We start from the raw sequence: 56,305 nt of genomic DNA, 5'->3' as shown, positions 1-56,305 counted from the left end.
TCGCGCCCTCACCCTGGGCTTTACGGGCAAGCTGCCGCTGCGCCTCGGCGAGACGGATGCGGTCGCGCCGTTCATGCCGGGGGTTCGCGACCTTCTCGCCGGTCGAGAGCGTCAGGAGGTGGTGGAGTCCGACGTCGATACCGACAGCGGTCTCGGGGGCGGGCAGCGGCTGGAGGACCGGCTCCTCGCAGAGCAGGGACACGTGCCAGCGTCCGGCCGCCTCCTGGGACGCGGTCACCGTGGACGGCACCGACCCTTCGGGCAGGGGGCGGGACCACACGATGTCAAGCGGCTCCGCCATCTTCACCAGTGTCAGCCGACCGTCCCGGAACCGGAACGCGCTGGTGGTGTACTCCGCCGACTTCCGCGACTTCTTACGCGACTTGAAGCGCGGGTACTGGGCCCGCTTGCCGAAGAAGCCGGCGAATGCCGCCTGAAGATGCGCCCACGCTTCCGTACGCGCCGCGAGGGCCAGGTCGTAGACCTTCCGCACACAGCCGAACGTACGCGGCGGCGGATCCGCTTTCCCCGCCCTGCTCAGCAGGAGTTCGATTCCTCCCCCGGCCGAGGCCCGGGGGGATCCACGAAGGAGCCCTGATGAGCTTCATACGCCCGCCCGCCGACGGCCCCGTCGGCACGCCCCGCCCAGCCGAAGGCGCCGCGCCGGCGCCCGGGGAGCACGGTGTCCGGCCCGCCCGGGTGGTCGCCCTGCCGTCGGCCACGGGTGCGGCGCGTGCCCTGGCCGTGGTGGGTCTGCTGACGCTCGGCGCGCTGATCCCGCTGCTCGGGCCTGGTCCGGCGCTGGAGGGGACCGGAGAGGCCCTCGCGCCGGCGGCGCGGCCGGTGGGGGTGTTGCGGACGGTGCTCTTCGCCGCCCTCTGTGTCCAGGCGGGCGAGATCTGGGTGGCGCGGATGGTCCCGGCGGTCCGGGGTGCCCCGGCCGGGCTGCTGCCGCGCGTCTGGTCGCCGGCGGCCGCCTGCTGCGGCCTTCTCGCGGCGGTGGCGCTCTCCGCCATCGTCGCCAACGGCAACATCTGGCCGCGCAACCTGTCCGAGCTGCGCTTCGGCGAGCTGTACGGCACCGGGGACGGGGTGCTCGCCCTGCTGGAGATCAACGCCTTCGCGGCGGCCTGGCTGCTGGCGCTCTCCAAGCGGCCGGGCCTCGCCGCACTGCCGCTGGCGGTGCTGGTGGTGGCCGAGGCGGTGCGCGCCCATCCCGAGATCGAGACACCGCTGCTCGGCTCGGCCCTGACCCTGGTCCACCTGACGTGCGGCGCCCTGTGGGCCGGCGGTCTCCTCCAGGTGCTGCGCGTGCTGCGCCTCTGGCAGGGCCACGGCCTGCGCGCACAGGGTGCGGCCCTGCTGGCCCGCTACGCCCGCGCCGCCGCCTGGCTCTTCGCGGCGGTCACCGTCACCGGCACCCTCTCCACGCTGCGCCGGATGGCGCCGCACACCGTGCTGGAGCAGCTCACGACGACCGGTTACGGGCGGACCCTGCTGGCCAAGCTGCTGCTGCTCGCCGTCGTCGCGGTGCTGGCGCTGCGCGCCCGGCGCCGCGCGGTGGCCGCCGGCGACCCGGGAGCGGTGTTCGCCCCGGGCCGCGCGGAGGTGGCGCTGCTCGGCCTGATGGTGGCGGTGTCGGCGCTGCTCACCGCCCTGCCCGTACCGATCCGCTGGTGAGCCCTCAGGCGTCCACCGCCGGCCGGCTCTCCTCGGGCACCGCCCCGGCGCCCGGGGTTCCGGCGGCCCGGAGCACGCCCGTCACCAGCAGGTACTGCGCGGCCAGGTAGGTCGACATCACCCAGAAGTCGTGCGGGGCCGGGGTGTTCCACTCGGCGATGTTCATGGCGATCAGGGCGTCGGAGAGCAGGAAGAGCAGCCCGCCGGCGGCGGTGGCGGCGCCGAGCCTGAGCGCGCCGAAGGCCATCGCGGTGAGCAGCAGGCTGTACGCGGCGACCGGTATCCGCAGTCCGGCGGGGAGGTCGGGCCAGAGCAGCGCCACGAGCAGGACGAGGACGGCGGCGTAGACGGCTCCGAGGGGAAGCACGTGGCGGGGCGTGGTGCCGTACCGGCGGAAGAGGAGCAGGTAGCAGACGTGGCCGAGGGCGAAGGAGCCCATGCCGAGGAGGAAGGCGGTGTCGTCCTCGAAGCGGAGCAGGGTGTCGCCGCCCCAGCCGAAGACGGCGGCGGCGATGAGCAGCGGGGGGCCGCCGCGCACGGCGACCCAGGCGGCGAGGACGGAGAGCAGCAGCGGTTTGACCGTCAGATGCAGCTCCGGGTACCCGGCGAGCAGCCCCCCGAGGTCCAGGGCGACGACCACCGGGAAGGTGGCGAGCAGCAGGCGCGCGGCCAGGGTGCGGCGCGGGGTCAGCGGGGTGATGGTGCTCATCGGGTGGCCTCCGGGGCGGGGGTCGCGGTGGCCGGGGCGGTCCCGGCGGGCGGCTCGGGTGACCAGCCGGGTCCCCGGAAGATGCGGCCGGCCCGTTCGCGCCAGGTGGTGGCGGCGCGGACGTCCCGGGCGATGGCGGCGTACTCGTGGGTGGCGACGCGCAGCGGGTTGTAGGTCTCGATGTTCTTGGTGAGACCGTAGACGGGGCGGACGGTCTCGGCGGCGAAGGAGCCGAAGAGGCGGTCCCAGACGATGAGGATGCCGCCGAAGTTGCGGTCCAGGTAGCCGCCCTGGGAGGCGTGGTGGACCCGGTGGTGGGAGGGGGTGTTGAAGAGGAACTCGACCGGGCGCGGCAGCCGGCCGATCCGCTCGGTGTGGATGCCGAACTGGTAGACGAGGTTGACCGAGGAGCAGAAGGCGAGCACCGCCGGGTGGACGCCGAGCAGGATCAGCGGCATGTAGAAGGGCCAGGAGGTGAGGCTGGTCCAGGGCTGGCGGAGCGCGGTGGTGAGGTTGAACCGGCGGCTGGAGTGGTGCACGACGTGGCAGGCCCACAGGATGCGGATGACGTGGTGTCCCCGGTGCGACCAGTAGTAGAAGAAGTCCTGGGCGAGCAGGACCAGCGGCACCGTCCACCAGAGGGCGGGGACGCGCAGCGGGGTCAGCTCGTAGGCCAGGGTGTAGACGGCGACGATCGGGATCTTCCAGAGGAGGTCGAAGCCGAGGCTGCCGATCCCCATCGTGACGCTGGTGGCGGCGTCCTTGGTCTCGTACCCGGCCTGTTCCTCGTCGGGATGGAGCCGTACGGTCACGATCTCGACGACGGTGAGCAGGACGAAGGCGGGTATGGACCAGAGCACCACGTCGGGCAGGTTCGGCATGACCGCACGGTAAGACGGCGCGTCGTCCGGCGGGAGGGGTCCGGCACGACAAGTCTTACCCGAGGTAAGGGCGCTCCGGTTGGCGGATTCCACCAAGTGCCCGCCCCCGCATGCGCCCGCCTGACGCTCCGTCCGCTCCGGCCTGTCGGCCGTACCCCGTATTCTCTACGACCATGCTCGAAGACCACACGCCCGCATCCGCCTGGCCGGCCACCTACCCGACGGGTTACGCCGTGGTCGACGTCGAGACCACCGGTCTGGCCAGGGACGACCGCATCGTCTCGGCCGGTGTCTACCAACTCGACGCGCTGGGGCGGGTGGAGGACCACTGGTACACGCTGGTCAATCCGGAGCGCGACCCCGGCCCGGTGTGGATTCACGGGCTGACCACCAGCGTGCTGAAGGACGCCCCGCTCTTCAAGGACATCTCGGACGAACTGTCGGCGCGCCTCGCCGACCGCGTCCTGGTCGCCCACAACGCCGCCTTCGACTGGTCGATGCTGGCGCGCGAGTACGCGCGGGCCGAGCGGGTCGCCCCGGTCCGGCAGCGGCTGTGCACCATCGCCCTCTCCAAGGAGCTGGGGCTGCCGCTGCCCAACCACAAGCTGGAGTCGCTCGCCGCGCACTTCGGGGTCGTCCAGGAGCGCGCCCACCACGCGCTGGACGACGCCCGGGTGCTGGCCGAGGCGTTCCGCCCGAGCCTCGCGGCGGCGGCCGGCGGCGGGGTGCGGCTGCCCCTGCTGGAGTGCCGCCCGCTCACCGAGTGGTCCGAGCCGCCCGCCACCCCGAGGATCGGCCGCCAGCCCTCGTACGGCGGCCCGTCCTCCTGGCGCCCCGCCCGCAAGCGGCCTGCCTGCCCCTACCCGAACCCGGGGCGGTACGAGCCCGGCGGGCGGCTGGTGCAGGGGATGCGGATCGCCTTCTCCGGGGACACCTCGACCGAGCGGGACCTCCTGGAGGACCGGGCCACCGAGGCGGGGCTGCACGTGGCGACCAGCCTCTCGCGGCTGACCAGCCTGCTGGTGACCAACGACCCGGAGTCGGGGACGTCCAAGACGGTCAAGGCCCGCCAGTTCGGCACGCCGGTGGTGGACGAGGCCGCCTTCGGCCAGCTGCTCCAGGACGTGGCGCCCGCGCCGGGCGGCTGAACCGCCCGCCGGGGCACGGGACGAAAGGGGCGGGCCCGCCCTGAGGGGCCCGGGGGCCGCCAGGTACCGTCAAGGCGTGTACCGCTTCCTGTTGTCCCGGCAGTGGGTGATCGTGACGCTGCTGTTCGTGCTCCTGATCCCCGTCATGATCGAGCTGGGTTTCTGGCAACTGCACCGCCACGAGCACCGCGTCGAGCAGAACGCGCGCATCGAGCGGTCGGTCAAGGCCGACCCCGTACCGGTGCGGGAGCTGACCGAGCCGGGCGGCTCGGTGGCCGAGGGCGACCGGTGGCGGCGGGTCACCGCCGAGGGCACCTTCGACCCGGAGCACGAGGTGGTGGTGCGCCGCCGCACCAACTCCGACGACAAGGTCGGCGTCCACGTGCTGACCCCGTTCAGGCTCGGCGACGGCACGGTCCTGCTCGTCAACCGGGGCTGGGTCCCCGCCGACGGACCGCAGACCTCGCTGCCCAAGATCCCCGCCCCGCCCTCCGGCGAGATCACCCTGACCGGCCGGCTGATGCCGGACGAGACCACCGCCGCCAGCGGCATCAAGGACCTCGAGGGGCTGCCCGACCGGCAGATCATGCTGATCAGCAGCGGACAGCAGGCCGACGCCCTGGGCGTACCGGTCCTCGGCGGCTACGTCGAGCAGGTCGACCCCGATCCGGGCGCGGACGGCCCCGAGCTGATCAAGGGCCCGGACTACGGCGGGATCGGCCCGCACATGGCGTACGCCGTGCAGTGGTGGCTCTTCGCGGCGGCGGTCCCGGTCGGCTGGGTGGTCCTGGTCCGCCGCGACGTCCGCGACCGGCGCGAGGCCGATGCCGAGGAGGCCGGAAGCGGTGCGGGCGACGGCGGCTCGCCCGAGCCGGAGCCCGCCACCCTCGGCGGCTGAGCGAACCGGAATCCGCGCCACACCCCACCTCGCCCCGCGCCGCCCCCGCACGGCAGGATGTGCGCCATGGATCTTGGACTGAAGGACCGCGTCTACGTCGTCACCGGTGCCACCCGTGGCCTCGGCAACGCCACCGCCCGCGCGCTGGCCGCCGACGGCGCGAAGGTCGTCGTCAGCGGGCGTGACCAGGCCACCGCCGAGCAGGCCGCCGAGGCGATCGGCCCGAACGCCGTCGGCATCGGCGCCGACAACGCCGACCCGGAGGCGGCCGCCCGCCTGCTCGCCACCGCCAGGGAGCGCTTCGGCCGTCTCGACGGCATCCTCATCAGCGTCGGCGGGCCGCCGCCCGGCTCCGCCGCCTCCACCACCGACGAGCAGTGGGAGGCCGGGTTCGCCTCGGTCTTCCTCGGCGCGGTGCGCCTGGCCCGGGCGGCCGCCGCCGAGCTGGGCGAGGGCGGCGTCATCGGTTTCGTGCTCTCCGGCTCCGTCCACGAGCCGATCACCGGCCTGACCGTCTCCAACGGCCTGCGCCCGGGCCTCGCCGGCTTCGCCAAGTCGCTGGCGAACGAGGTCGGCCCGCGCGGCATCCGGGTGGTCGGCGTACTGCCCGGCAAGATCGACACCGACCGCATCCGGGAGATCGACGGCTTCGCCGAGGACCCGGCCGCCGCCCGCGCCGCCGCCGAGGCGTCCATCCCGCTGAAGCGGTACGGCCGCCCGGAGGAGTTCGGCCGCACCGCCGCCTTCCTCCTCTCCCCCGCCGCCTCCTACCTCACCGGCATCATGGTCCCGGTCGACGGCGGCGTACGGCACGGGTTCTGACCGGCCGTACGGAAGAGGAAGGGGCCCGGCAGTCTGCCGGGCCCCTTCCCTCTTCCGTACGCCGGGTCAGGAGACCCGTTCCGCCTTGTGGCGGGCGGCCTTGAGGACCACCTCGGCGGGGAGCTCGTCCCGGCCCAGCGAGCCCCGGGCGTTGCGCAGGCCCTGTCCCACCAGGTGCTCCAGCGTCTCGCGCGGCCCGGCGTTGGGCTCCAGCCGCAGCCCGGCCTTCACCTCGGGAGAGTCCCGTCGGCCGCGCAGCAGCACGCGGGCGCGGTCCACGCCGGGCAGCCGCTCGGCCTCGTCGCCGAGAGCGTCCTCCACCGCACGACCGCGCACCTCGGCGCCGTCCCCGTCGCCGGTGTCGACGGCGAGCGCGGCGAGGCGGTGGCGGCGCAGTTCGGCCGAGAGCCACCACAGGGCGAGCAGCAGGAGCACCGCGAGGACGGCGATCACCACCGGCCACCACCAGCCCTCGTCACGCCAGCGGGTGCGGTTGGCCTCGGTGAGCAGCACCTCGTGGCGGTCGTCGTAGATCCACCAGGAGGGCGGCTTCACGCCCAGGCCGACGGCGAGGGTGGCGCCGCCCGCGACGACCAGCAGGAGGCCGGCGAGGGTGAGCAGGACACGGTTGACCTTGGTTCGCACGCCGGTCACTCCTTACGCCGAGGACGGACGACCTTGACCGAGACCTTCGGCGGGCGGGCGAGGCCGAGGTCCTCGACGGCCCGCCCGGAGGCGGAGCGCAGATCGGCGCGCACCTCGTCCACGTCACGGAAGTGCGCCACCGCCCGCACCTTGGCCTTACGCCGCTTCAGCCGCACCTTGGCGCTCTGTACCCCGGGCACCTGCATCGCCCGGTCCCGCAGGACGAGAGCGGCGGCCTTGCGGTGCAGCACGGCGCGGACGTCCGGGTGGACCTTTTTCATCTGCAGCAGGCGGCGCCGGCCAGGGGTGAGGGCGAGCAGCAGCAGCCACAGGCCGAGCGCGGCGGCGACCCCGGCGCCGACCAGCGTCCAGGTGTCGTCCAGCGGGCGTTCGGCCAGCTCCCGGGCGAGGGTGCGGCGCCAGGCCATCGCCCGGTGTCCCGCCCGGACCGCGACCACGTCGTACAGCAGCAGGCCGCTGGCGCCGAGGAGGACCAGGGCGGTGAGGGCGGCGGGGACGCGGCGGGCCGACCAGAAGCGGTGGGCGCGGCCGCCGGGGGCCAGTCCCGGTCCCCGCTCGGGCGGGGTGGGGTCGAGCACGCGCGGGTCCTTCTCCAGCACCCCGCCGCTGCCGGCGCGGGTGGCGCCGTTCTGCTCGGGGGTCTCGCTCATCGGGCCCTCCCTTGCTTGCCGGCCACGCGCAACTTCTCGACCTGGACGGCGACCTCGGGCACGGTCATGCCGGTGAGCCCCTCGACGCGTTCGGTGACCCGGCGGCGTACGGCGCCGCACTGGCGGCCGATGTCGGTGGGATAGCCGAGTTCGACGCTGACCCGGACCCGGGCGCGGTCCTGGTGGATGCTGACGGTGGCGCGGGGCGGGTCGGCGTCACGCTGGTTGCCGCGCAGGGCCTCCCGCGCGGCCTGCCCGGCGATCTTGGCGACGACCTGGTCCGCGATGCGGGTCTCGCCGCGCTCCGCGGGGGCGACCGGTCCGCTGGTCACCGGCGTCACCGGCGCCCGGAGTCACGTCCGCGCGGGCGGAAGAAGTCGCCGGGTTCCAGATCCCCGTCGGCGATCCGGCCGGCCAGGAAACCGGCCGCGCCGAGCGCCGCCACCAGGACGAAGGCACCGAACCCGCCGAAGTATCCGGCGAAGCCCAGGGCCAGACCGGCCACCAGGCCGATCAGGGCCATGCTCATCTCGTACTCCTTCTGGCCGGCCGGGGCCGGCCGCTTCGGCCCAGGTGCGCGGGCCGGGGCGGGCGGGTCACTGGAGGTTGCGGCCGTCGCCGCCGTCGTCCTCGTCGTCGTCCTCGTCGGGCAGCTTGACGTCGCTGACGGCGATGTTGACCTCGACGACCTCCAGGCCCGTCATCCGCTCGACCGCGTTCACCACGTTCTCCCGCACGGAGCGGGCCACGTCGGCGATCGACACGCCGTAGTCGACGACGATCTCCAGGTCGAGGGCGGTCTGCACCTCGCCGACCTCGGCGCTCACCCCGCGGGTGACGGACTTGCCGCCGCCGGGCACCCGGTCGCGCATCGCGCCGAGGGTCCGGGAGATCCCGCTGCCCATGGCGTGCACGCCGTCGACGTCGCGGGCCGCGAGGCCCGCGATCTTCTCCACCACGCCGTCGGCGATGGTGGTCTTCCCCCGGGTTCCCGGGGCGCCGTGGCTCCGGCGGCCTCCCAGGTCGCCCTGGCTCTCGCGCTGTGTGGGCTCGGTCATCGCGGCACTTCCCTTCCGCACGGTGATCCACTCGTGGCGCCCACGTTATGCCGGGTTGCCCCGGTTCGCGCCCTGGATACGGCAGTCTGGGGTCATGAGTACGGACGGGTGGACCGAAGCGGTACGGCATCAACTGGGTCTCGGCAGGCTGTTGCCGATGGGAGGGGCGCAGGACGGTGCGTGGTTGACGGAGGCGGCGGCACGCACGGTGCTGCGCCGTGCGGCGGACGAGGTGACCGGGGCGCGCCTGGGAGCGCTGCGGATCGGCCCCGTGGACGGCGCCCCGGCCGAGGAGCCCGGGGTGCCACCACCCCCGAGCGCCCTGTGGCCGGGCCCGCTACGGATCGGCGCGGAGTTCGCGGCGACCCGCCTGGAGCCCTTCCCGACCCTCGCCGACCGGCTCCGCGCGACCCTCTCCGGGACGGCCACGCACCACCTGGGCCTGCACGTCACCGAGGTGGACCTGCGCATCACCGGCGTGGACCAGCCCGGCGAGACACCCGAGCGGAACTCCCCCGCCGAGCCCGCCGGCTCCGCCACCTCCCCCGCCGAGAGCCGGCCGCCCCACGAGGACACCCCCGAGGCACGCGCCGCCACGGCCACCCTCGCGGTCCCCGGAGTGGCCCGCCTCAACGGCGCCTTCGGCGGCCGCACCGGCGCGGTACGCATGGACCACCCCGCCCCGGGCCACCCCGCCCACGTCCGCGTGGAACTGGCGGTCTCCCCCGGCCACCGCCCCCTGGAGGTGGCCCGCGCGGTCCGACGGGCGGTCAGCGAAGCACTGCCGGACGGGCCTTCGGTGGCGGTGCTGGTGACGGAGGTGGGGTGAGCGGGGGGGCCGGCGCGGGGTCTGCCGTGACCCGCTCCTGGCCGCTACGCCGTCCGCATGACGTGACCTCGGCGACCGGCGTGTCCGGAGTGGGCAGATCGACGGTCCTGGACCGAGGGGGGGCGCTGGGGTACTCTCCCCCGCCTCCTCCTGCCCCCTCAGCACAGCTCCCGGTAAGGCTCGTCCGGGATGTACGTGCGCCACTCCTCCTCGGTGAGGCCGCGACCGGCGCGTCGGCAGACGGTTTTCGCTAGTTCGGCCGGGGTGAGGTCGATGGTGCGTACCTGGTCGCCCGTGAGGGTGCGGAGGGACTGGCCGTGGAAGGCGACCGCGTCGGCGGGGCGGCCGCCGAGGACCAGGGGCGGGCCGAGGGGGAGGCGCGCGGTGGTGTCCCAGAGCTGGACGGCGTCGCCGTCGAGCTGGTGGGGGTCGGCGTCGAGGAGGACGGCGAGGCGGGTGCCGTCGCCGGAGAAGGACATGGCCCGGGCGTAGCCGCCGTGCCGGTCGCCGCCGCGTACCAGGCCGCTCGGCATCGTCGCCCGGCGTTCGCGCAGCGCGCCGTCCCAGAGTTCGACCAGGCCGGACTCCTTCAGGACGGCCACCTGTTCGCCGTCCGGGGAGAAGACCAGGTCGGTGTTGCGGCCCCCGCCGAGGAGGTCCTTCCGGACCGATCCTGAGGCGAGGTCCAGGGCGTACCCGGTGGTGGTGAGCAGGGTGCGGCCGTCGGGGCTGAAGGCGCCGTGGCCGTAGTCGGCGGGGAGTTCGCGGAGTTTGCGGCCCTCGCGCAGGTCCCAGACCTGGACGGCGGTGCCGTCGGCTGCCCGGACGCCGCCGGCCGGGGCGAAGGTGGCCGCGAGGTGGCGGCCGTCCGGTGCGACGGCGAGGTGCTCGACCTGCTCCTCCTGGGTCACCGGGATGCGGAGCAGTTCCTTGCCCGCCGCCATGTCGCGCACGGCGATCGCCCGCCGCAACTCCTGGTCCCCGCCGCCCTCCCCGTCCGCGTAGGCGAGCACCTTGCCACCGTCGCTGAGGGCGGCGAGGTGTTCGAAGACCGGGCCTTCGGCGGTGCCCTGGGGGACGGGGTCGCCGATCGCCTTGCCGTCGGCGAGGCCGACCAGCCTGAGGGTCGGGTTCTCCTCGCCCTCGCGGACCAGGCCGGTGCGCCCGTCCGGGGAGAGCGCCGCCCCGTACTTCTCGGCGGCGGCGCCCCCGTCGGCCGGGCGGGACGGCGAGGCGGCGTGCTCGGCCATGTCCGCCACGTCGGTCTCGTACAGCCGCTCGGAGCCGTAGGGGATGTGGCGCAGCACCTCGGTGCGTTCGTCGAGGGCGAGGTCGACCGAGGTGGCGTCGGTGTCGGCGGTGGTGATGCCGGCCAGCGGCTGGGGGGCGTTCCGGTCGGCCGGCCAGATCTCCACCGTCCCGTCGTCCGGGGACCAGCCCACCAGGAAGCGCCCGCCGGAGCTGAACCGGGGTTCGGTCCCGTGGGTCTCCAGGCTCGCGGTGCGCTCTCCCGAGGCCAGGTCCCAGACGTGGGTCTGCGTCTCGCCGCCGGCGGCGAAGCGGCTGCCGTCCGGGCTGAACTCCATCCTCGGGCAGGTGCTCTTCCCGTCGGAGTCCTCGAAGCTCTGGGTGAGGACGGCGCGGGCGTTCTTCCCGGCCGGCCGCACCACCAGGCGCCCCCAGTCGCAGAGAGCGGTGTGTCGGCCGTCGGGCGCGAGGACGGTGCCGGAGGGTTCGGTCACGACGTGGCGGCCCGAGCGGTCGAGCAGCCGGACGCCCCGGTCGCCGGTGTCGAGCAGCATGTGGCCCTCGTCGGAGACCCCGGCCGGCGTCAGCTTCCGGTCGGCGGGTTTCCCGGTGAACTTCCCGTCCTCGGTCCGCAGCAGGCGCGGCCGGCCGTCCTTCTGGCGGACCAGCAGGTACTTCCCGCCCGCGCTGAGGCGGATCTCCCCGGTGTCGCTCAGGTCGAGCTCGTCGGGGGTCAGCTCCACCAGCGGGCGCCCGGCCCGTTCGGGCCCCTTGCCCGTCTCCCACACCTGCACGCCCAGCGGCGAGTACGTGACGAGCCGCCGCCCGTCGGCCGACAGCAGCCGGCCCGCCTCGTCGCCGGTGTCCAGCGGGCGCAACGGCAGTACCCCGCGCTCCAGCTGGAGGGCCGCCGTGTTGAGCGCGCCACGGGACTCGGGGACCTCGGCGATGCGCCAAGAGGCAAGGCCCAGCAGCATGGCGGCCGTCGGGTCGGTGCTGCGCAGGCTCTCCGCGGACTGGGCGACCGCGCGGGCGGTGGCCTGGGTGCGGCGCAGCTCCGCCTGCTGGTTCTGGGTCCAGGCGACGCCGCCGGCCAGCAGGGCGAGCACGCTCACGCCGGCCAGTCCCGACAGGAGGCGGCGCCGGCGGCGCGCGGTCCGGCTCTCCTCGGTGCGCGCGGCGGCGAGGAAGCGCCGCTCCAGCGGGTTGGGCCGCAGCGCGTAGGGGGCGGCGGTGAGCCGGTCGAGGCCCTCGCGCAGCTCGGTGCCGCGCGGCAGGTCGTCGCTGCGGCCGCCGTGCGCCTCCCAGCGGCGGGCGGCGGCGCCCACTCGGTGCAGCGTGCGGAGCGTGTCCCGGTCGGCGTCGGCCCAGCCGCGCAGCCGCCGCCAGGCGGGAAGCAGGGCCGCGCTGACCGGCCGCAGCGAGCCGTCCTCCTCGGTGACCAGCACCCCGGCCCGGGTGAGGGCGGCGGCGGCCTCGGTGAGCGCGGCGCGCTCCGGCTCGGGGCGCTCGCCGAAGAGTTCGGCGGGGCCGGCGGTGCGGACCGTGTCCTGCGAGCCGTCGGGCGCGGAGCCGGGGACGGTGAGCCGCAGCAGCAGTTCCTCGGCGGCGGCGCGGGCGAGGGGCGGCAGGGCGGACCAGGCGGCCTCGGCCCGCTCCCCGAGGGGCGCCTCGACGCGGGTCGGTTCGTGCGGCTCACCGGAATCGCGTACCTCGTCCACCGGGCCGGAAGCCGCCTTGCGGGCGCCCGCCTCCAGCAGGGCCAGCCGCGGGTCGGCCGCCTCCACGGGGGCGCCGACCAGGCCGAGCAGCAGGTCGGCGGCGGTGGGCCGCAGCTCGGGCTCCTTGGCGAGGGCCGCGGCGATCAGCGGACGGACCCGGGCGGGCAGCGCGCCGAGGTCCGGGTCGACGGTGGCGGTGCGGTGGACGACCTCACCGATGTTCTCGCCGCGGAACGGCTCGGTGCCGGAGGCGGCGTACACCACCACGGCGGCCCAGGCGAAGATGTCGGAGGCGGCGGTGGCGCGGGCTCCCGCCAGCACCTCGGGCGCCATGTAGCCGAGGGTGCCCATGACGGCCCCGGTCGCGGTCAGCGACATCTCGGGGGCGCGGGCGATGCCGAAGTCGATGATGCGCGGCCCGTCGGGGCCGAGCAGGACGTTGCCCGGCTTCAGGTCGCGGTGGACCACTCCGGCCTGGTGGATGGCGGCGAGCGCGGTCGCCACGCCGACGGCGAGCCGGAGCGCGCCCTCGGGCCCGAGCGGCCCCTCGTCGCGCACCCGGGCCGACAGGGCCGGCCCGGGCACGTACTCGCTGACCAGGTACGGGACGTCGCCGTCGACACCGGTGCGGACGATCCGGGCGGTGCAGAAGGCGGCCACGCGGCGGGCCGCCTCGCCCTCCTTCGCGAACCGGTCCCGGGCGAAGGGGTCCGCCCCGGCGTGCAGCGTCTTGAGCGCGTACCGCGCCCCGGAGGCGTCGTACGCCTCGTAGACCACGCCCTGGCCGCCCGCGCCGAGTCTGGCGGCGAGCCAGTACTCCCCGACACGCTCCGGATCGTCCCGCGTCAGCGGTGCACTCACGACTTCCCGCCCCCTGTTGAGCTTCCCCGACACTCGTTCGAGGGAGCCTAAGGGATGGCGGACCGTCAGTCGCCCTGGCCCACCAGGTCGCGCAGGCGGCGGCCCTGGGCGGCGCGCTCGGCGGCGCGCTGCTCGTCGAGGCCGCGGCCGACGGCGCCCTGGAGCAGGGCCTTGGTCTCCACGACGGCGTCCCGGGGAGCGGCGAGCAGCGCGGCGGCCAGGTCGGCGACGGCCGCGTCGAGCTGCTCGGCGGGGACGACGAGGTTGGCGAGGCCGGTGCGCTCGGCCTCCTCTGCGTGGACGAACCGGCCGGTGGCGCAGATCTCCAGGGCACGGGCGTAGCCGACGAGGTGGACCAGCGGCTGGGTGCCGGTCAGGTCGGGCACCAGGCCGAGGCTGGTCTCGCGCATGGCGAACTGCACGTCCTCGGCGACCACCCGCAGGTCGCAGGCGAGCGCCAGCTGGAACCCGGCGCCGATCGCGTGGCCCTGCACGGCGGCGATGGTGATCAGGTCGCTCCGCCGCCACCAGGTGAACGCCTCCTGGTACGAGGCGATGACGGCGTCCATCTCCTCGGCCGGGCCCTTGCCCATGTCGACGAAGGAGGGCTCGCCCTCGAACCCTTCCGGCGTGAACGCCTGCCGGTCCAGCCCCGCGGAGAAGGACTTGCCCTCGCCCCGGAGCACGGCGATCCGCACGGAGCCGGGCAGCAGGCGGCCTGCCTCGGCGAGGCTGCGCCACAGGGCCGGGCTCTGCGCGTTGCGCTTCGCCGGGTTGGTCAGCGTCACCGTGGCGGTCGCCCCGTCCACGGTGAGGCGGACGCCGTCCTGGTCGAGCAGCGGGGTTGCGGGATCGGTCGCGGCCATGGCCTGCCTCCGTGCGGTCGGTGGGGGCGCGCGGACGCGCCCGTAAGTGACTGCACAGTAACCACCCGGCCGACCGGAGGACCGACCGGGTGGTACGCGAGCAGGTGATGATGTCCGCGGTGATCGCGAGGCGGGGTCAGTCCGACGAGGGCTTCTTGCCTCTGGTCGCGCCGCCGCGTCCGCGCAGTGTGACACCGGATTCGCTGAGCATCCGGTGGACGAACCCGTAGGAACGTCCGGTTTCCTCCGCCAGCGCACGAATGCTCGCGCCGTCGTCGTACTTCCTCTTCAGGTCGGCGGCGAGCTTGTCGCGCGCCGCGCCGGTCACCCGGCTGCCCTTCTTCAGAGTCTCGGCCACCCGTGCCTCCTCATGCGAAGTGCGCTCTTGTCTCTCATGATCACCCCTCCCGGCCTTCCTGGCCACCCATTCGGCAAGGTCGGCGGGAGCGGGTTTTGCCAGGGAAATGGGCCATGGCCAGTGGAATCAAGCATTCCGCACGGTTCCGCGCCCTGCCGCCGAACGAGTGTCGCGGGGAACCGGCTGGTCAGCGTGGCGGAGCGGCACAGGCCAAGCGGCACAAGGGCTGTGTGCAGGAAGAGGCGTCCTGGGCGCCGCCTGTCGACGGCGGCGGGGCGCGGGGGTGAGAGCCGCTCACGCAGATGACGGATCAGGACTGGGCCGAATGATCCATCCGAGGACGATCTCCGCGCTCCGTTCCCACCCACGGGGGAACGCGCCGGCCGACGCGCCCGGCGCACACGCCGGAGCCGCCCGCCCCGGACAGGGCGGACGGCTCCGAGAGGGTGCGTGTGGTCAGGCCAGGGTGACCAGGTCGAGGTAGTCCGCGCCCCAGAGGTCCTCGACCCCGTCGGGGAGCAGGATGATCCGCTCGGGCTGGAGCGCGTCGACGGCGCCCTCGTCGTGGGTGACGAGGACGACGGCGCCCTTGTACGTCTTGAGCGCGCCGAGGATCTCCTCGCGGCTGGCCGGGTCGAGGTTGTTGGTGGGCTCGTCCAGGAGCAGCACGTTGGCCGAGGAGACGACCAGGGTGGCGAGCGCCAGCCGGGTCTTCTCGCCGCCGGAGAGGACTCCGGCCGGCTTGTCGACGTCGTCGCCGGAGAAGAGGAACGAGCCGAGCGTCTTGCGGACCTCGACCAGGTCCAGGTCGGGCGCGGCCGAGCGCATGTTCTCCAGGACGGTGCGGTCGGGGTCGAGCGTCTCGTGCTCCTGGGCGTAATAGCCGAGCTTGAGGCCGTGGCCCTCGACGACGCTGCCGGTGTCGGGCTTCTCGGTGCCGGCGAGCAGCCGCAGCAGGGTGGTCTTGCCGGCGCCGTTGAGGCCGAGGATGACGACCCGGGAGCCCTTGTCGATGGCGAGGCTGACGTCGGTGAAGATCTCCAGCGAACCGTACGACTTGGAGAGGCCCTCGGCGGTGAGCGGGGTCTTGCCGCAGGGGGCGGGCTCGGGGAAGCGCAGCTTGGCGACCTTGTCGCTGACCCGTTCGGCCTCCAGGCCGGAGAGCAGGCGCTCGGCGCGGCGGGCCATGTTCTGCGCGGCGACCGTCTTGGTGGCCTTGGCGCGCATCTTGTCGGCCTGGGCGTTGAGGGTCGCGGCCTTCTTCTCGGCGTTCTGGCGCTCGCGGCGGCGGCGCTTCTCGTCGGCCTCGCGCTGCTGCTGGTAGAGCTTCCAGCCCATGTTGTAGATGTCGATCTGGGCGCGGTTGGCGTCCAGGTAGAAGACCTTGTTGACGACGGTCTCGACCAGGTCGACGTCGTGGGAGATCACGATGAAGCCGCCGCGGTAGGTCTTCAGGTAGTCGCGCAGCCAGGCGATGGAGTCCGCGTCGAGGTGGTTGGTGGGCTCGTCCAGGAGCAGCACGTCGGCGTCGGAGAAGAGAATGCGGGCCAGTTCGATCCGGCGCCGCTGACCGCCCGAGAGGGTGTGCAGGGGCTGCCCGAGCACCCGGTCCGGGAGGTTGAGCGCGGCGGCGATGGTGGCGGCCTCGGCCTCGGCGGCGTACCCGCCCTTGGTGAGGAACTCCGTCTCCAGCCGCTCGTACTTGCGCATCGCCTTCTCGCGGGTGGCGCCCTGGCCGGTGGCCATCCGCTGCTCGTTCTCCCGCATCTTCTTGATCAGGGTGTCGAGGCCGCGGGCGGAGAGGATGCGGTCGCGGGCGAGGACGTCGAGGTCGCCGGTGCGGGGGTCCTGCGGGAGGTAGCCGACCTCGCCGGAGGAGGTGATGGTGCCGGCGGCGGGCTGGCCCTGGCCAGCGAGGCACTTGGTGAGGGTGGTCTTCCCCGCGCCGTTGCGGCCGACGAGGCCGATGCGGTCGCCCTTGGCGATACGGAAGGTGGCGGACTCGATGAGGACGCGGGCGCCGGCGCGCAGCTCGACACCGGAGGCGGTGATCACGGACAGACTCCTGGGCAGGAATGGAACGGACGGCGGACTGAAGAGAACGGTCGACGCCGTCTAATGCGTGAGGAGAATGGCCATACGGCGATTCTACCGGCGGCGGTCAACCGCTTTTCGCCCCACGGACGGCGCACTCCCCGGGGGCGCGGGGGCAGGAACCGGCAGATACTCGGCACCGGGGCCGACCGGCGCCCCTCCCACCGGTGAGCGGAATCACCCGCACCGGCCCCGGATACCCGAGGAGCGCATGCCATGGCCGCCACGGCGAGCGGACCCCCCACCGTCTTCCCGACGATCCTCTACGCGGACGCCCGGGCGGCCGTGCGGACCCTGACCGAGGCGTTCGGCTTCGCCCCGGCCGCGGTCTACGAGACAGACGACGGGCAGATCGCCCACGCCGAGCTGTCGCTGGGCAACGGCGCGGTGATGATCGGCCCCAAGGGCACCGGCAGCGCCTACGACCGGGCGATGGCGGACGGCGGACCGGTCGGCGTCTACGTCGTCGTCGCCGACGTGGACGCCCACCACGCCCGGGCCGCCGCCCACGACGGCGTCGAGATCCTCGTCCCCCCGACCGACCAGGAGTACGGCTCCCGCGACTACATGGCGCGGGACGCCGAGGGCAACATCTGGAGCTTCGGTACGTACGGTCCGCAGCTGCCCGCCTGACGCGGCGGCCGGGGCCCGGCGGCGGGCCGGGCCCCGACGCCGCTCAGGCGCCGCCGGTGTGTACCTGGAACGCCGCCCGGCGCACGGCCTTGGCGAGCGCCGGGTCCGGGTGGGCGGCGGCCAGCGCCACCAGCACCTGGACGGTGCGGGGGTGGCCGACCGCCCGCACGTCCGCGAGGAGCGCGGGCACCGTCGGCTGCACGGCCGCCTCCAGGTGCCGTACGAGCAGCGGGGCCTCGCCGTGGTCGGCGACGGCGGCGGCCGTGTCGACCCAGAGCCAGGTGGCCTCCTGGCGGCTGAGGACCAGCGGCGCGTCCTCGGGGTCGGTGCCGTCGTGCTCGGCGAGCCAGAGCAGGGCGTAGGGGCGCAGCAGGGCGTCCTCGGCGGCGGCGCGCACCTCGGCCTCGGCGGGGGCGCCCACGACGCGGAGCGCCTCGAAGGCGAGGCTGCGCACCATGGCGTCCTCGCCCCGGGCCGCCTCCAGCAGCTCGGCCACGGCGCTGCCGACCGGGCGGGCGGCGAGCCAGGCGCGGTACTCGGAGCGGGCCGACTGCGGGCGCAGCCGGGCGCAGCCGCGCAGCATCTCCTCGGCGGGCTGCTCGATGTTGCCCGCCGGGCTCTGGGCGGCCACGCAGATCTGCTCCAGCCGCACCCACACCGACCAGCTGCCGAGCGGGGTCAGCGTGGCGTGGCCGTCGGCGTAGGTGAGGGCGCCGACGGCGGCGAGGCCGTGCAGGGCCCAGTCGAGCAGGGTGGCCAGCGGGACGTCCTCGGCCGGTTCGGCCGGTTCGGCCGCCGGTTCGGTCCGGGGGCCGTACGGGATCTCGCAGCGCTGGGTGCGCAGTTCCTCCACGCGCTGTTCGAGGAGGTCCAGGAGCTGCGTGACCGGGACGGGGCCGTCCGAGAGCTGGAGCAGGGTCAGCAGCTGCGGGACGGCCTCGATCACCTCGGCGCCCGCGGCGGGGGTCAGCTCGTCGGGGCCGGGGTGGACCAGCGACCAGGCGTCGAAGAGCGCCACCCAGCCGCGCAGCACGGCGGAGTCGTCCCGGTCCCAGGCGCGCAGGCGCCAGCCGGGGCGGGCCACGCCGCCGTGCACCTCGACCAGACCGGCGAGGCGGGCGGTGTCCCAGTCGGCGCGGACTTTGGCCGGGGTCAGCCCCAGCTCACCCGCGGCGCGGGCGGCGGTCGCCTCGGAGAGCGTGCCCTCCCCGTCGGCGGGTGCGGCCGGCTGGGCGGCGGGGCCGCCGCGTGGCAGGGCCGCCTCGGCCCAGCGGGCGACCCGGACGGCGTCGGCCAGGCCCTCCCTCGCCATGGCGGCGAGCCGGGCCCGGGGCGGGGTGCCCTCGGGCGGGCGGGGGGCGGGCCTGCGGGCCCGGCGTTCGGCGACCGCGGCCGGGGCGGCGGCGAGGGGTCGTGGGCGGACGATTCTGAGCCTGGAGTCGCGCGGGATACGGGACGTCACGGGGGCAGTCTTCCGGGTGAAACCCGGAAATCCCAAACGGAAGCGGGGGCGGGGCTGCTATGGGCGGCTCGGAGCGAAATGTTCCAGCCGCTTTGTCCCCTCCCGGGTGGGGGTTGGGGTGGGGCTCTGCCCGGGCTGGGCCCGTTTCTCGGGTGCGGGGGGTTTGCGCCGCCGTCGCTGGTGGCCTCGCGCCGGCCGGGCTGGGGTTCGTCGTGGCTGGGCTTCGCCTGCCCGCCTTCCTGTGGTGGCCCTGCGGGTCACTGATGGCCTCGAGCGCCGGCCGGGCTGATGTTGGGTGGGTTGTGGCTGCGCCTGGCTTCCCCGCCTGCCGGTCGTGACCGTGCCGGTCACTGACTGGCCTCAAGCGCCGGCCGGGCTGTGAGGGGCGCGGTTCCTCCGGTGCGTGGGTGGGGCGGTGCCGCGCCGGGGTACCTCCTCACAAACTGCATGGTGCGGGGTCAATTGGAGCATGGCTGCCTAGCGTGCAGTTTGCTGCGGGGGCACCCCGACACGACCCCACCCCACGGTCTCGTACGCGGCCAACCGCCGGGGGAGGGATGGAGGCCGTCACCCATACCGGGCCTCTCCACAGCGACCACCCTCGTCGGTCCCGCTCGCCACAGAGATCAATCGGGGACGGTCTGTCTTTTCCTCTCCCACCGGCGGGACGACGCCGACGAGACGGAAGGGCGGGGACGGGTCGGGGTGCCCCCGCAGCAAACTGCACACACGGCCGCCTTGAAGCGACTGACCCCGCACCCTGCAGTTTGTGAGGAGGTACCCCGGCCCGGCCCCGCCCGCCCCACACGGCGAACGAACCGCGAACCCCTACAGCCCGGCCGGCGATTGAGGCCAATCGGTGACCCGCAGGGGCACGGCCGGAAGGTCGAGGGCGGAGCGCAGCCCACAAAAGACAGCCCGGCCGGCGCCTGAGGCCAGTCGGCGACCGGCACGGGCAGCAAGCGCCCCCAGCCGCGGCGCGGCCACAGCCCAGACGCGGCGCGGCCACGTCCGGCGCGGTGTCAGAGGAGGGGGGTCAGGAAGCGGCGTAGGGACTCGTCGTAGGTGGACGGGGAGGCGTTCCACATGGCGGCGTGGGGGGCGTCGGGGACCGTGTGGAGGGTGATGAGGTCGGGGCGGCTGCGGGCGAGGGCCAGGGAGTAGTCGTAGGAGGCGATCTCGTCGTCGGGGCCGTGGAGGAGGAGCGTGGGGACGCGGATGCCCTCGGGGCCGCCGATGTGCGGGAGGCGGTCGTCGGTGAGGCCGGTGCGGCCTTCGGCGGCACGGACGGCGAGGGGGAGGAAGGCGTTCGGGACGTGCTTGGCGGCGGCCAGGGCGCGGACCGTCTGGGCGCGGCCGAGGACCGGGGAGTCGAGGACCAGGCCCCCGATGTGGCCGCGCAGCGAGGAGCGGGCGGCGGTGAACAGGGCCATGGTGGCGCCGGTGGACCAGCCGTAGAGGATGACGCGGGCGGCGCCGTTGGCGACGGCGAAGCGCAGGGCCGCGTCGACGTCGCGCCACTCGGTGTCGCCGAGGTGGTTGAGGCCGTCCGGGGAGCGCGGGGCGCCCAGGTCGCCGCGATAGGCGAGGGAGAGGACCGGCAGGCCCAGGCGGTGCAGCTGGTCCATGACGACCATGGGGTGCTCGATGGTGCCGGCCAGGCCGTGGACGGCCAGGACCCAGGTGCGGCGGTCGCCGGGGACCACCCAGCCGGGCAGGACTCCCAGTTCGCCGGGGATCTCGACCTCGGCGTAGGAGAGGCCGAGGGCGGTGGCGGGGTCCCCGCCGTAGAGCTGGGGGGTGAGCCAGGCCCGGTCGCCGGTGTCGGGGGTGCCGTGGAAGACGCGTTCCAGGCGGCGGACGACGGTGTCGGCGGCGACCTCGCCGTCGGTCCGGTCGAGCACCGGCCCGACGGCGGCGTGGAAGTCGCGGCCCGTGAGGCCGTAGCGGCCCGGGCGCAGGGAGGCCAGGTCGCGGGTGAGGGTGATCCGTCCGGCCTCGGCGCGGTGGACCGTCAGCTTGGGCTCGGTGGGCAGCCGGTGGCCCGCCGGGAGCCGCAGGGCGGCGTCACTGGCGTACCGGCCGGCCGCTACGGCGGCGGCCCCGGCTCCGACTGCGGCGGTGACGGCCAGTGCCGTCGTTCGGGCGATACGCACCGCTCCAGTCTGCGGCCACCGGGGGGCGCGGGGCCAGTGGGCGGGGCCCGGCGGGTGACGGGCCGGGCCGTAGGTCACCCGCCCGGCTGGCCGTAGCCGCGCAGCTGCTCGGCGGCGGCCGCGAGCTGGCCGGCGTCCAGGAGGGAGGGAGTGTGGCCGGGGACGGAGCGGGCGAGCAGCCAGACACGGCACATCCACTCCAGCTGGGCGGTGCGGTCCAGGGCCTCGGTGAGGGTGTCGCCGGTGGTGACGGTGCCGTGGTTGCGCAGCAGGCAGGCGGTGCGGTCCCGGAGGGCTTCGAGGAGGTGATCGGCGAGTTCCTGGCTGCCGTACAGGGCGTAGGGGGCGGTGCGGACGGGGCCGCCGAGCGCGGCCGCCATGTAGTGGACCGGCGGCAGGGTGTCGACGAGCGTGGAGACGGCGGTGGCGTGGGGGGCGTGGGTGTGGACGACGGCGCGGGCGGTGCCGGTGCGGTACACGGCGAGGTGGAGGGGGAGTTCGGTGGTGGGTTTCAGGGTGCCAAGCACCTGGCGGCCGTCGAGGGTGACGGCGACGGTGTCCTCGGGGCCGAGCCGGTCGTAGGGGACGCCGGTGGGGGTGATGAGGACGAGGTCCTCCGTGGCGACGGCCGGGCGGTCGGGGGTGACGCGGACCGAGACGTTGCCGGAGGTGCCGACCACCAGTCCGTCGCGGACGGTGGCCCGGGCCGTTTCCACGAGGTCGCGCCAGGCGTGGGCGACGGCCTGGTCCTCCAGGAGCTGCCAGGGGCGGCCGGGGTGCGCGCGGTTCTTCTCCATGGCCGCGCATCCTGCCACCGGCCGGGCGTGTGCCGGGGCACGCGCCCCATTCCGTTTCGGCGCCCCGTCCCCCTGTCTCCGGTGCGAGCTGCCTCACATCGGGCGGCTGCGGGAACCACGCCGGGGGCCCGTGTCCCGGGGCGGTAGGGGTACCCCGGCCCGCTCTCCCAAGGGGTCGGGGCGGGGCTGGGGGTGAGGCGGCCGAGGGGGCTCCGTTTCGGGTCACCACGTTGCCTGCCCCAGTTCATCTTCCGTTCACTCAGCGCCCCTACGTTCAACGAGCCAACGACGTCCCACAGAAGTCCGGGTAAATGGAACACATCACGCTTCTCCTCGGGATCGTGATCGTGACCGCTCTCGTGTTCGACTTCACGAACGGTTTCCACGACACAGCCAACGCGATGGCCACCACCATCTCGACCGGCGCGATGAGGCCCAAGGCCGCGGTGGCGATGTCCGCCGTGCTCAACCTCGTCGGCGCGTTCCTCTCCGTGGAGGTCGCCAAGACGATCTCCGGCGGACTCATCAACGAGGACGGCCTGAAGACAGAAGTCATCTTCGCCGCCCTCGTAGGCGCCATTCTGTGGAATCTTCTGACCTGGCTCGTCGGCCTGCCGTCGAGCTCCTCGCACGCGCTCTTCGGCGGCCTCATCGGCGCCGCGGTGATGTCGGCGGGCTGGTCCTCCGTCAACGGCGGCACCGTCGTCACCAAGGTGCTGCTGCCCGCGATCGCCGCGCCGCTCGTCGCCGGCCTCGCCGCGATGCTCGCCACCCGGCTGACCTTCCGGATCAACCGGAACGTGGACGAGAAGTCCACCGCCAAGGGCTACCGCGCCGGGCAGATCGCCTCGGCCGGCCTGGTCTCGCTGGCGCACGGCACCAACGACGCCCAGAAGACGATGGGTGTCATCACCCTCGCCCTGGTCACCGGCGGTGTCCTCGCCCCCGGCTCCAACCCCCCGATGTGGGTCATCGTCTCCGCCGGTGTCGCCATCGCGCTCGGTACGTACCTGGGCGGCTGGCGCATCATCCGGACCATGGGCAAGGGCCTCACCGATCTCACGCCGCCGCAGGGCTTCGCCGCCCAGACCAGCGCCGCGACGGTCATCCTGGCCTCCTCCCACCTGGGCTTCTCCCTCTCCACCACCCAGTCGTGCTCCGGCGCGGTGATGGGTGCGGGCCTCGGCCGCAAGGGCGGCGTGGTCCGCTGGTCGACCGCCACCCGGATGTTCGTCGCCTGGGGTCTGACCCTGCCGGCCGCCGCCCTGGTCGGCGCGGCCGCCGAACTCCTCACCAAGCAGGGCGACTGGGGCGTCGCCGCCACCGCGGTCCTGCTGGTCGGCGGGTCCTTCGCGATCTGGCTCCGCTCGCGCCGCTCCCCCGTCACCCACGACAACGTCAACGACGTGGACCCGGTGCGGGACGAGCCCTCGGGCGTCGTCACCCAGGCGATGGCCTCCGTGGCCCCGCCGCCCACCGGCGCGGCTGTCGCCTCCGAGGAGGCGGACGGCTCCCCGCTCGGGTCGATCCCGGCCCAGCCCGGCCACTCCTCCGCCACGACCGAACCGGCCGCCCGGCCGGCCAAGGTCTGACCCGGCCTCGCGTACGTAAGGACACCTCACCATGAACATCGACTGGGCAGCTCTCGGCTCCGTCTTCGGCGTGAGCCTCGTGGTCACCGTCGCGCTCGTCGGCTTCTTCACCCTGGGCATCGTGGGCCTCTCCAAGGCCGCGAGCGGGGCCCAGGGCGGCGGGTCGGGTGTCGCGGCGAAGGCCGGCGGCTACCTCTGCTTCGCGCTCTGCGCGGCGGCGGTCGCCTACGGGATCTACATCATCGTGGCCTAGGGCCACCACCCGCCGGGAAGGGCGGGCCGGACGTACGCCGTCCGGCCCGCCCTTCGGCGTATCCGCGCACCGGCCCCGGCTGTGGGGCTCCACACACTCTTCGTCGCAGGTCAACGGTGAGTTGACTGGTGTTCCGGGAGCGTGGTGGACTGCCCGGGCCGAAACACGGAGGCAGCAGAGGAAGCCGGTGAGAATCCGGCGCGGTCCCGCCACTGTCACCGGGGAGCGGCATCTCCGCCCAGCGCCACGGCCCCCGATCTGGGGCTGGAAGGCCAGGGGATGCCGCCGATCCGGAAGCCAGGAGACTCTCGCCCCCGGTCACGTCGAACCAGGGCGCGGACCCTGAGTGAGGACACACCGCCATGCGTGGCTGCCCGTCGCCGCCCCCTGACCTGCTCCCCCGGTACGCCGAGCGCCGAACGGGCTGAGCCCCGTGGACCGTGCCGACCGCGTCTTCGCGTACGGCGCCACCGCCGGACTGCTGGCCGACGCCCTCTTCGCCGACCCCCGCCGGGGCCACCCCGTGGCCCTCTTCGGCCGGGCCGCATCGGCCGTCGAGCGGCGCCTGTTCCACGACCACCGGGGCTGGGGCGCGCTGCACACCGCGCTCTGCGCCGGAGGCGTCACCGCCGGGGCCGCGCTGGCCGCCCGGGCCGTCCGACCTCACCCGTGCGCGGCCGTCGCGCTGACCGCCGCCACGACCTGGGCGGTGGTCGGCGGCACCTCGCTGGTGCGCGAGGCCCGGCTGATCGGCGCTGCCCTGGAGGCCGGGGACGTGGCCGAGGCCCGGCGGCTGCTGCCCCGGCTCTGCGGGCGCGACCCCGAGGCGCTGGACGCGGACGCGCTGGCCCGGGCGGTGGTCGAGTCGGTCGCCGAGAACACCTCGGACGCGGTGGTCGGTGCCCTGGTGTGGGGCGCGGTCGCTGGCGTCCCGGGACTGGCCGGCTTCCGGGCCGTCAACACGCTGGACGCGATGGTCGGCCACAAGTCGCCCCGGCTGCGCCGGTTCGGCTGGGCCTCGGCCCGCCTCGACGACGCCGTCGGGTACCCGGGGGCCCGGCTCACGGCGGCCCTCGCCGTCCTCGCCGGGCCCGACCCGCGCGGCGCCCTGCGCGCCTGGCGGTCCGACGCGCACCGCCACCCGAGCCCCAACGCGGGCCCGGTCGAGGCGGCGTTCGCCGGGGCGCTGGGCGTACGGCTCGGCGGCACCCTCACCTACGGCGGGCGGACCGAGCACCGGCCCGTGCTGGGCGGCTCGGGCCGCGCGGTGCGGCCCGGTGACATCGAGCGGGCCGCCCGGCTCTCCCGGCGAATCGGCGCGCTGGCGCTGGTCGCGGGGGCCGGCGCGCGGCTGGCCGCCGGAGCGATACGCGGGCGCGCACGGCGCGCGGCGACAGGACAGGGAGGGGCAGGGGCATGAGCGGCGGAGTGCTGATCGCGGGGACCACCTCGGACGCCGGGAAGAGCGTGCTGACGGCCGGCATCTGCCGGTGGCTGGCGCGGCGCGGGGTGAAGGTGGCGCCGTTCAAGGGGCAGAACATGTCCCTCAACTCGTTCGTGACCAGGGAGGGCGCGGAGATCGGCCGGGCCCAGGCGATGCAGGCCCAGGCGGCCCGCGTGGAGCCGACGGCGCTGATGAACCCGGTGCTGCTCAAGCCCGGCGGCGACCGCTCCAGCCAGGTGGTGCTGCTCGGCAAGCCGGTCGGGGAGCTGAGCGCCCGGGGTTTCTTCGGCTCGGTACGCCCGGACGAGCCGGCCCGGGCGGTGTCGGGGGGCCGCCGGGAGGCACTGCTGGAGCCGGTCCTCGCCTGCCTGGCCGAGTTGCGGGCCACCCACGACGTGGTGGTCTGCGAGGGCGCGGGCAGCCCCGCCGAGATCAACCTGCGCCGGACCGACATCGTCAACATGGGCGTGGCCCGGGCAGCGAAGCTGCCGGTGCTGGTGGTCGGTGACATCGACCGGGGCGGCGTCTTCGCCTCGTTCTTCGGCACCACGGCGCTGCTGGCTCCCGAGGACCAGGCGCTGGTCGCCGGGTACGTCGTCAACAAGTTCCGGGGGGACGTGGAGCTGCTGAAGCCCGGCATCGAGATGCTGCGGGGCATCACCGGCCGCCACACCTACGGCGTCCTGCCGTACGCAGACGGGCTCGGCATCGACGAGGAGGACGGGCTGCGCGTCTCGCTGCGCGGCGCGGTCCGCGAGTCGGTGGTGGCGCCGCCGGCCGGCGAGGAGGTGCTGCGGGTCGCGGTCTGCGCGGTGCCGCTGATGTCCAACTTCACCGACGTGGACGCGCTGGCCGCCGAACCGGGCGTCGTGGTGCGGTTCGTGGACCGGCCCGAGGAACTGGCCGACGCCGACCTCGTGGTGGTCCCCGGCACCCGGGGCACGGTCCGCGCGCTGGCCTGGCTGCGCGAGCGGGGTCTCGCGGACGCGCTGCTGCGCCGGGTCGCCGAGGGGCGTCCGGTGCTCGGCATCTGCGGCGGCTACCAGCTGCTCGGCGAGCGGATCGAGGACGAGGTGGAGTCCCGCGCGGGCACCGTCGAAGGGCTCGGCGTGCTGCCGGTGCGGGTGCGGTTCGCGGTGGAGAAGACGCTGGCCCGGCCGAGCGGTTCGGCGCTGGGCGAGCCCGTCGAGGGGTACGAGATCCACCACGGCGTCGCCGAGGTGCTCGGCGGCGAGCCGGTCTTCACCGACGCCGGCGGGCGCGCCCTGGACGGCTGCCGGGCCGGCGCCGTCTGGGGCACCCACTGGCACGGCTCGCTGGAGAGCGACGGCTACCGCAGGGCGTTCCTCACCGAGGTGGCCCGGGCCGCGGGCCGCCGCTTCGTCCCGGCGCCCGGCACCTCCTTCGGCCGCCTCCGCGAGGAGCAGCTCGACCGGCTCGGCGACCTGATCGAGGAGCACGCCGACACCGGCGCCCTGCTGCGCCTCATCGAGCAGGGCGCCCCGCCCGGCCTGCCGTTCCTGCCGCCGGGCGCGCCGTGAGCCGCCCGTCCGTACCTCCCGGCCCCGCGTCCCCCGTCCGCCGTACCCGTGCCGCCGCCGCGCGGTGCGGAGTCCCGGTGAGTGAAGGAGTGAAGTCCCGATGAGTACCAGTTCCCGTTATCCGTTCACCGCGATCGTCGGTCAGGACGACCTGCGGCTGGCGCTGCTGCTGAACGCGGTCTCCCCGGCGGTCGGCGGTGTCCTCGTCCGGGGGGAGAAGGGCACCGCCAAGTCGACGGCCGTCCGCGCGCTGGCCGCGCTGCTGCCGGCGGTGCGGACCGTGGAGGGGTGCCGGTTCTCCTGCGACCCGGCCGCGCCCGACCCGGGCTGCCCGGACGGGCCGCACCCGGCGGACGGGCCCGGCGGCGAGCGGGCGGCCCGGATGGTGGAGCTGCCGGTCGGCGCCTCCGAGGACCGGCTGGTCGGCGCCCTCGACATCGAACGGGCCCTGGCCGAGGGCGTGAAGGCGTTCGAGCCGGGCCTGCTGGCCGACGCGCACCGGGGCATCCTCTACGTCGACGAGGTCAACCTCCTCCACGACCACCTGATCGACCTGCTGCTCGACGCGGCGGCGATGGGCGCCTCGTACGTGGAGCGCGAGGGCGTCTCGGTACGGCACGCGGCCCGTTTCCTGCTGGTCGGCACGATGAACCCGGAGGAGGGCGAGCTGCGCCCGCAGCTCCTGGACCGGTTCGGGCTGACCGTCGAGGTGGCCGCCTCCCGGGAGCCCGGCCAGCGCGTCGAGGTGGTGCGCCGCCGGCTCGCCTTCGAGGACGACCCGGCCGCCTTCGCGGGCCGCTGGGCCGGCGAGGAGGCCGGGCTGCGCGAGCGGGTGGCCGCCGCCCGGGCGCTGCTCCCCCAGGTCCGCCTGGGCGACGGCGCGCTGCGCCGCGTCGCGGCGGTCTGCGCGGCCTTCGAGGTGGACGGGATGCGCGGCGACCTGGTGATGGCCCGCACCGCGACCGCCCTGGCGGCCTGGGCGGGCCGGACCGAGGTCGCGGTGGAGGACGTACGCCAGGCCGCGTTGCTGGCGCTGCCGCACCGGCGCCGCCGCAACCCCTTCGACGCGCCGGGCCTGGACGAGGAGAAGCTGGACGAGGTGCTGCGGGACGCCGCCGCCGACGACCCCGAGGACGAGCCGCCGACGCCGCCCGAGGGGCAGGCGCCCCAGGACCCGGACGGTGATGACGACGGGCGCGGCCCGGACGGCGGCGGGGGCGGAGGCGGACAGCCCGACCCCGGCGACGGTGCCGGTGACGGCTCGGGCGGCCTCCCTCCGCAGCGGACCGAGGACTCCGGTGCCCCCGCACCCGAGGGCGCCCCCGAGGCGCTGACCGGCGCGGAGCCCGGCGACTCCGGCGGCGGTACGCCCCGTCCCGCCTCGGCCGAGCAGCGGGCGGTGGCGGCGGGCGAGCCGTTCCGCACCAAGGTGCTGAGCGTGCCGGGGCTCGGCGCGGGCGCGGCGGGGCGCAGGTCCCGGGCGCGTACCGAGCACGGCAGGACCACCGGGGCCACCCGTCCCGAGGGGGCGCTGACCAAGCTGCACCTGACGGCGACGGTCCGGGCGGCCGCCCCGCACCAGCGGGCGCGCGGCCGGTCGGGCCGGGGCCTGGTGGTGCGCCGCGACGACCTGCGGCAGGCGACCCGGGAGGGCCGCGAGGGCAACCTCGTCCTCTTCGTGGTGGACGCCTCCGGGTCGATGGCGGCGCGCAAGCGGATGGGCGCGGTCAAGGGGGCGGTGCTGTCGCTGCTCCTCGACGCCTACCAGCGGCGCGACAAGGTCGGGCTGGTGACCTTCCGGGGCCGTGAGGCGGAGGTGGCGCTGCCGCCGACCTCCTCGGTGGACGCGGCCGCCGCCCGGCTCCAGGCGCTGCCGACCGGCGGGCGGACCCCGCTGGCGGCCGGGCTGCTGAAGGCCCACGACGTGCTCCGGGTGGAGCGGCTGCGGGACGCCACGCGCCGCCCGCTGCTGGTCGTGGTCACCGACGGCCGGGCCACCGGCGGTCCCGAGCCGGTGGCGCTCACGGCCAGGGCGGCCCGGCTGCACGCCGCCGAGGCGACGGCGAGCGTGGTCGTCGACTGCGAGACGGGCCCGGTCCGCCTCGGGCTCGCCGGGGAACTCGCCCGCGAACTGCGGGGCACCGCCGTCACCTTGGACGAGCTGAGGGCCGAGGCGCTCACCGGCCTGGTCAAGGACGTCACCGATCACCCGAGGGCCAGGAGGGCCGCGTAATGCCGCAGGGACAGCCGTCCGTCGTCCCCGAGGACGGACTCACCACACGTCAGCGCCGCAACCGCCCGCTGGTCGCGGTCCACACGGGACCGGGCAAGGGCAAGTCGACGGCGGCCTTCGGGCTGGCGCTGCGCGCCTGGAACCAGGGGTGGCCGATCGGGGTGTTCCAGTTCGTCAAGTCGGCGAAGTGGAAGGTCGGCGAGGAGAACGCGTTGAAGACGCTGGGCGCCAGCGGTGAGGGCGGCCGCGTCGACTGGCACAAGATGGGCGAGGGCTGGTCCTGGGTCCAGCGCGACGACCAGCAGGACAACGAGGCCAAGGCCCGCGAGGGCTGGGAGCAGGTCAAGCGCGACCTGGCCGCCGAGACGTACCGGCTGTACGTGCTGGACGAGTTCGCCTATCCGCTGCACTGGGGGTGGATCGACACCGCCGAGGTGATCGAGGTGCTGCGGAACCGGCCCGGCAACCAGCACGTGGTGATCACCGGCCGCAACGCCCCCGCCGAACTGGTCGACTTCGCCGACCTGGTCACCGAGATGACCAAGGTGAAGCACCCGATGGACGCGGGCCAGAAGGGCCAGCGGGGCATCGAGTGGTGAGGACGCTGCGCATCCCCCGCCTGGTGGTGGCGGCCCCGTCGTCGGGCTCCGGCAAGACGACGGTGGCGACCGGCCTGATGGCCGCCTTCACCGCGCGGGGCCTCACCGTCTCGCCGCACAAGGGGGGCCCCGACTACATCGACCCGGGCTACCACGCGCTGGCCACCGGCCGCCCGGGCCGCAACCTCGACGCCTACCTCTGCGGCACCGAACTGCTCGGCCCGCTCTTCGCGCACGGCGCGGCCGGGGCCGACCTGGCCGTGGTGGAGGGCGTGATGGGGCTGTACGACGGTGCGGCGGGCCAGGGCGAACTGGCCTCCACGGCGCAGCTGGCGAAGGCGCTGCGGGCGCCGGTGGTGCTGGTGGTCGACGGCTCCTCGCAGTCCCGGTCGGTGGCGGCGCTGGTGCACGGCTTCGCCTCCTGGGACCCCGAGGTGCGGATCGGCGGGGTCATCCTCAACAAGGTCGGCTCCGACCGGCACGAGGAGCTGCTGCGGGAGGCCTTGGACGAGGCGGGCGTCGACGTGCTCGGCGTGCTGCGCCGCACCCCGCAGGCGGCGACGCCCTCCCGCCACCTGGGCCTGGTCCCGGTGGCGGAACGGGAGCCGGACGCGGTGGCGGCGGTGGCGGCCATGGCCGAGCAGGTCCGCGCGGGGTGCGACCTGGACGCGCTGTGGGCGCTGGCCCGTTCGGCGCCACCGCTGACCGGCGCGCCCTGGGACCCGGCCGGGGCACTGGCCGCCGGTGCGGGGACTCCCCCGCCGGCCGGGCCGCGCCCCGTGGTGGCGGTGGCGGGCGGCGCCGCCTTCACTTTCTCCTACGCCGAGCACGCCGAACTGCTGACGGCGGCCGGCGCCGATGTGGTCCCCTTCGACCCGCTCCGCGACGAACGACTCCCCGAGTCCACCGGCGCGCTGGTGATCGGCGGCGGCTTCCCCGAGGTCTACGCCCCGGAGCTGTCGGCCAACGCCGCGCTCCGCGCCGAGGTGGCCGCGCTGGCCGCCGCCGGGGCACCGGTCGCCGCCGAGTGCGCGGGCCTGCTCTACCTGGCGCGCGAGCTGGACGGGGCCCCGATGTGCGGCGTGCTGGACGCCTCCGCGCGGATGACGGAGCGGCTGACGCTGGGCTACCGGGACGCGGTGGCGGTCGCCGACAGCGTGCTGGCCCCGGCCGGAACCCGGGTCTCCGGCCACGAGTTCCACCGCACCCGCCTGGAGCCCGGCGCGGGCACCGACCCGGCGTGGGGCGTGGTGCGGCCGGGCCCGCCCCGCACCGAGGGCTTCGCCCAGGGCGGCGTGCACGCCTCCTACCTGCACGTCCACTGGGCCGCCCTGCCGACGGCGGCGGCCCGCCTGGTGGCCCGCGCGGTGCGGCCGGGCGCGGCCGTATGACCGCCTCCCGCACCGGGGCCGGGCTGGTGGTGGGCGTCGGCGCCTGCCGCGACGCTCCGGCCGAGGCGGTGTACGGGCTGGTGCGCGAGGTGCTGGCGGAGCTGGGCCCGGACGCCGGGCCCCTGCTGGAGCTGGCCACCGTCGAGGCGAAGGCCACCGAGCCGGGCATCGTCGAGGCGGCCCGGCTGCTGGGGGTGGAGCTGCGCTCCTGGGCGCCCGGGGTGCTGGCCTCGGTGGGGACCCCGCACTCCTCGCCGACCGCGCTGGCGGCGCTCGGGGTGGCCTCGGTGGCGGAGGCGGCGGCGCTGGCGGGCGGCGGCGAACTGCTCGTACCGAAGAGTAAGTCGGGCGGCCCCGGCCCGGCGGTGGCGACCTGCGCGGTGGCCCGGCGCGGCCCGGCGGGCGCCCGGGACGGATGGACGACGGAGTGACGATGGACGAGCCCGACCTGCGCCACCACGGCGACGCCGAGGTGCGCGGCGCCGGCCTGACCGACCTGGCGGTGAACGTACGCACCGGTACGCCCCCGCCCTGGCTGCGGCAACGCATCGCCGCCTCGCTGGAGGGACTGGCCGCCTACCCGGACGGGCGCTCGGCCCGGGCGGCGGTCGCGGCCCGGCACGGGACGGCACCGGAGCGGGTGCTGCTGACCTCCGGCGCGGCCGAGGCGTTCGTCCTGCTGGCGCGGGCGTTGCCGGTACGCCGTCCGGTGGTGGTGCACCCACAGTTCACCGAGCCGGAGGCGGCGCTGCGGGACGCCGGGCACCGGGTGGAGCGGGTGCTGCTGCGCGAGGCCGACGGCTTCCGCCTCGACGCGGACGCCGTTCCCGACGACGCCGACCTGGTGGTCGTCGGCAACCCCACCAACCCGACCTCGGTGCTGCACCCGGCGCGTGAACTGGCCCGGCTCGCAAGGCCCGGACGGGTCCTCGTCGTGGACGAGGCGTTCATGGACGCGGTCCCCGGCGAGCGGGAGGCCCTCGCCGGCCGCACCGACCTCCCCGGCCTGGTCGTCCTGCGCAGCCTCACCAAGACCTGGGGCCTGGCGGGCCTGCGCATCGGCTACGTCCTCGCCGAGCCGGACCTGATCACCCGCCTCACCTCCGCCCAGCCCCTGTGGCCCGTCTCCACCCCGGCCCTGACCGCCGCCGAGGCGTGCGTCTCCCCGCCGGCGCTGGCCGAGGCCGAGGAGGCCGCCGTACGCATCGCGGTGGACCGGGAGGTGCTGGTGGCGGGCCTGGAGAAGCGCGCGGAGGTGGGGGTACGCGTGGCGGGCCCGGCCGAGGCCCCCTTCGTGCTGATGGCGGTCGAGGGCGCGGCGGCCGTCCGCGAGGAGCTGCGCACCCTCGGCTTCGCGGTCCGCCGGGGCGACACCTTCCCGGGGCTGGGGCCTCCGTGGCTGCGGCTGGCGGTGAGGGACGCGGCGACGACGGAGGCGTTCCTGCGGGCGCTGGACGTGGCGCTGGCGCGGCGGCGCTGAGGCGGGCTCAGGGGGACGGCGTGACAGGGGGCCGCAGGCCGAGCCACTGCTCGGCGCCCCACTCCTGGTACCGCTCCACCTCGGTGAACCCCAGCTTCGCCGCGAGGCGCAGCGAGGCGGTGTTGGCGCTCTGGGTGGTGAGCGCCAACGGCTCGCCGGGGAGCACCCCGTCGCACCAGGCGAGTACGGCCGCGCAGGCTTCGGTGGCGTACCCGTGGCCCCAGGCGTGCGGCAGGAAGAGGTAGCCGAGGTCGGCCAGGCCCTCGGCGGCCGGGCGGGGGCTCCCCGGTGCCCGGCGGAGCAGGATCTGCCCGGCCATCGTCCCGTCGAGTTCGACGACGAAGCTGCCGGGCCACCGCGCGGGAACGGCGGGCACCGCACGTTCGATCTCGTCACGCGGCCGGGCGCCGCCGAGGTAGGTGTGCACCTCGGGCGAGGCGTACAGCTCGACGAAGGCCGGCCGGTCACAGGCCTCGGACGCGCGGAGCACGAGCCGTTCGGTCCTGATCGGCGTGGGCGGCCAGGCGACGGTCCCCAGATCTTCCATTCGGGAAGGGTAACGGCCTTGCCCGCGTGGGCGATCGGGCCTGCCGGAAGCCCTCGCACCGGGGAGAAAGGGGGCGGCCGCCCCACGCGGCCGCCCCCTCCGGTGCGGGAGCGGGGCGCCCCACGCGCCCCGCTCCCGCCCGGTCCGGCCCGCCGCACGGCTCACCCCTGGTGCCGTGCGGCGGGTGGATCAGGCGCGCTTGCGGCGGGTCAGGGCGAGGGCGCCGCCGCCCGCGGCGAGCAGGAGGACGGCGCCGCCCGCGAGGTAGGGCGTCATGGAGCTGCCGCCGGTCTCGGCGAGGTTCTCGGTGGCGGGGGCCTTGCCGGTCTGGGTGGTGACCCCGTCGTCCCCGGTCTTCACCTGCTCGGTGCCGGAACCCTCGGCGGGCTTCTCGGCCTCCTCCTCGGCGGCGGGCTTCTCCTCCTCGGGCGCGGGGGCCGGGGCGGCGGGGCGCTCGCAGGTGGCTCCGGCGAGGGTGACGGTGCCGTCGATCTCGGCGACGCCGAGCTTGAGCGGGTTGACGGCGACCTTCAGCTCCAGGGCGGTGGCCGCGGCGGTCGAGGTGGTGGTGTGGCGCTTGGAGAGGTCGAGGGTGACCTCGCCGACGCCGTCCACCGTGACCTGGGTGGTGCCGCCCGCCGTGAGGGTGACGCGCTTGCCGAGGACGGTGACCTGGCCGAGCACGTTGGCTTCGGCGACCGGCTTCTTCCCGGCCTCGCAGAGCGCGGTGGAGGTGACCTTCTCGACCTCCAGCAGCGGCAGCAGGGGCAGGCCCGGCAGGTGGACCTCGGCGTGGGCCAGCGTGGTGTGGCCCTCGGCCTTGTGGGCGTCGGCGGTCGCCTTCGCCTCGGCGACCTGGGCGGTCAGCACGCTGAACGGCTTGCCGTGGTTGACGCCGGAGAGTTCGGCGGTCAGCGCCGTCTTCTCGGCGCTCTGCGGCGCGTGGACCTCGTTGAGCGCGACCTTCAGCGGGACGTTGACGGTCTTGCCGAGCAGCGAGACGTCGAGGCCGGTGCGCAGGACGACCGCGTCCGCCCGCCCGTGGTCGCCGGTGGCGTGGGCCGTGGTGGCCGTGGCGAGGGCGAGCGGTGCCGCGACGAGCAGCCCGGCCGCCGAGGTGGCCACCAGACGGCGTGCGGGCATGCGGAAGTTGGTGCTGTTCAAGATGGTGAAACCCCCACAGAGACATGGAGCCGCCGGGGCCGCGCCTGGGGACAGGCGGCCGCCGACGACGTCGTTGCCGGAATCTTTACGCACTCCGGGTGAAGGGGCGACAACCTGGGGCGACTTCACTCCAAAGGGTGGTTTTGGTGCAGACGTTCGACCCGATCGGCACGGCCGTTCCCCCACGTCACCCCTGACCGCCGTTTCCGGCCCCCCGAGGGGCGTACGGACGGCGTACGCGGGTGCGAGGACGCGGCGGGGGCCGGAGCACAACGACGCTGCTCCGGCCCCCGTAACGGCCCGTCAACACCCTTCTCGCGGTCAGGCGACGACCTTGCCGCCGACCACCACCCGGCGGGGCGCCGCCAGCACCCGGACGTCGGCGCGCGGGTCGCTCGCGTAGACCACCAGGTCGCCCGGGGCCCCCTCGGTCAGTCCCGGGCGGCCGAGCCAGTCGCGGGCGCCCCACGCCGTGGCGGAGAGGGCGTCGAGCGGCGGGATGCCGGCGGTGACCAGTTCGGTGACCTCGGCGGCGACCAGGCCGTGCGGGAGGCTGCCGCCCGCGTCGGTGCCGACGAAGACCGGGATGCCCGCGTCCCAGGCGGAGCGGACCGTGTCGTACCGGCGCTCGTACAACCGCCGCATGTGGGCCGACCAGTCGGGGAACTTCGCCTCGCCGCCCGCCGCGAGGTCGGGGAAGGTGGCGATGTTGACCAGGGTGGGGACGATGGCGACGCCGCGTTCGGCGAAGAGCGGGATGGTGTCCTCGGTGAGCCCGGTGGCGTGCTCGACGCAGTCGATGCCCGCCTCGACCAGGTCGCGCAGCGAGTCCTCGGCGAAGCAGTGGGCGGTGACGCGGGCGCCGAGCCGGTGCGCCTCGGCGATGGCGGCCTCGACCGCCTCGCGGGGCCAGCACGGCGTCAGGTCGCCCGCGCCCCGGTCGATCCAGTCGCCGACCAGCTTGACCCAGCCGTCGCCGCGCCGCGCCTCCTGACCGACGTAGGCGACGAGCTGGTCCGGCTCGATCTCGTGGGCGTAGTTGCGGATGTAGCGGCGGGTGCGCGCGATGTGGCGGCCGGCCCGGATGACGCGGGGCAGGTCGTCGCGGTCGTCCATCCAGCGGGTGTCGCTGGGCGAACCGGCGTCGCGCAGCAGCAGCGCCCCGGCGTCGCGGTCGGTGAGCGCCTGCTTCTCGGCGACCTCGGCGGCGACCGGGCCGTGCCGGTCCAGGCCGACGTGGCAGTGGGCGTCGACCAGGCCCGGCAGCGCCCACCCCTCGACGGTCCGCACCTCGCGGGCGCCCGGCGGCCGGGTGAAGGTGATCCGCCCGCCCACCACCCAGAGTTCGTCCCTGGCCTCCTCGGGACCGACCAGTATCCGGCCCTTCACGTGCAGCACCATGTCTTCGCTCATGCACGGCAGCGTAGGACCCGGTGGGTACGCTCGGACCGGCAGCCCGACGATCGACCGGCGAAGAGAGCACCCCCGTGACCCACCCCCTCCTGGACCTGACCCCGCTGACCGCCGCGCATTTCGCGAACATCGAGCGCCGCGTCGCGGCACTGCTCTCCACCGCGCAGGACGTCGTCATCACCCAGGGTGAGGCGCTGCTGCCGCTGGAGGGCTGCATCCGCGGCGTGGCGGGCCCGGACACCACCGCCCTCAACGTGATCACCGGCCCGTACGGGCAGACCTTCGGCGACTGGCTGCGCGACTGCGGGGCGCGCGTGGTCGACCTGGCGGTGCCCTACGACTCCGCGGTGAGCGCCGCCCAGGTCGCCGAGGCGCTGGCGGAGCACCCGGAGACCAGCTTCGTCTCGCTGGTCCACGCCGAGGCCGCGACCGGCAACACCAACCCGGTGGCCGAGATCGGCCGGGTGGTGCGCGAGCACGGCGCCCTCTTCATGGTGGACGCGGTGGCCTCGGTCGGCGCCGAGCCGCTGCTCCCGGACGCCTGGGGCGTGGACCTCTGCGTGATCGGCGCCCAGAAGGCGATGGGCGGACCGGCCGGGGTCTCGGCCGTCTCGGTGAGCGAGCGGGCCTGGCAGCGGATGGCGGCCAATCCGCGGGCACCGCGCCGCTCGTACCTCTCGCTGCTGGACTGGAAGGAGCGGTGGATCGACGCGGGCCGCACCGCCCTGCTGCACGCCCCCGCCCAGCTGGAGATGGTGGCGCTCCAGGCGTGCGTGGAGCGGATCGAGGACGAGGGCCTGGAGACGGTGATCGGCCGGCACACCCGGGCGGCGGCGGCCACCCGGGCCGGCGTGAAGGCGCTCGGCGGCGGTTTCGCGCCGTACGTCCGCGAGGCGCGCCACGCGGCGCCGGTGGCGACCACGCTGCGGGCGCCGGAGGGCGTGGACGCCTCGGAGCTGGTGGCGCGGGCGCTGGCGGCGGACCCGGTGCTGCCGCTGGTGGCGGGCGGCGGGGCGCTGGCCAAGGAGATGATCCGGGTCAACCACTACGGCACGGCCGCGGCCGGCTCCACGGTCCACTCCTGCCTCTCCGCGCTGGGGGCGGCGCTGACCGACCTCACGGGCCGGTCGGTCGACCCGGACGCGGCGCGGCGCGCGGCGACCGCGGCGTGGGAGCGCCCCGCGGGCTGATCCCCGTCCCCACCGGCCCCGGCGGGCCGTCCGGTGCGCGGCTCACGCCGTGCGCGGGGCGGCCCGTCGCGCTTTTCCGTCCCCGGGCACACCGAAGTCCGCACCGACTTCGGCGCGGACAGCGAACCATATTCTTATCGGTAGACCTATTACAGGGAATTCCGAATTCTTTCGCTCTCACCTTCCCCTATTCGTCTGCCCGCTCTCCCCGAAGCTAAACGCATCGATTTTCCGGACACCGAAACCGCGTAATTCGGACGCGTCACGCGTGCGTTACGCACTTGTGACTGACTCCACACGGTGCCCGTTTCGCACCTTATATGCAGGACAAATCACCATCTTCGGACGGTCGTTCGCGCAGGCGCACCCCCGCGCCTGATAACACAGAAAGCGCTGTCATGTAACCCCGACCCGCGATGCATTTTTCAGAGTCGATCGGTAAATTCAATTTGCATGACCGCCGCACAAGCCGACCTTGAACGTGGCCGATCCACCATGAAGGAAATGCCAGAGGATTTGCGCCTGGACCACCCGGGCGTCGAGGACGGGGCAGCCATCTGGCGCATCGCCCGCGACTCGCGCACCCTCGACCTCAACTCCTCCTACAGCTACCTCCTGTGGTGTCGCGACTTCGCCGGCACCTCCGTGGTGGCACGCGACGCCGGCGGCGAGCCGGTCGGGTTCGTGACCGGGTACTTCCGGCCCGAGCGCCCGCACACCCTCGTCGTCTGGCAGGTCGCCGTGGACGCCTCGCAGCGCGGACGCGGCCTCGCCGCCGCCCTGCTGGACGGGCTCACCGACCGGCTCCGCGAGAAGGGGCGGCTGGACGGAATCGAGACCACCATCACCCCGGGCAACACGCCCTCCGAGCGCCTCTTCACCTCCTACGCCAAGCGCCACGGCGCCGAGCTGGAGCGCGAGGTCCTCTTCGGTGCCGGACTCTTCCCCGACGGGGGGCACGACCCCGAGGTGCTGTACCGCATCGGACCGTTCACCGACTGACCAGCGCGAACGCCCGCACAGCAACTCCAGGTCCGGCCGGAAGGTAAGCCCCCGGCCGCCCTTCCGCACGTATCCCTGACTTCCGCCCCGCTTCACCCCCCATCTCCCAGGAGAGCAGTCGTGACCATCACCCCGCCCGCCCTGAGCGTCTTCGAGACCCTTGAGTCGGAGGTACGGAGCTACTGCCGCAGCTGGCCCGCCGTCTTCGACCGGGCCCAGGGCAGCTACCTGTACGACGAGGACGGCCACACCTACCTCGACTTCTTCGCCGGCGCCGGCGCCCTCAACTACGGCCACAACAACCCGGTGCTGAAACGCGCGCTGATCGACTACATCGAGCGCGACGGCATCACCCACGGCCTGGACATGGGCACCACCGCCAAGCGCGCGTTCCTGGAGACCTTCCAGAACGTGCTGCTGCGCCCGCGTGACCTGCCGTACAAGGTCATGTTCCCCGGCCCGACGGGCACCAACGCCGTCGAGTCGGCGCTGAAGCTGGCCCGCAAGGTCAAGGGCCGCGAGTCCATCGTCTCCTTCACCAACGCCTTCCACGGCATGTCGCTGGGCTCGCTCGCCGTGACCGGCAATGCCTTCAAGCGGGCCGGGGCCGGCATCCCGCTGGTGCACGGCACGCCGATGCCGTTCGACAACTACTTCGACGGCACCGTCCAGGACTTCCTCTGGTTCGAGCGGCTGCTGGAGGACCAGGGCTCGGGCCTCAACACCCCGGCCGCGGTCATCGTCGAGACCATCCAGGGCGAGGGCGGCATCAACGTGGCCCGGCCCGAGTGGCTGCGCGCCCTCGCCGACCTGTGCAAGCGCCGCGACATGCTGCTGATCGTCGACGACATCCAGATGGGCTGCGGCCGCACCGGCCCGTTCTTCTCCTTCGAGGAGGCGGGCATCACCCCGGACATCGTCACCCTGTCGAAGTCCATCGGCGGCTACGGCATGCCCATGTCGCTCTGCCTGTTCAAGCCGGAGCTGGACATCTGGGAGCCGGGCGAGCACAACGGCACCTTCCGGGGCAACAACCCCGCCTTCGTCACCGCCGCCGCCGCCCTGGACGCGTACTGGAGCGACGGCCAGATGGAGAAGCAGACCCTCGCCCGGGGTGAGCAGGTCGAGCAGGCGCTCACCGCCATCCTCGACGAGCACGGCGGCGAGTCCATCGTCTCCATCCGCGGCCGGGGTCTGGTCTGGGGCATGGAGTTCGCCGACAAGTCCCGCGCGGGCGCCGTCTCCAAGCGCGCCTTCGAGCTGGGCCTGCTGGTCGAGACTTCCGGGCCGGAGAGCGAGGTGGTCAAGCTGCTGCCGCCGCTCACCGTGAGCCCGGACGAGCTGGACGAGGGTCTGCGCATCCTCGCCCGCGCCGTCCGAGAGACGGCCTGACACACAACGACGGAAGAAAGGGCACGACCACACTGTGATCGTCCGATCGTTCAAGGACATCGAGAACACCGACCGGCACGTCAAGTCGGCGTCCGGCACCTGGGAGAGCAAGCGCATCGTGCTCGCCAAGGAGAAGGTCGGCTTCTCGCTGCACGAGACCATCCTCTACGCGGGCACCGAGACCGACATGTGGTACGCCAACCACATCGAGGCCGTGCTCTGCGTCGAGGGTGAGGCCGAGCTGACCAACCGCGAGACGGGCGAGACCCACTGGATCGAGCCCGGCACGATGTACTTGCTGAACGGCCACGAAAAGCACACCCTGAGGCCGAAGACAGATTTTCGCTGTGTCTGCGTCTTCAACCCTCCCGTGACCGGACGGGAGGACCACGACGAGAACGGCGTCTACCCGCTGCTGACCGAGGAGGACTGAGTCATGACTGTCGCGTCGGAACGCACCGATCTCTACCCGAGCCGGACTGCAACCGAGGTGACGATCCCGCGCAAGGACCCCGTGGTGTGGTCCCCGCAGGACGCCCCTGGACCCATTACGCGGTCCGACCTGCAGTCGTACGACGAGAACGGCTTCCTCGCCGTCGAGGAGCTGATCACCCCCGAGGAGGTCGGCGTCTACCGGGCCGAACTGGACCGGCTGGTCGCCGACCCGCTCATCCGGGCCGACGAGCGGGCCATCGTGGAGCCCAAGTCGGAGAAGGTCCGCTCGGTCTTCGAGATCCACAAGATCAGCGAGGTCTTCGCCGGCCTGGTCCGTGACGAGCGGCTGCTGGGCCGCGCCCGGCAGATCCTCGGCTCGGACGTCTACGTCCACCAGTCCCGGATCAACGTGAAGCCCGGCTTCGGCGCCTCCGGCTTCTACTGGCACTCGGACTTCGAGACCTGGCACGCCGAGGACGGGCTGCCGAGGATGCGCGCGGTGTCCGTCTCGATCGCGCTGACCGAGAACTACGACACCAACGGCGGCCTCATGATCATGCCGGGCTCGCACCGCACGTACGTGGGGTGCAACGGCGTGACGCCGAAGGACAACTACAAGCGGTCCCTCCAGATGCAGGACGCGGGCATCCCCTCCGACGAGGTGCTGACCGAGTTCGCCGACCGGCACGGCATCAAGCTCTTCACGGGCAAGGCCGGGTCGGCCACCTGGTTCGACTGCAACGCCATGCACGGCTCCGGGGACAACATCACCCCGTACCCGCGCAGCAACGTGTTCATCGTCTTCAACAGCGTCGAGAACGCTGCTGAGGAGCCCTTCGCGGCGCCGGTGCGGCGTCCGGAGTTCATCGGGGCGCGTGACTTCACTCCGGTGAAGTGAGCCGGTGACGTCCCGCTTCACCCAGGTGGAGCAGGCACACCGGTCGAGCCGCTGACAGCGGACTCATCACGCACCGGCGCACACGGCGCCCGGGCCACGGGACCGGGGGCGGCCACAGGCGGGCCGCTCCCGGTCCGGTTGCGTTTACGGGCCTTTCCGCCCCGCGCGGGGGTCAGAGCGCCGGGTAGTCGGTGTACCCCTCGGCCCCGCCGCCGTACATCGTGGCGCGCCGGGCCTCGTTGAAGGGCCCCCCGGCGCGCAGCCGCGCGGGCAGGTCCGGGTTGGCCAGGAAGAGCTGGCCGTAGCTGACCAGGTCGGCGGTGCCCTCCTCGACCAGGGCCAGCGCCTCGGGGCCGGTCGGACTGTCGGCCGGGTTCAGCATCAGCGGGCCGCCGAACAGCTCCCGCAGGCGCAGGGTGAGCGCCCGGCGGGCCGGGCCGTCCTCGGCGAGGTGCAGGTAGGCGAGGCCGAGCGGGGCGATCCGGGCGGCCAGCGCGGTGTACTCCGGCTCCGGCTCGGGCTCCTCGATGCTGTTGAAGGCGTTGCCGGGCGACAGGCGCAGGGCGGTCCTGGCGGCGCCGATCTCGGCGGCGACCGCCTCGGTGACCTCGGCCGCGAACCGGATGCGGGCCTCGACCGAGCCGCCCCAGCCGTCGGTGCGGCGGTTGGAGCCGGGGGCGAGGAACTGGTGAATCAAGTACCCGTTGGCGCCGTGCAGCTCGACCCCGTCGAAACCGGCGTCGACCGCGTTGCGGGCGGCCGTGACGTAGTCGGCGAGGGTGGCGCGGACCTCGTCGTCGGTCAGCTCACGCGGCGTGACGAAGTCCTTGGGGCCCTCGGCGGTGTAGACCTGGCCGGTCGCGGCGACCGCGGACGGGGCGACGTTGACCTCGCCCTCCGGCAGCAGCGAGGGGTGGCCGATCCGACCGGCGTGCATGAGCTGGGCGAAGATCCGGCCGCCGGCGGCGTGCACCGCGGAGGTGACCGCGCGCCACCCCGTCACCTGTTCGGCCGAATGGAGGCCAGGGGTGTCCGGGTACCCCTGGCCGACGGCGGAGGGCTGAATGCCCTCGGTGACGATCAGGGCGGCCGAGGCGCGCTGCGCGTAGTACTCGGCCATCAGCGCCGTCGGCACGCCCGCCGCACCGGAGCGGCTGCGGGTCATGGGGGCCATGGCGATGCGGTGCGGGAGCTTGGTGCCGGACAGGTCGAGGGGCTCGAAGGCAGTGCTCACGGGCGGTCTCCAGTGGGGGAACGAGTGGTTCCGGGCAGAGCGGGGCCCCGGCCGACACATTGCATGGTCGGCCAATCAATTGGGCCGGGAGTCACTGTAACCCATTGCTTGGCCGACCAAAGGTATAGTCGGGCGGAGACCGGGACGAGGACGACCCAGCAGGAGACGTGGATGAACGAGGCGACCGGCCCCGAGCAGGCCCCCTGTACCTGGCCCGCCGAGCGGGGCGCGGCCCTGCCCGGCGGGCCCGTCGGCCATCTCGTCACCCGGGTGGCGCGGCTGCACCGGACCGCCGCCGGCCGGGCGCTGCGCGAGTCGGGTCTCTACCCGGGCCAGGAGATCGTCCTCGGCCATCTCTGGGAGGCCGGCGGCCCGGTCCGTCAGTCCGACCTGATCAAGGCGGTCGAACTCGACCCCTCCACCGTGACGAAGACCCTCCAGCGGCTGGAGCAGTCCGGGCACGTCACCCGCGCCCCCGACCCCGCCGACCGGCGGGCCGTCCTCGTCGAGGCGACCGAGCTCAGCTGCGCCCTGAGCCGTCAGGTCGAGTCCGCCTGGGCCGGCCTCGAGGAGCATGCCCTGGCCGGCCTCACCCCCGCCGACCGCGCCGAACTGGCGCGCCTGCTGGCGGCGGTGGAGGCCAACCTCTGCGACCGGGCGGGCGACTGCCCCGAGGCCGGATAACGCACGGCTCAGCCGCCGAGCGCCGCCACCAGCCGGTCGACATCACTCTCGGTGTTGTACAGGTGGAAGGCGGCCCGGAGCATCCCGGCCCGGTCCGAGACGGTGATCCCCTGCTCCGCGAGGGCCGCCGCCCGCTCCCCCAGCCCCGGCACGGAAACGATGGCCGAGCCGGGTGCCGGCACGGGGGCGTGTCCGGCGCGGGTCAGCCGCTCCCGGAAGCGCTCGGCGAGCGCCACGTCGTGGGCGCCGACCGCCTCGGTCCCTATCCGCTCCAGCAGGGCGAGGGCGTGCTGCGCGCCGGTCCAGACGAGTGGGGCGGGACTCTCGTCGTAGCGGCGCGCGTCGGGGGCCAGGTCGGTGACGGGTCCGTAGCAGCTGTCGAACGGGGAGTCGCCCGCGACCCAGCCCGCGAGCAGCGGGGACAGGGCGCCGGGCTCCTCCGGGACGGTGAGAAAGGCGGTGCCCTTCGGGGCGAGCAGCCACTTGAAGCCGACGGCGACCGTGTAGTCGTACGCGCCGGCCTCGAAGGTGTCCCACCCGGCGGCCTGGGAGGCGTCGACCAGGGTGCGCGCGCCGTGGGCGCGGGCCGCCTCGCGGACGGCGGCGAGGTCGGCGCGGCGGCCGTCGGCGGACTGCACGGCGCTGACCGCGACCAGGGCGGTCGCCTCGGTGACGTGCTCGGCGATCCGCTCCAGCGGCACGGTGCGCACGGTCAGTCCCGGCCGCACGTGGAAGGGGTTGACCAGCGAGCTGAAGTCGCCGTCGGCGGTGAGCACTTCGGCGCCGTCGGGCAGCGCGGCGGCGACCAGTCCGGTGAAGGTCGCCACCGACGATCCGGTGGCGACGCGGGTGGCGGGGACGCCCACCAGCCGGGCGAAGGAGGCCCGGGCGGCGTCCCGGGCGCCGAACATGTCGGGCGGGGTGCCGGCCGCGGCGGCGTCGACCGCCTCGTGCACGGCCCGGGCCGCGCTCAGCGGCAGGAGGCCGGTGCTGGCGGTCGCCAGGTGCGTCAGGGAGGGCTTGAACTCGTCTTCGGCCAGGCTGCGGGCGAGATCCATGCGGCCACTGTGCACCCTCGCGCGGCAGCCGTCCATGGTGCGGCGACCGCCGAACCGTCCCTGGTGGTACGGGTCCCGCCCGCCGCCCCGCCGGAGCGGGTGGCGGGCCGGGCCGGTGCCGGCGCGCGGTCAGCCCTTCGGGACCTCGCAGCCGTCGGGGCCGCAGACCTCGCCGCCCTCGGCGCCGGCCGGGGTGGCCAGCCCGGAGGCGGGCACGTGGCTCTCCCACGCCTGGGTGAGCGCCTGCGTGAAGACGTCGGCGGGCTGGGCGCCGGAGACGCCGTACCGCCGGTCGAGGACGAAGAACGGGACGCCGTTGGCACCGAGTTCGGTGGCGGCGCGCTCGTCGGCGCGGACCTCGGCGGCGTACCGCTGCTCGTCGGCGAGGACCTCGCGGGCCTCGGCCTCCTCCAGCCCGGCCTCGACGGCGAGGGCGACGAGCCGCTCGTCGTCACCGAAGACGGTCCCGGTCTCGGCGAAGTTGGCGCGGTACAGCACGGCGAGCAGTTCGTCCTGGCGGCCGCGCGCCTTGGCGAGGTGGAGCAGCCGGTGCATGTCGAAGGTGCTGCCGTGGTCGCGGCCCTCGGTGAGGTAGGGCAGGCCCTCGGCGGCGGCGTTCTGGCCGAGGTTCCGCTCGGCCTCGGCGGCCTGCGCCTCGCTCATGCCGTACTTCTTGGCGAGCATCGGCAGGACCAGCTCGGGGTCGCCCTTGGGGCGGGCCGGGTCCAGCTCGAAGGAGCGGTGCACGACCTCGATCCGGTCGCGGTGCGGGAAGGCGGCGAGCGCCTTGTCGAACCGCGCCTTTCCTACATAGCACCAGGGACAGGCGATGTCGGACCAGATCTCGACGCGCATGGCTGCGGTTCAACTCCTCGGCCCGGGGACCGGGCGGGTCGGGTGGCGGGAGCGGTCTCCCGGGGGCGTGCGGACACCAGGGTACGGAGGGTGCCTCCGCTCTGCTGCAACGCGGGGCCGGACCGGTGCATTCCGGACCGGCCCTGACGAGCCCCCGGCCGCCCTCAGGCCCCCTGCTCGGCCCGCCCGTCCACGTGTCGGGGCAGCCCCAGCGGGTTGCCGTCCCGCAGCTCCGGCGGGAGCAGCGCCTCGGGTGTGGTCTGGTACGCGACCGGGCGCAGCCAGCGCTCCACGGCGGCGGTGCCGACCGAGGTGGCCGTCGAGGTCGCCGCCGGGTAGGGGCCGCCGTGGTGCTGGGCGTCGGCGACCGCGACCCCGGTGGGCCAGCCGCCGACGACGACCCGGCCGGCGAGGCGGGTGAGCCGCTCCAGCAGCGCTGCCGCGTCGCCCTCGCCGCGCTCCTCGGCGGCGGAGAGGTGCAGGGTGGCGGTGAGGTTGCCGGGCAGCCGGGCCAGCAGCGCCTCGGCCCCGGCGGGCCCGTCGTAGCGGGCGAGGACGGTGACCGGCCCGAAGCACTCCTCCAGGAGCAGGTCGTGCGGGCCCTCGGCGGCGAGCCGGGCGGCGTCCACGGTGAGGAATCCGGCGGCCACCGTGTGCTCGCCGGCCGCGCCCGGCGTCACCGGGGTGGCCACGCCCTCCAGCGCGGCCCGTTCGGTGACCCCGGCGAGGAAGGCGTCCCGGATGCGCGCGTCGAGCAGGACCCCAGCCTCGGTGTCACTGACCGCCGCCGTCAGCGCCGTCACCAGCCTGTCGCCGTCCTCGCCCGCCGGAACCAGCACCAGTCCGGGCTTGACGCAGAACTGGCCGGTCCCCGAGGTCATCGAGGCCGCCAGCCCCTCGGCGACCTCCCGGGCCCGCTCGGCCACGGCGCCCGGGGTGACGAGGACCGGGTTGAGGCTGCCCAGTTCGCCGTGGAAGGGGATCGGCACGGGCCGGGCGGCAGCCGCGTCGAAGAGGGCGCGCCCACCGCGTACGGATCCGGTGAACCCGGCGGCGGCGAGCAGCGGGTGGCCGATCAGGCTGACCCCCGCGTCGAAGCCGTGGACCAGGCCGAAGACCTCCGGGGGGACGCCGGTGTCGGCGGCGGCCCGGCGCAGCAGGGCGAGGACGAACTCGGAGGTGGCCGGGTGGTCCGGATGGGCCTTGATCACGACGGGGCAGCCGGCCGCCAGGGCGCTGGCGGTGTCGCCGCCGGGGACGGAGAAGGCGAAGGGGAAGTTCCCGGCCGCGTAGACGGCGACCACGCCGAGCGGCACGCACATGCGGCGCAGGTCGGGGACGGGCGGTGCGGCGGCCGGGTCGGGGTGGTCGATCCGGATGCCGAGGAAGGCGCCCTCGTCGACGAGGTCGGCGAAGCTCCTCAACTGGCTGGTCGTTCGCGTCAGTTCACCGTCGAGCCGGACCGGCCCGAGCGCGGTCTCGGCGTCGGCGGCCTCCACCAGATGAGCCCGGGCGCCGTCGAGCCGGTCGGCCGCCGCCCGCAGCAGCGCGGCGCGTACGGCACGGTCGGCGAGGGCACCCCGCGCGGCGTGGGCGGCGCGCACCGCCCCGTCCACCTCGGCCCCGCTCGCCTCCACGGCGACCTGCTCCCGCTCCTTGCCGGTCCGGGGGTCGACGCTCCATACGGCTGCTGCTGCCACGGCGGGGCTCCTTCGGTACGGGCCACAACCGACGGCGCCGTCCGTACCGGGCACGCGGTCACATCGGGGGTGCGGTCTCGTCAGATGGGGGACAGGGCTCCTGGTGGCGGAGCTCTTGGGCGCGGAGGCTATGCGGGGCCGCTCGCGGGGGTCAAGGGGCGCCCGCCCCGGAAGCCTCTGGTCGGCGCGGGTGGGGGTGCGAGAGACTGCCGGGGTGAGGGGACAGACGACGAAGACGCGGAGTGCCGGGGCTTACGCGGCTGGGGAGTTGACGGGGCGAACGAGGCCGGGCCCGGCCCGCACCGCCGGACCGCGAGTGCCCCGCCTCACCCTCCGGGCCGACCTCCGCCCGCCCCCCTCCCCCGCGCGGCGGAGCCGGTTCACCGTGGTGGAGGACGTGGCGGCGAACGCCTCTCGCGAGGCTGAGTCCATGACCATCGACCACGGCACAGCCGTCCTCCGCTCCCCTGCCCCGCCCGGCCGCCTCGACCACGTCGCCGCCTGGGTGGCAGCCCTCGCCTGCCTCCCCTACCTGACGCTGAAAACGGCCTGGGTGGCGGGCAGCTCGCTCGGCATCCCGCCGGAGAGCCCGCTGCTCGACCACACCCTGGTGCTGCGCCTCGCCAACGCCGGGACGGTGGTGATGGACGGCGCCGTGATCGTACTGGTCCTCCTCCTGCTCCGGCCCTGGGGCCTGCGGGCACCCGGGTGGCTGCTGCTCGTCCCGGTGTGGATCGCGACGGGGCTGCTGCTCCCGATCGTCCTCGGCTACCCGGCCCAGCTGGTCGCCCGCGCATTCGGCGCGGGCGACTCCGGCACCACCTCCGACGCCGAACCCTTCCTGGACAACTGGGTCTTCGCCGTGGTCTACGGCGGCTTCATCGTGCAGGCCCTGGCGCTGACCACCCTCTTCCTCCGGTACACCGGGCGCCGCTGGGCCGGGGCGGCGCGGGGGCGGCTGGGCGAGCTCAGGCCGGGCGGCTCACGCGCGGCCTTGCTCCCGCTCGGGGCGGGCGTACTGGTCCTCACACCCTTCCCGCTGGCGCTGCAACTGGCGTGGGCGGCCGGGTCCGGGACGGGGCTCGACGGGCCCGGTTCCGTCGACAGCCGTATCGTCGCGGCCGCCCACGCCTGCTCCCTGCTGCTGGCCGTCGCCGGGACGCTCGGCCTGACCTGGCGCCGCCCGCGCCGGCTGCCGCTCGCGGTACCGCTGGCGGCGGCCTGGCTCGGCTCGGGGGCCGCACTGTGCTGGGCCCTGTGGATGCTGCTGCCGATGGTCACGGGCGCGGCTGGTGACCAGACGTCGGCGCTGCCGCTCCTCGTCCACGTGGCGCGGACCCTGGTGGGCGCCGCGGCCGGCGTCGCCCTGCTCCTCTTCCTGCGTACCCGGACCGGGCAAGCCGGTGCGGCGGAGTCCGTATGACGGCCAAGGCGGCGCGGCGGTGGCTGCACCTGGTGGTGGGCGGGGCGCTGCTGATGCCGTACTTCCTCTTCGTGGGGACGGTGGTGCTGGCGCTGCTCGGGGTCCCGGACTTCTTCACCGATCCGCCCGCGCTGGTGCTCACCTTCGCGCTGGCGCTGCCGCTGGTGGCGGTCACCGCGCTGGTCCCGGCGGCGCGGCCACCGGCGGTGGCGCTGGCACGGGGCCTGACGGGTGCGGCACCGGACGCGCTGGCCGACGGGCCGGCCCGGGGCCGGGTGGACCGGTCCCGCACGGCCTGCTGGTACGTGCTGCACCTGGGGCTGGGCGGTGTGGTGGCGGGGGCGACGCTGGCGGTGCCGCCGTTCGCCGTGCTGCTGCTGGCCCTGCCCGTGGTGCGTCCCGGGCCCCGCTCCCCGTACACCCTGCCCACGGCGGGTCCGGCCCTGTACCTCACGCCGATCGCGGGGCTGGCGCTGCTGGCCGCGCTGGCCGGCGTGGCCGCCGGGGCGGGCGCGGTGCTGGCCCGGGCGGCTCCCGTGCTGCTCGGGCCCTCGCCCCGGGAGCGGCTGGAGCGGGCCGAGCGGCGGGCGGCGGAGCTGGCGGTGCGCAACCGGCTCGCCCGTGAGGTACACGACTCGGTGGGGCACGCGCTGAGCGCCATCGCCCTCCAGGCCACGGCGGCCCGCCGACTGCTGGACGGGCCCGCCGGCGGGGGCCGCGCCTTCGCGGGGGAGGCGTTGTCGGCGATCGAGGAGACGGCCCGGCGTACCGTCGGCGAACTCGACGCCGTGCTGGGCGTGTTGCGCGAGAGCGGCCCCGATCCCGGCACCGCCGCGCCGGGCCTCGCCGAGGGGCTGCCCGCGCTGCTCGACCGGACCCGGGCGGCGGGGTGCCGGGTCACGGTGCGCGGGGCGCCGCTGCCGGGCGTGCTGCCGCCGCCGCTGGACCGGGAGGCGTACCGGATCGTGCAGGAAGGGCTGGCCAACGCGTTGAAGCACGCCCCCGGCGCGCCCGTGCTGCTGCGGCTGGAGCGGACCGCGTCCCGGCTGTCGGTACGGCTCGCCCAGCCGCTCCCGCCCGCTCCCCCGGGCCCGTCCGACGGGGGCGGCCGGGGTCTGGCGGGCGTCGCCGAACGGGCCCGGCTGCTCGGCGGCTCGGCCATGGCGGGGCCGTGCGAGGGCGACTGGGTCCTGGAGGTCACCCTGCCGACGGGCGCCGCGCCCGTCCCCCGTACCGGAGAGGAGACCCGATGACCATCCGCCTGGTCCTGGCCGACGACGAACGCATGGTGCGGACCGCGCTGCGCGCCATCCTGGACGCCGAACCGGGCCTGAAGGTGGTGGGCGAGGCGGCCACCGGAGCGGAGGCGGTCTCCGTGGTGCGGGCCACCGCCCCGGACGTGGTGCTGATGGACGTCCGGATGCCGGAGGTCGACGGCATCCGCGCCACCGAACGCGTCCTGGCTGCGGGCGGGGAGCGGGCACCGCGCGTCCTCGTCCTGACCACCTTCGAGAACGACGACCACGTGCTGGCGGCCCTGCGCGCGGGCGCCGCCGGCTTCCTGCTGAAGCGCGCGGAGGCCGAGACCCTGCTCCACGCGGTCCGCGTGGTGGCCCGCTCGGACACCCTGCTCTTCCCGTCCTCGGTACGCGCGCTGGCCCTGGCCCACGGCCCGCGCCGGGCCCCGGAACCACCGTGGGCGGGCCGGCTCACCGACCGCGAACGCGAGGTGCTGCGCCTGATGGCCACCGGCCTGACCAACGCGGAGATCGCCGCCCGTCTCACGGTCGGCCCCGCCACCGTCAAGTCGCACGTGGCGGCGGTCCTCGCCAAGACCGGCACCCGCGACCGCACCCAGGCCGTCATCGCCGCCTACGAGGCGGGCCTGACGGGTCCTTAGCCGGTACGACGGCTCCGGGCACCCTCCTCAGGGCCGTAACCGGTCCCCTCGGCCCTCCGCCACCGCGGCATCTGCCTGATGCCCCGCCGCCCTCTGCCCCGCCACCCTGCGCCCATGACCACCACCCCGCGCACCGCGCGCCACCTCCTCCGCGACCGGGAGGCGTCCCTGATCCTGGGCGCGGTCCTCGTCTCGGGCTTCGGCTCCTCGGCGACGGCCCTGGTGGCCGGGGTCTGGGTGAAGGAGCTGACCGCCTCGGACAGCCTCGCCGCCCTGGCCACCGCCGCCCTGTGGGCCGCCGTCCCCGCCGCGCCGTGGCTCGGCGCCCTCGCCGACCGCTTCCCGCGCCGCCACCTCCTCGTCGCCACCGACCTCGCCGCCGCGGCACTCCTCCTGCTCCTCGCCGCCACGGCCGCCCCCGGCCGGCTGTGGCTGATCCTCACCGTGCTGGCGCTGTACGGGGTGTGCGGCACCGTCCACGACGCGGCCGGCACGGCGCTCGCCGCCACCGCCCTCGACCCGCGCGTGCTGGGCGCCTTCAACGGCCTGCGCCTGACCGCCAACGAGGGCATGAAGCTCCTCGCCCCGCTCACCGGCGCCGCCCTGTTCACCTGGTACGGCGGCCCCGCCGTCGCCCTCCTCGACGCCCTCACCTTCCTGTGCGCGGCAACCCTGTACACCCTGCTCCGCGCCCCGGACCCGGCCTCAAAACCCCGCCCCCGCCACCACCCCCGGGGCCCCCTGCTGCCGCCCTCCCCCACCCTGCGCGCCCTGGTGACCGCCGGAGCCTGCACCATGCTGCTCGCCGGGGTGAACGGGGCGAGCCTCTACGCCGTGGTCGACACCGGGCTCGGCCGCGCACCGAGCTGGGCGGGGGTGCTGTACGCGGTGCAGGGCGCCGGGTCGGTCGCGACGGGCCTCGCCGCCGGGACGCTCCTGCGACGCCTCGGCGAGCGGGGCTTCGCCGCCGGGGGCTGCGCCCTCTTCGGGCTGGGCGTCGCGGCGCGGGCGCTGCCGGGCGACGCCCCGGTGCTGGCCGGGAGCCTGCTGATCGGCGCCGGTCTGCCCTGCGTCCTGATCGCCGCGCTCACGGCGGTGCAGCGTGAGACCCCCGCCGACCGGCTCGGGGTGACAGCCGGCCGGGTCCACACCCTGCTGTACGCGCCGAACGCGGTGGCGCTGGTGGCGGGAGCGGGGCTGGTCGCGGTCACGGACCACCGGGTGCTCCTGACGGCCGCCGGGGCGGCGGCCCTGGGCTGTGCCGCCGTGGTGGCGCGGGGGCGGGGCGTCCGTTCGGGGGAAGCGGAAGAAGTTCCGCGTAGGTAAGGGAACGGCAAAGCGGGGTCGTTCGTTCCTCCAGGCATGACAGCTATGACCCCCGGCTCGAACATCCCTCTCACCGCCACCACCGTGACGGTGGACGTCTCCGCCCCGGTGCGGCTCGACGTCTCGGGCCTGCTGCTCACCGCCGACGGCAAGGTGCGCTCCGACGACGACTTCATCTTCTACAACCAGCCCACCGGCGCCGGTGTCACCTACCGCTCGGGCGGCGGCTCCGCCCCCGACGCGATCGTGGTCGACACGGCGTCGGTCCCGGCCCAGATCGAGAAGATCGTGGTCACGGCCAGCCCGGACGCCGCCGGCCAGACCTTCCAGGGCATCGAGCCGACCGCCACCGTCCGCGGCGCCGACGGCCAGGTGCTCGCCACCTTCACCCCGCCGCAGCTCGGCGCAGAGACCGCCCTCGTCGTCGTCGAGGTCTACCGCCGCAACGGTGCCTGGAAGGCCCGCGCCGTCGGCCAGGGGTACGCGAACGGCCTGGCCGGCATCGCCACCGACTTCGGGGTGAGCGTCGAGGAGGAGCCGGCCGCAGCCGCCCCGGCACCCGCCGCCGCCCCGGCACCCGCGCCCGCCGCCCCGGACCCGCGCGCCGCCATGTCGACGCCGCCGCCCGCCGCCCCGCAGGCCGCCCCGGCCGCCCCCGCTCCCGGCTCCGGCAAGATCAACCTGGACAAGGGCCGGGTCAGCCTCCAGAAGAACCAGACGGTCTCCCTGGTCAAGGGCGGCCGCCCGCTGCTCTCCCAGGTCAAGATGGGCCTGGGCTGGGAGCCGGCCTTCCGCGGCAAGGACATCGACCTGGACGCCTCGGTCATCGCCTACGGCCCGCAGCGCAACCAGCTGGACAGCTGCTACTTCGGCCGCCTGTCGATCCTCAACGGCGCCGTCAAGCACTCCGGCGACAACCTCACCGGCGAGGGCGGCGGCGACGACGAGGTCATCGTGGTCGACCTCGGCCGCCTCCCGGCCGACGTCAGCGGCCTCGTCTTCACCGTCAACTCCTTCTCCGGCCAGAAGTTCACCGAGGTCGCCAAGGCGTACTGCCGCCTGGTCGACGCGGCGACCGACGAGGAGCTGGTCCGCTTCGACCTCACCTCGGCGGAGCCGCAGACCGGCGTCCTGATGGCCAAGCTGATCCGCCAGTACTCCGGCGAGTGGGAGATGACCGCCATCGGCGACTTCGTGAAGTCCCGCACCGTCCGCGGCATGGTGAAGCCGGGCGCGCAGGCGCTGTAGCGCGCCCCACCCGGCAGATGCACGGGGCGGCACCGGCGAGCAGCGCCGGTGCCGCCCCGTCGTCCGTCCGGGCCCCGCGCCGGCCCCCCCGGGCGCCCCCGCCCACCGCCTCATCCCAGCCACCCCGTCAGCGCCGCCACCTCCGCCGCGACCTCCCGCGCCCCGCGCCCGTCGGTGGCCACCCGTACCGTCCAGCCTGGTCCCGCATCCGCCCCTGAACGACGCTTTTCCGCCATGGGGCGCAGCCTTCGCGCGTAACGCGCCGGGACAGTGAGGCGTCGAACGTCACAATCGGCCGCCAGGGGGCCGAAATTCACGCGTATGCGCAGGTCAGAGCAGGTTCCCGAACGGGGCTGCCACTTCGGTGACCGACAATACGCAGCGAGGGATCACACGGAGCCCCTACTCTGTTCACATGTCCTCCATCCCCGTAACCGCCCGCGTGCGCCCCCCGTCCGTCATCAACGAGCAGATCCGCGCCCTCATGCTGCGCTCTGCCGGACGGCTCACGGCGGCACAGCGCGCGGAGTACGAGGCGCTGGTGGAGGAGTGGGCGACCGCCGTCAACACCGGCGAGCCCGAGGCCGCGTAAGCCCGCAGGGCTTCGCCACCGCGGGGCGGCCGACAGTGGCCGCCCCGGCCCTCCGCACCGCACGACCGGACCATGCGCCCCCACACCCCTGTGCGCCCCCACATGCGCCCTGGAGGGGCGGCCCTGCCCCGCACGGCGGCGCCCTACACCGGCCGCGAATGTGATCCTCACAGCATCCCCACGAAGAACCCCCAGGTCACAGCCGTGTCTCGGTGCGATCAGTGACTGCTCCGTGGCGGAACGTCAGTTCTTTCCCCTAGGCTTGGCCGCATGTCCACGAACCACCCTCATTCCGGCCCCGCACGACGTACGGCAGCCGTGCTGAACGAGCAGATCCGCGGCCTGTGGCTGCGTGCGGGCGGTTCCCTCTCCCCTGACGAGGCCGCGGAGTACCAGCGGCTGGTCACCGAGTGGGCGGCGGCCATCCGCGACGAGATCGTCGAAGCGGCCTGACGCCCCCCCGGCCGGGCGCCGGGACGGACGGGACGACACCACGCACGCCCACGGGCCCACGGGCACACACGACAGCGGCGGCCCGGACCTTCACTGGTCCGGGCCGCCGCCGCGTTCCGGGGGTCCGCCAGAAGCGTTCCTCAGTACGGGAATTGGCGCCCCCCCTGGTGTCACGCCCCCTGGCGTGACCGCGCCTTGAAGGCGGCCTTGCGGGCCACCTTCGCCACCTTGCGGTCCGGGTGGAGCCGCCCCATCGCCTCCAGCACGTCGGCGGTGGCAGGGTGCTCCACCCGCCAGGCCGCGTCGAAGAAGCCGCTGTGCTGGTCGGCGAGGCCCTCCACGAGGGCCCGAAGCTCCTCGGAGTTGCCCTCGGCCGCCAGCTGGGCCGCGATGGTGTCCACCGTCAGCCAGAAAACCAGCCCCTGCGAGGGCGGCGGCACGTCACCGGCGCCCCGCTCCGCCAGCCACACCCGCGCGAGCCCGCCCAGCTCCGGATCGTCCAGCACCTCCCGCAGCGCGCCCTCCGCCTCGCCGCCGACCAGCGACAGCGCCTCCTGGCAGCGGAGCCGGCGCAGCGGCGCGCCCTCGTCGGCGCCCCGGGCGGCGGCGAGCAGTTCGCGGGCGGCCACGGGGGCCTCGCGCCCGGCCAGCCAGGCGGCCAGCTCGTCGCGGACGGCCTCCGGCGGGTAGCCGGCGATCCCGTCGAGGAGGGCGTCGGCTCCCTTGCCGGCCAGGTCGCCGACGACCGGGACCTCGTAACCGGCCTCGGCCAGACGCAGGCGCAGCGCGTGGCGGCCGAGGGCGGTGAGGCGGACCATGCCGTAGCGGCTGATGTCCTCCTCCGGCTCGGGCGCCCCGGGCTCCTCGTCGGCGTCGGCCATCAGCTCCTCGTCGACCGGCCAGAACTCGACCAGCCCGACCGGCTCCAGCGCCCGGAAGTAGTCGTCCAGCCGCATCATCGCGTCGGAGACGAACTCCAGGACCTCGTCGGAAGGTTCGCCCATCGGCTCGTCCGAGGCGACCATGGTGGCGGCGAGGGCGGGCAGCGGCACCGGCGTGCCGGCCTCGGCACCGGCGGTCAGCGTCAGCGTGTAGAGGTTGGCGAGGGCGAGTTCGAGCAGCTCCTCCTCGGCCTCGGGATCCCAGTCCAGCGCGTCGAGGTCGAACTCCCCGCCCGCCTCGACCGCTTCGGCCAGCCCTTCCAGGTCCGGTACGGCGGCGTCGGCGAGGACGGTCTCCAGGGCCGCCTCCCAGACGCCCAGCACGTCCTGGGGGCTGCCGCCGGTGAGCAGCGCCAGCTCGGGCCCGGCCTCGGCGGTGCCGGGCGTCTCCTCACCGCCGGGGCCCTCCTGCGGGTCCTCGACGGTGACCAGGCCGGTGTCCACGGCGACCCGCCACGCCTCGCCGGCCAGCGCCTCGCCCTCCTCGTCGGCGGGCAGCCCCAGCGCCTCGGCGGCCGCCGAGAGCTGGTCGTCGAGGAGTTCGCCGCCGGCGCCGACTCCGGTGGCCGGTCCCGCCCAGCGGGCGAGCCGCACGGCGCGGCCCAGCAGTGGGGTGGCGAGCGCGTCCCGCGCCAGTTCCGCCTCGGAGGTGAGCCTGACCGGGGGCAGGGCCGGGGGGTGTGCGGGCATCGGGTGGTTCTCCTCGGTCGGCGGCGTGTCCTGGTGCCGGTTCAGCGTAGACGGATTTGTTGGCATGCCGACCGGTTCCGGCCCACGTCACCCGGTGTACATCTGCCGTCCCTTGACAACTCCCCCTGCCCTCCAAGAGATTGACGCGCGTAGAGCCGCACCCGTGGGCCGGTGCCGCCCGGCGGACCGGCCCGCACCCCCTGTCTCGTGTCCGCCTCTGTCCCCGTTCTCCACCACGTTCGGAGCCCTCCATGGCCGGTTCTCCCGCCCGCCCCGCCTCTCGCGCCGCGCTGCCGCACCGCTCCCCCGCCGTCGCCGCCCTCTGCGCGGCGGCACTCGGCGCGGGCCTGCTGGTGGCCGCCTCGCCGCAGGCCGCCGCCGCCACCCTGCGCATCCACGACATCCAGGGCACGACGCGGACCTCGCCGCTGGTGGGGCAGCGGGTGGAGGCGGTGCCCGGCATCGTCACGGGCGTGCGGACGTACGGCTCGCGCGGCTTCTGGTTCCAGGACACCCGCCCCGACGCCGACCCGTCCACCAGCGAAGGCCTCTTCGTCTTCACCAGCAGCGCCCCCACGGTGAAGGCCGGCGACGCCGTCGAGGTCACCGGCACGGTCACCGAGTACGTCCCGGGGGGCACCTCCAGCGGCAACCAGTCGCTCACCCAGCTCTCCCGACCCTCGGTCACCGTCGTCTCCTCCGGCAACCCGATACCGCGCGCCCAGGTGATCGACGCCCACGCCGTCCCGTCCCGCTACACCCCGGCGGGCGACCCGGCGGCCCAGGGCTCCGTCAACTCCCTCCCCCTCAAGCCCCGTTCGTACGCCCTGGACTTCTACGAGTCCCTGGAGGGCATGAACGTCCGCATCGGCACCTCCCGCGTCGTCGGCGCCACCGACCCGTACGCGGAGCTGTGGGTGACGGTGAAGCCGGGCGAGCGGCCGAGCGCGCGCGGCGGCACCGTCTACGGCTCGTACACCGCGCAGAACACCGGGCGCCTCCAGGTCCAGCAGCTCGCCCCGCTCGCCGAGAGCCCCTTCCCCAAGGCCGACGTGGGCGACCGGCTCACCGGCCGCACCGAGGGCCCGCTCGACTACAACCAGTACGGCGGGTACACGCTGGCCGCCCGCGAGCTGGGCGAGGTGCAGAGCCGGGGCCTGAAGCGGGAGAAGACCAAGCCCCAGGCCAGGAACGAGCTGGCGGTGGCCACGTACAACGTCGAGAACCTCGACCCCACCGACCCGCAGGAGAAGTTCGACGCACTGGCCCAGGCCGTCGTCACCAACCTCGCCTCCCCCGACGTGCTGGCGCTGGAGGAGATCCAGGACGACAACGGGCCCACCGACGACGGCACGGTCTCCGCCGACGAGACGCTGCGCCGCTTCACCGAGGCGATCACGGCGGCGGGCGGCCCGCGCTACGACTGGCGCGGCATCGACCCGGTCGACAAGGCCGACGGCGGCGAGCCCGGCGGCAACATCCGCCAGGCCTTCCTCTTCAACCCCGCCCGGGTCTCCTTCACCGACCGCCCCGGCGGCGACGCCACCACCGCGACCGGCGTGGTCCGCGAGCGCGGAGGCGCCGCCCTCACCCACTCCCCCGGCCGCGTCGACCCCGCCGCCCCGGCCTGGCAGAACAGCCGCAAGCCGCTGGCGGGCGAGTTCACCTTCCGCGGCGAGCGCGTCTTCCTGATCGCCAACCACTTCGCCTCCAAGGGCGGCGACGAGCCCCTGGCCGGCCACCGCCAGCCCCCCACCCGCTCCTCGGAGACCCAGCGCCACGCCCAGGCCGGCTCGGTCAACACCTTCGTCAAGAAGCTCCTGTCGGCCGACCGCAAGGCCAAGGTCCTCGTCCTCGGCGACATCAACGACTTCGAGTTCTCCACCACCACCAAGACCCTCACCGCCGACAAGGCCCTCAAGACCGCCGCCCTCTCCCTCCCGCCCACCGAGCGCTACTCCTACGTCTTCCAGGGCAACAGCCAGATCCTCGACCAGATCCTGGTCACCCCCGCCATCCGCCACTTCCACTACGACAGCGTCCACATCAACGCCGAGTTCGCCGACCAGAACAGCGACCACGACCCGCAG

Annotated in this window: 52 protein-coding genes and 1 riboswitch (2 of these 53 only partly in view); of the genes, 29 read left to right on the top strand and 23 right to left on the bottom strand. The window is 74.8% G+C overall.

Translation table 11 applies throughout. From position 1 onward, the window contains the following. Positions 1–553: the 5' portion of an RNA-guided endonuclease InsQ/TnpB family protein gene (locus tag OIM89_RS24745; RefSeq protein ID WP_264491807.1), read on the bottom strand. 497 nt of this gene lie to the left of the window's left edge; the window shows 553 of its 1,050 coding nt (coding positions 1–553); its start codon is at positions 551–553; the stop codon falls past the left edge of the window. 44 nt (positions 554–597) lie between these two features. Between OIM89_RS24745 and OIM89_RS24740 the strand changes: the two genes are divergently transcribed. Continuing rightward, entirely contained in the window at positions 598–1,680 is a 1,083-nt protein-coding gene (locus OIM89_RS24740; RefSeq protein WP_264491626.1) for a CopD family protein, read from the top strand. A 4-nt stretch (positions 1,681–1,684) separates the two neighbouring features. Here OIM89_RS24740 and OIM89_RS24735 read toward each other — a convergent pair whose 3' ends face one another. Both OIM89_RS24735 and OIM89_RS24730 read right to left on the bottom strand, forming a co-directional pair. Then, on the bottom strand, positions 1,685–2,389 hold the full coding sequence (locus OIM89_RS24735) for a lysoplasmalogenase (protein ID WP_264491625.1): 705 nt from the start codon (positions 2,387–2,389) through the stop codon (positions 1,685–1,687). After that, a complete protein-coding gene (locus OIM89_RS24730) occupies positions 2,386–3,270 on the bottom strand; it encodes a sterol desaturase family protein (protein WP_264491624.1) in 885 nt (294 codons plus the stop codon). Before OIM89_RS24730 ends, OIM89_RS24735 begins: the two co-directional genes overlap by 4 nt. 173 nt (positions 3,271–3,443) lie before the next feature. On the opposite strand from OIM89_RS24730, the gene OIM89_RS24725 reads away from it, so the two are divergent. The 3 genes from OIM89_RS24725 to OIM89_RS24715 all read left to right on the top strand — a co-directional run bounded on the left by OIM89_RS24725 (position 3,444) and on the right by OIM89_RS24715 (position 6,138). Beyond that, the gene (locus OIM89_RS24725; protein ID WP_030695026.1) at positions 3,444–4,418 is read left to right on the top strand and encodes a DEDDh family exonuclease; all 975 of its coding nucleotides are present in this window, start codon (positions 3,444–3,446) and stop codon (positions 4,416–4,418) included. 76 nt (positions 4,419–4,494) lie between these two features. Further along, positions 4,495–5,316 (top strand): SURF1 family protein, encoded by an 822-nt coding sequence (locus tag OIM89_RS24720; RefSeq protein ID WP_257204242.1) that lies wholly within the window; start codon positions 4,495–4,497, stop codon positions 5,314–5,316. 66 nt (positions 5,317–5,382) lie between these two features. Next, the gene (locus OIM89_RS24715) at positions 5,383–6,138 is read left to right on the top strand and encodes an SDR family oxidoreductase (RefSeq protein WP_030695028.1); all 756 of its coding nucleotides are present in this window, start codon (positions 5,383–5,385) and stop codon (positions 6,136–6,138) included. Between the two features lie 66 nt (positions 6,139–6,204). Here OIM89_RS24715 and amaP read toward each other — a convergent pair whose 3' ends face one another. The 5 genes from amaP to OIM89_RS24690 all read right to left on the bottom strand — a co-directional run bounded on the left by amaP (position 6,205) and on the right by OIM89_RS24690 (position 8,512). Further along, positions 6,205–6,792, bottom strand: coding sequence for an alkaline shock response membrane anchor protein AmaP (gene amaP, locus OIM89_RS24710; RefSeq protein WP_030695029.1), 588 nt, complete (start codon positions 6,790–6,792; stop codon positions 6,205–6,207). Next, positions 6,789–7,454, bottom strand: a complete 666-nt coding sequence (locus OIM89_RS24705; protein WP_030695030.1) for a DUF6286 domain-containing protein — start codon at positions 7,452–7,454, stop codon at positions 6,789–6,791. Before OIM89_RS24705 ends, amaP begins: the two co-directional genes overlap by 4 nt. Further along, positions 7,451–7,795, bottom strand: a complete 345-nt coding sequence (locus OIM89_RS24700) for an Asp23/Gls24 family envelope stress response protein (RefSeq protein WP_030695031.1) — start codon at positions 7,793–7,795, stop codon at positions 7,451–7,453. The genes OIM89_RS24705 and OIM89_RS24700 overlap by 4 nt, the downstream gene beginning before the upstream one ends. After that, on the bottom strand, positions 7,792–7,983 hold the full coding sequence (locus OIM89_RS24695) for a hypothetical protein (protein WP_023420041.1): 192 nt from the start codon (positions 7,981–7,983) through the stop codon (positions 7,792–7,794). Before OIM89_RS24695 ends, OIM89_RS24700 begins: the two co-directional genes overlap by 4 nt. A gap of 67 nt (positions 7,984–8,050) precedes the next feature. Beyond that, complete coding sequence (locus OIM89_RS24690; protein ID WP_030695032.1) at positions 8,051–8,512, bottom strand: Asp23/Gls24 family envelope stress response protein; 462 nt, start codon at positions 8,510–8,512, stop codon at positions 8,051–8,053. A gap of 208 nt (positions 8,513–8,720) precedes the next feature. On the opposite strand from OIM89_RS24690, the gene OIM89_RS24685 reads away from it, so the two are divergent. Then, positions 8,721–9,341, top strand: a complete 621-nt coding sequence (locus OIM89_RS24685) for a nucleopolyhedrovirus P10 family protein (RefSeq protein WP_226965611.1) — start codon at positions 8,721–8,723, stop codon at positions 9,339–9,341. 158 nt (positions 9,342–9,499) lie between these two features. On the opposite strand, the gene OIM89_RS24680 is transcribed toward OIM89_RS24685, so the two are convergent. The 4 genes from OIM89_RS24680 to OIM89_RS24665 form a co-directional block, all read right to left on the bottom strand. Beyond that, positions 9,500–13,171, bottom strand: a complete 3,672-nt coding sequence (locus OIM89_RS24680; protein WP_051727045.1) for a WD40 repeat domain-containing serine/threonine protein kinase — start codon at positions 13,169–13,171, stop codon at positions 9,500–9,502. 65 nt (positions 13,172–13,236) lie between these two features. After that, complete coding sequence (locus tag OIM89_RS24675) at positions 13,237–14,037, bottom strand: enoyl-CoA hydratase/isomerase family protein (RefSeq protein WP_023420037.1); 801 nt, start codon at positions 14,035–14,037, stop codon at positions 13,237–13,239. A 136-nt stretch (positions 14,038–14,173) separates the two neighbouring features. Continuing rightward, positions 14,174–14,395, bottom strand: coding sequence for a helix-turn-helix domain-containing protein (locus tag OIM89_RS24670; protein WP_003947402.1), 222 nt, complete (start codon positions 14,393–14,395; stop codon positions 14,174–14,176). 456 nt (positions 14,396–14,851) lie between these two features. Then, entirely contained in the window at positions 14,852–16,450 is a 1,599-nt protein-coding gene (locus OIM89_RS24665) for an ABC-F family ATP-binding cassette domain-containing protein (protein ID WP_003947403.1), read from the bottom strand. A gap of 255 nt (positions 16,451–16,705) precedes the next feature. Between OIM89_RS24665 and OIM89_RS24660 the strand changes: the two genes are divergently transcribed. Then, positions 16,706–17,122: a VOC family protein gene (locus OIM89_RS24660; protein ID WP_030695035.1), complete on the top strand. Its 417-nt coding sequence runs from the start codon at positions 16,706–16,708 to the stop codon at positions 17,120–17,122. Positions 17,123–17,165: 43 nt separating this feature from the next. Here OIM89_RS24660 and OIM89_RS24655 read toward each other — a convergent pair whose 3' ends face one another. The 3 genes from OIM89_RS24655 to OIM89_RS24645 form a co-directional block, all read right to left on the bottom strand. Beyond that, on the bottom strand, positions 17,166–18,584 hold the full coding sequence (locus OIM89_RS24655) for a hypothetical protein (protein ID WP_030695036.1): 1,419 nt from the start codon (positions 18,582–18,584) through the stop codon (positions 17,166–17,168). A 1,022-nt stretch (positions 18,585–19,606) separates the two neighbouring features. Next, a complete protein-coding gene (locus tag OIM89_RS24650; RefSeq protein ID WP_047468983.1) occupies positions 19,607–20,740 on the bottom strand; it encodes an alpha/beta hydrolase in 1,134 nt (377 codons plus the stop codon). 74 nt (positions 20,741–20,814) lie between these two features. Continuing rightward, a complete protein-coding gene (locus OIM89_RS24645) occupies positions 20,815–21,537 on the bottom strand; it encodes a class II aldolase/adducin family protein (protein ID WP_047468986.1) in 723 nt (240 codons plus the stop codon). A 311-nt stretch (positions 21,538–21,848) separates the two neighbouring features. On the opposite strand from OIM89_RS24645, the gene OIM89_RS24640 reads away from it, so the two are divergent. From OIM89_RS24640 to cobC, 9 genes are all read left to right on the top strand, one after another. Further along, the gene (locus OIM89_RS24640) at positions 21,849–23,129 is read left to right on the top strand and encodes an inorganic phosphate transporter (RefSeq protein ID WP_030695039.1); all 1,281 of its coding nucleotides are present in this window, start codon (positions 21,849–21,851) and stop codon (positions 23,127–23,129) included. Positions 23,130–23,160: 31 nt separating this feature from the next. Further along, complete coding sequence (locus OIM89_RS24635) at positions 23,161–23,382, top strand: hypothetical protein (RefSeq protein WP_030695040.1); 222 nt, start codon at positions 23,161–23,163, stop codon at positions 23,380–23,382. Between the two features lie 176 nt (positions 23,383–23,558). Beyond that, a riboswitch (cobalamin riboswitch) is annotated at positions 23,559–23,690 on the top strand. A gap of 125 nt (positions 23,691–23,815) precedes the next feature. Further along, the gene (locus OIM89_RS24630; protein WP_151169859.1) at positions 23,816–24,802 is read left to right on the top strand and encodes a cobalamin biosynthesis protein; all 987 of its coding nucleotides are present in this window, start codon (positions 23,816–23,818) and stop codon (positions 24,800–24,802) included. Continuing rightward, positions 24,799–26,367: a cobyric acid synthase gene (locus OIM89_RS24625; RefSeq protein WP_151169857.1), complete on the top strand. Its 1,569-nt coding sequence runs from the start codon at positions 24,799–24,801 to the stop codon at positions 26,365–26,367. The genes OIM89_RS24630 and OIM89_RS24625 overlap by 4 nt, the downstream gene beginning before the upstream one ends. 100 nt (positions 26,368–26,467) lie before the next feature. Continuing rightward, positions 26,468–28,600, top strand: coding sequence for a putative cobaltochelatase (locus tag OIM89_RS24620; RefSeq protein WP_264491623.1), 2,133 nt, complete (start codon positions 26,468–26,470; stop codon positions 28,598–28,600). After that, positions 28,600–29,199 carry a cob(I)yrinic acid a,c-diamide adenosyltransferase gene (cobO, locus tag OIM89_RS24615; RefSeq protein ID WP_003947412.1) on the top strand — a complete coding sequence of 200 codons (600 nt, stop codon included), beginning with the start codon at positions 28,600–28,602 and terminating at the stop codon, positions 29,197–29,199. The genes OIM89_RS24620 and cobO overlap by 1 nt, the downstream gene beginning before the upstream one ends. Next, positions 29,193–30,590, top strand: a complete 1,398-nt coding sequence (locus tag OIM89_RS24610; protein WP_175510462.1) for a cobyrinate a,c-diamide synthase — start codon at positions 29,193–29,195, stop codon at positions 30,588–30,590. The genes cobO and OIM89_RS24610 overlap by 7 nt, the downstream gene beginning before the upstream one ends. Then, complete coding sequence (locus OIM89_RS24605; RefSeq protein WP_264491622.1) at positions 30,587–31,021, top strand: cobalamin biosynthesis protein; 435 nt, start codon at positions 30,587–30,589, stop codon at positions 31,019–31,021. Before OIM89_RS24610 ends, OIM89_RS24605 begins: the two co-directional genes overlap by 4 nt. 2 nt (positions 31,022–31,023) lie before the next feature. Next, entirely contained in the window at positions 31,024–32,070 is a 1,047-nt protein-coding gene (gene cobC, locus OIM89_RS24600; RefSeq protein WP_047468996.1) for an Rv2231c family pyridoxal phosphate-dependent protein CobC, read from the top strand. A 7-nt stretch (positions 32,071–32,077) separates the two neighbouring features. Here cobC and OIM89_RS24595 read toward each other — a convergent pair whose 3' ends face one another. From OIM89_RS24595 to OIM89_RS24585, 3 genes are all read right to left on the bottom strand, one after another. Continuing rightward, a complete protein-coding gene (locus tag OIM89_RS24595) occupies positions 32,078–32,617 on the bottom strand; it encodes a GNAT family N-acetyltransferase (protein ID WP_047468999.1) in 540 nt (179 codons plus the stop codon). A gap of 189 nt (positions 32,618–32,806) precedes the next feature. Beyond that, positions 32,807–33,781, bottom strand: coding sequence for an SCO1860 family LAETG-anchored protein (locus OIM89_RS24590; protein WP_030695048.1), 975 nt, complete (start codon positions 33,779–33,781; stop codon positions 32,807–32,809). A gap of 321 nt (positions 33,782–34,102) precedes the next feature. Beyond that, complete coding sequence (locus OIM89_RS24585) at positions 34,103–35,194, bottom strand: amidohydrolase family protein (RefSeq protein WP_047469002.1); 1,092 nt, start codon at positions 35,192–35,194, stop codon at positions 34,103–34,105. A gap of 74 nt (positions 35,195–35,268) precedes the next feature. On the opposite strand from OIM89_RS24585, the gene OIM89_RS24580 reads away from it, so the two are divergent. The 5 genes from OIM89_RS24580 to thpD all read left to right on the top strand — a co-directional run bounded on the left by OIM89_RS24580 (position 35,269) and on the right by thpD (position 40,111). Then, on the top strand, positions 35,269–36,384 hold the full coding sequence (locus OIM89_RS24580; RefSeq protein ID WP_030695050.1) for a pyridoxal-phosphate-dependent aminotransferase family protein: 1,116 nt from the start codon (positions 35,269–35,271) through the stop codon (positions 36,382–36,384). A 495-nt stretch (positions 36,385–36,879) separates the two neighbouring features. After that, positions 36,880–37,386, top strand: coding sequence for a diaminobutyrate acetyltransferase (gene ectA, locus OIM89_RS24575; RefSeq protein ID WP_037664945.1), 507 nt, complete (start codon positions 36,880–36,882; stop codon positions 37,384–37,386). A 120-nt stretch (positions 37,387–37,506) separates the two neighbouring features. Next, the gene (ectB, locus tag OIM89_RS24570) at positions 37,507–38,778 is read left to right on the top strand and encodes a diaminobutyrate--2-oxoglutarate transaminase (protein ID WP_030695052.1); all 1,272 of its coding nucleotides are present in this window, start codon (positions 37,507–37,509) and stop codon (positions 38,776–38,778) included. A 34-nt stretch (positions 38,779–38,812) separates the two neighbouring features. Next, positions 38,813–39,211 (top strand): ectoine synthase, encoded by a 399-nt coding sequence (locus OIM89_RS24565; protein WP_003947422.1) that lies wholly within the window; start codon positions 38,813–38,815, stop codon positions 39,209–39,211. A 3-nt stretch (positions 39,212–39,214) separates the two neighbouring features. Beyond that, positions 39,215–40,111 (top strand): ectoine hydroxylase, encoded by an 897-nt coding sequence (gene thpD, locus OIM89_RS24560; protein ID WP_023420017.1) that lies wholly within the window; start codon positions 39,215–39,217, stop codon positions 40,109–40,111. A 172-nt stretch (positions 40,112–40,283) separates the two neighbouring features. Here thpD and OIM89_RS24555 read toward each other — a convergent pair whose 3' ends face one another. Next, positions 40,284–41,345 (bottom strand): alkene reductase, encoded by a 1,062-nt coding sequence (locus OIM89_RS24555; RefSeq protein ID WP_030695053.1) that lies wholly within the window; start codon positions 41,343–41,345, stop codon positions 40,284–40,286. Positions 41,346–41,516: 171 nt separating this feature from the next. Between OIM89_RS24555 and OIM89_RS24550 the strand changes: the two genes are divergently transcribed. Next, positions 41,517–42,029 (top strand): MarR family winged helix-turn-helix transcriptional regulator, encoded by a 513-nt coding sequence (locus OIM89_RS24550; protein ID WP_030695054.1) that lies wholly within the window; start codon positions 41,517–41,519, stop codon positions 42,027–42,029. 8 nt (positions 42,030–42,037) lie between these two features. Here OIM89_RS24550 and OIM89_RS24545 read toward each other — a convergent pair whose 3' ends face one another. The 3 genes from OIM89_RS24545 to OIM89_RS24535 form a co-directional block, all read right to left on the bottom strand. Next, a complete protein-coding gene (locus OIM89_RS24545) occupies positions 42,038–43,087 on the bottom strand; it encodes an aminotransferase class V-fold PLP-dependent enzyme (RefSeq protein WP_151169845.1) in 1,050 nt (349 codons plus the stop codon). A 129-nt stretch (positions 43,088–43,216) separates the two neighbouring features. Beyond that, positions 43,217–43,942, bottom strand: coding sequence for a DsbA family oxidoreductase (locus OIM89_RS24540; protein ID WP_047469009.1), 726 nt, complete (start codon positions 43,940–43,942; stop codon positions 43,217–43,219). Between the two features lie 164 nt (positions 43,943–44,106). Then, the gene (locus OIM89_RS24535) at positions 44,107–45,642 is read right to left on the bottom strand and encodes an aldehyde dehydrogenase family protein (RefSeq protein WP_047469011.1); all 1,536 of its coding nucleotides are present in this window, start codon (positions 45,640–45,642) and stop codon (positions 44,107–44,109) included. A 430-nt stretch (positions 45,643–46,072) separates the two neighbouring features. Here OIM89_RS24535 and OIM89_RS24530 point away from each other — a divergent pair, with 430 nt between their 5' ends. The 7 genes from OIM89_RS24530 (at position 46,073) to OIM89_RS24500 (ending at position 52,584) form a co-directional block, all read left to right on the top strand. Next, complete coding sequence (locus OIM89_RS24530) at positions 46,073–47,065, top strand: histidine kinase (protein ID WP_238469896.1); 993 nt, start codon at positions 46,073–46,075, stop codon at positions 47,063–47,065. Continuing rightward, positions 47,062–48,318 (top strand): sensor histidine kinase, encoded by a 1,257-nt coding sequence (locus OIM89_RS24525; protein WP_264491621.1) that lies wholly within the window; start codon positions 47,062–47,064, stop codon positions 48,316–48,318. The genes OIM89_RS24530 and OIM89_RS24525 overlap by 4 nt, the downstream gene beginning before the upstream one ends. Then, positions 48,315–48,965, top strand: coding sequence for a response regulator transcription factor (locus OIM89_RS24520; protein ID WP_047469017.1), 651 nt, complete (start codon positions 48,315–48,317; stop codon positions 48,963–48,965). Before OIM89_RS24525 ends, OIM89_RS24520 begins: the two co-directional genes overlap by 4 nt. Positions 48,966–49,079: 114 nt before the next feature. Further along, on the top strand, positions 49,080–50,291 hold the full coding sequence (locus tag OIM89_RS24515; RefSeq protein ID WP_226965098.1) for an MFS transporter: 1,212 nt from the start codon (positions 49,080–49,082) through the stop codon (positions 50,289–50,291). A gap of 45 nt (positions 50,292–50,336) precedes the next feature. Further along, positions 50,337–51,539 carry a TerD family protein gene (locus OIM89_RS24510; protein ID WP_037664953.1) on the top strand — a complete coding sequence of 401 codons (1,203 nt, stop codon included), beginning with the start codon at positions 50,337–50,339 and terminating at the stop codon, positions 51,537–51,539. A 415-nt stretch (positions 51,540–51,954) separates the two neighbouring features. Continuing rightward, positions 51,955–52,131 (top strand): hypothetical protein, encoded by a 177-nt coding sequence (locus OIM89_RS24505; protein WP_010637046.1) that lies wholly within the window; start codon positions 51,955–51,957, stop codon positions 52,129–52,131. 270 nt (positions 52,132–52,401) lie between these two features. Then, positions 52,402–52,584 carry a hypothetical protein gene (locus tag OIM89_RS24500; protein WP_030695107.1) on the top strand — a complete coding sequence of 61 codons (183 nt, stop codon included), beginning with the start codon at positions 52,402–52,404 and terminating at the stop codon, positions 52,582–52,584. Between the two features lie 170 nt (positions 52,585–52,754). Here OIM89_RS24500 and OIM89_RS24495 read toward each other — a convergent pair whose 3' ends face one another. Next, positions 52,755–54,215, bottom strand: coding sequence for a hypothetical protein (locus tag OIM89_RS24495; protein ID WP_047469021.1), 1,461 nt, complete (start codon positions 54,213–54,215; stop codon positions 52,755–52,757). Between the two features lie 251 nt (positions 54,216–54,466). Between OIM89_RS24495 and OIM89_RS24490 the strand changes: the two genes are divergently transcribed. Further along, positions 54,467–56,305: the 5' portion of an endonuclease/exonuclease/phosphatase family protein gene (locus OIM89_RS24490; protein ID WP_264491620.1), read on the top strand. Its footprint extends 21 nt past the window's final position; 1,839 of the gene's 1,860 nt are visible here — the first part of the coding sequence; it begins with the start codon at positions 54,467–54,469; the stop codon falls past the right edge of the window.

The organism is Streptomyces sp. BI87, from assembly GCF_025957665.1.
GTDB classification, from domain to species: domain Bacteria; phylum Actinomycetota; class Actinomycetes; order Streptomycetales; family Streptomycetaceae; genus Streptomyces; species Streptomyces albidoflavus.
This window is presented reverse-complemented; position numbering and strand designations above follow the sequence as displayed.

Bases quoted from the DNA above. Each gene is read 5' to 3' on its own strand.
- OIM89_RS24740 (WP_264491626.1), top strand. From the start codon at position 598: ATGAGCTTCATACGCCCGCCCGCCGACGGCCCCGTCGGCACGCCCCGC.
- OIM89_RS24735 (WP_264491625.1), bottom strand. From the start codon at position 2,389: ATGAGCACCATCACCCCGCTGACCCCGCGCCGCACCCTGGCCGCGCGC.
- OIM89_RS24730 (WP_264491624.1), bottom strand. From the start codon at position 3,270: ATGCCGAACCTGCCCGACGTGGTGCTCTGGTCCATACCCGCCTTCGTC.
- OIM89_RS24725 (WP_030695026.1), top strand. From the start codon at position 3,444: ATGCTCGAAGACCACACGCCCGCATCCGCCTGGCCGGCCACCTACCCG.
- OIM89_RS24715 (WP_030695028.1), top strand. From the start codon at position 5,383: ATGGATCTTGGACTGAAGGACCGCGTCTACGTCGTCACCGGTGCCACC.
- OIM89_RS24705 (WP_030695030.1), bottom strand. From the start codon at position 7,454: ATGAGCGAGACCCCCGAGCAGAACGGCGCCACCCGCGCCGGCAGCGGC.
- OIM89_RS24695 (WP_023420041.1), bottom strand. From the start codon at position 7,983: ATGAGCATGGCCCTGATCGGCCTGGTGGCCGGTCTGGCCCTGGGCTTC.
- OIM89_RS24690 (WP_030695032.1), bottom strand. From the start codon at position 8,512: ATGACCGAGCCCACACAGCGCGAGAGCCAGGGCGACCTGGGAGGCCGC.
- OIM89_RS24675 (WP_023420037.1), bottom strand. From the start codon at position 14,037: ATGGCCGCGACCGATCCCGCAACCCCGCTGCTCGACCAGGACGGCGTC.
- OIM89_RS24660 (WP_030695035.1), top strand. From the start codon at position 16,706: ATGGCCGCCACGGCGAGCGGACCCCCCACCGTCTTCCCGACGATCCTC.
- OIM89_RS24645 (WP_047468986.1), bottom strand. From the start codon at position 21,537: ATGGAGAAGAACCGCGCGCACCCCGGCCGCCCCTGGCAGCTCCTGGAG.
- OIM89_RS24640 (WP_030695039.1), top strand. From the start codon at position 21,849: ATGGAACACATCACGCTTCTCCTCGGGATCGTGATCGTGACCGCTCTC.
- OIM89_RS24635 (WP_030695040.1), top strand. From the start codon at position 23,161: ATGAACATCGACTGGGCAGCTCTCGGCTCCGTCTTCGGCGTGAGCCTC.
- OIM89_RS24625 (WP_151169857.1), top strand. From the start codon at position 24,799: ATGAGCGGCGGAGTGCTGATCGCGGGGACCACCTCGGACGCCGGGAAG.
- OIM89_RS24620 (WP_264491623.1), top strand. From the start codon at position 26,468: ATGAGTACCAGTTCCCGTTATCCGTTCACCGCGATCGTCGGTCAGGAC.
- cobO (WP_003947412.1), top strand. From the start codon at position 28,600: ATGCCGCAGGGACAGCCGTCCGTCGTCCCCGAGGACGGACTCACCACA.
- OIM89_RS24605 (WP_264491622.1), top strand. From the start codon at position 30,587: ATGACCGCCTCCCGCACCGGGGCCGGGCTGGTGGTGGGCGTCGGCGCC.
- cobC (WP_047468996.1), top strand. From the start codon at position 31,024: ATGGACGAGCCCGACCTGCGCCACCACGGCGACGCCGAGGTGCGCGGC.
- OIM89_RS24595 (WP_047468999.1), bottom strand. From the start codon at position 32,617: ATGGAAGATCTGGGGACCGTCGCCTGGCCGCCCACGCCGATCAGGACC.
- OIM89_RS24585 (WP_047469002.1), bottom strand. From the start codon at position 35,194: ATGAGCGAAGACATGGTGCTGCACGTGAAGGGCCGGATACTGGTCGGT.
- ectA (WP_037664945.1), top strand. From the start codon at position 36,880: ATGAAGGAAATGCCAGAGGATTTGCGCCTGGACCACCCGGGCGTCGAG.
- thpD (WP_023420017.1), top strand. From the start codon at position 39,215: ATGACTGTCGCGTCGGAACGCACCGATCTCTACCCGAGCCGGACTGCA.
- OIM89_RS24550 (WP_030695054.1), top strand. From the start codon at position 41,517: ATGAACGAGGCGACCGGCCCCGAGCAGGCCCCCTGTACCTGGCCCGCC.
- OIM89_RS24545 (WP_151169845.1), bottom strand. From the start codon at position 43,087: ATGGATCTCGCCCGCAGCCTGGCCGAAGACGAGTTCAAGCCCTCCCTG.
- OIM89_RS24540 (WP_047469009.1), bottom strand. From the start codon at position 43,942: ATGCGCGTCGAGATCTGGTCCGACATCGCCTGTCCCTGGTGCTATGTA.
- OIM89_RS24530 (WP_238469896.1), top strand. From the start codon at position 46,073: ATGACCATCGACCACGGCACAGCCGTCCTCCGCTCCCCTGCCCCGCCC.
- OIM89_RS24525 (WP_264491621.1), top strand. From the start codon at position 47,062: ATGACGGCCAAGGCGGCGCGGCGGTGGCTGCACCTGGTGGTGGGCGGG.
- OIM89_RS24520 (WP_047469017.1), top strand. From the start codon at position 48,315: ATGACCATCCGCCTGGTCCTGGCCGACGACGAACGCATGGTGCGGACC.
- OIM89_RS24515 (WP_226965098.1), top strand. From the start codon at position 49,080: ATGACCACCACCCCGCGCACCGCGCGCCACCTCCTCCGCGACCGGGAG.
- OIM89_RS24510 (WP_037664953.1), top strand. From the start codon at position 50,337: ATGACCCCCGGCTCGAACATCCCTCTCACCGCCACCACCGTGACGGTG.
- OIM89_RS24505 (WP_010637046.1), top strand. From the start codon at position 51,955: ATGTCCTCCATCCCCGTAACCGCCCGCGTGCGCCCCCCGTCCGTCATC.
- OIM89_RS24500 (WP_030695107.1), top strand. From the start codon at position 52,402: ATGTCCACGAACCACCCTCATTCCGGCCCCGCACGACGTACGGCAGCC.
- OIM89_RS24495 (WP_047469021.1), bottom strand. From the start codon at position 54,215: ATGCCCGCACACCCCCCGGCCCTGCCCCCGGTCAGGCTCACCTCCGAG.